Annotated in this window: 49 protein-coding genes, 1 tRNA gene and 1 CRISPR repeat array (1 of these 51 only partly in view); of the genes, 9 read left to right on the top strand and 41 right to left on the bottom strand. The window is 63.4% G+C overall.

Going from position 1 to position 57,072, the window contains the following annotated elements; genetic code table 11:
* A protein-coding gene (locus EV674_RS09545; RefSeq protein ID WP_132750411.1) for a hypothetical protein crosses the window boundary here: on the bottom strand, positions 1-177 show its 5' portion. Its footprint begins 30 nt before the window's first position; the window shows 177 of its 207 coding nt (coding positions 1-177); the start codon lies at positions 175-177; the stop codon falls past the left edge of the window.
* Between the two features lie 293 nt (positions 178-470).
* Here EV674_RS09545 and EV674_RS09540 point away from each other — a divergent pair, with 293 nt between their 5' ends.
* Together EV674_RS09540 and EV674_RS09535 are read left to right on the top strand one after the other, a co-directional pair.
* Positions 471-1,961 (top strand): hypothetical protein, encoded by a 1,491-nt coding sequence (locus EV674_RS09540; protein WP_132750410.1) that lies wholly within the window; start codon positions 471-473, stop codon positions 1,959-1,961.
* A gap of 94 nt (positions 1,962-2,055) precedes the next feature.
* A CRISPR array of direct repeats spans positions 2,056-2,623; the repeat unit is 28 nt; unit sequence TTTCTGAGCTGCCTACTCGGCAGTGAAC.
* 23 nt (positions 2,624-2,646) lie between these two features.
* Entirely contained in the window at positions 2,647-2,850 is a 204-nt protein-coding gene (locus tag EV674_RS09535; protein ID WP_132750409.1) for a hypothetical protein, read from the top strand.
* Between the two features lie 1,138 nt (positions 2,851-3,988).
* Here EV674_RS09535 and EV674_RS09530 read toward each other — a convergent pair.
* From EV674_RS09530 to tolB, 5 genes are all read right to left on the bottom strand, one after another.
* Positions 3,989-4,064 (bottom strand) — tRNA-Lys (locus EV674_RS09530).
* Between the two features lie 44 nt (positions 4,065-4,108).
* A complete protein-coding gene (locus EV674_RS09525; protein WP_119014265.1) occupies positions 4,109-4,924 on the bottom strand; it encodes a tRNA threonylcarbamoyladenosine dehydratase in 816 nt (271 codons plus the stop codon).
* Positions 4,921-5,700, bottom strand: coding sequence for a tol-pal system protein YbgF (gene ybgF, locus EV674_RS09520; protein WP_193552710.1), 780 nt, complete (start codon positions 5,698-5,700; stop codon positions 4,921-4,923). The genes EV674_RS09525 and ybgF overlap by 4 nt, the downstream gene beginning before the upstream one ends.
* 14 nt (positions 5,701-5,714) lie before the next feature.
* A complete protein-coding gene (pal, locus tag EV674_RS09515) occupies positions 5,715-6,257 on the bottom strand; it encodes a peptidoglycan-associated lipoprotein Pal (RefSeq protein ID WP_119014263.1) in 543 nt (180 codons plus the stop codon).
* 48 nt (positions 6,258-6,305) lie between these two features.
* Positions 6,306-7,625, bottom strand: a complete 1,320-nt coding sequence (gene tolB, locus EV674_RS09510; RefSeq protein ID WP_119014262.1) for a Tol-Pal system beta propeller repeat protein TolB — start codon at positions 7,623-7,625, stop codon at positions 6,306-6,308.
* Between the two features lie 118 nt (positions 7,626-7,743).
* Here tolB and msbA point away from each other — a divergent pair, with 118 nt between their 5' ends.
* On the top strand, positions 7,744-9,534 hold the full coding sequence (msbA, locus tag EV674_RS09505; protein ID WP_119014261.1) for a lipid A export permease/ATP-binding protein MsbA: 1,791 nt from the start codon (positions 7,744-7,746) through the stop codon (positions 9,532-9,534).
* A 64-nt stretch (positions 9,535-9,598) separates the two neighbouring features.
* On the opposite strand, the gene EV674_RS09500 is transcribed toward msbA, so the two are convergent.
* A complete protein-coding gene (locus EV674_RS09500) occupies positions 9,599-11,056 on the bottom strand; it encodes an ABC transporter substrate-binding protein (RefSeq protein WP_241524999.1) in 1,458 nt (485 codons plus the stop codon).
* 210 nt (positions 11,057-11,266) lie between these two features.
* On the opposite strand from EV674_RS09500, the gene EV674_RS09495 reads away from it, so the two are divergent.
* Positions 11,267-13,327 (top strand): sensor domain-containing diguanylate cyclase, encoded by a 2,061-nt coding sequence (locus tag EV674_RS09495; protein WP_119014259.1) that lies wholly within the window; start codon positions 11,267-11,269, stop codon positions 13,325-13,327.
* 38 nt (positions 13,328-13,365) lie between these two features.
* Here EV674_RS09495 and EV674_RS09490 read toward each other — a convergent pair whose 3' ends face one another.
* The 6 genes from EV674_RS09490 to mltG form a co-directional block, all read right to left on the bottom strand.
* A complete protein-coding gene (locus EV674_RS09490) occupies positions 13,366-14,046 on the bottom strand; it encodes an ankyrin repeat domain-containing protein (RefSeq protein ID WP_119014258.1) in 681 nt (226 codons plus the stop codon).
* Entirely contained in the window at positions 14,043-14,849 is an 807-nt protein-coding gene (locus tag EV674_RS09485; RefSeq protein WP_119014257.1) for a TatD family hydrolase, read from the bottom strand. Before EV674_RS09485 ends, EV674_RS09490 begins: the two co-directional genes overlap by 4 nt.
* A 68-nt stretch (positions 14,850-14,917) precedes the next feature.
* Entirely contained in the window at positions 14,918-15,277 is a 360-nt protein-coding gene (locus EV674_RS09480; RefSeq protein ID WP_119014256.1) for a PilZ domain-containing protein, read from the bottom strand.
* A gap of 7 nt (positions 15,278-15,284) precedes the next feature.
* Entirely contained in the window at positions 15,285-16,307 is a 1,023-nt protein-coding gene (locus EV674_RS09475; protein WP_119014255.1) for a DNA polymerase III subunit delta', read from the bottom strand.
* Positions 16,304-16,996: a dTMP kinase gene (gene tmk / locus EV674_RS09470; RefSeq protein WP_119014254.1), complete on the bottom strand. Its 693-nt coding sequence runs from the start codon at positions 16,994-16,996 to the stop codon at positions 16,304-16,306. Before tmk ends, EV674_RS09475 begins: the two co-directional genes overlap by 4 nt.
* Positions 16,997-17,025: 29 nt before the next feature.
* Positions 17,026-17,988, bottom strand: coding sequence for an endolytic transglycosylase MltG (gene mltG / locus EV674_RS09465; protein WP_119014271.1), 963 nt, complete (start codon positions 17,986-17,988; stop codon positions 17,026-17,028).
* A gap of 66 nt (positions 17,989-18,054) precedes the next feature.
* Between mltG and ygfZ the strand changes: the two genes are divergently transcribed.
* Positions 18,055-18,972 (top strand): CAF17-like 4Fe-4S cluster assembly/insertion protein YgfZ, encoded by a 918-nt coding sequence (gene ygfZ, locus EV674_RS09460; protein WP_119014253.1) that lies wholly within the window; start codon positions 18,055-18,057, stop codon positions 18,970-18,972.
* 43 nt (positions 18,973-19,015) lie between these two features.
* Positions 19,016-20,932, top strand: a complete 1,917-nt coding sequence (locus EV674_RS09455) for a sensor domain-containing diguanylate cyclase (protein WP_119014252.1) — start codon at positions 19,016-19,018, stop codon at positions 20,930-20,932.
* Between the two features lie 94 nt (positions 20,933-21,026).
* On the opposite strand, the gene EV674_RS09450 is transcribed toward EV674_RS09455, so the two are convergent.
* The 4 genes from EV674_RS09450 to guaB all read right to left on the bottom strand — a co-directional run bounded on the left by EV674_RS09450 (position 21,027) and on the right by guaB (position 26,250).
* Positions 21,027-21,884 (bottom strand): YbgC/FadM family acyl-CoA thioesterase, encoded by an 858-nt coding sequence (locus tag EV674_RS09450; RefSeq protein ID WP_119014251.1) that lies wholly within the window; start codon positions 21,882-21,884, stop codon positions 21,027-21,029.
* Complete coding sequence (locus tag EV674_RS09445; protein ID WP_119014250.1) at positions 21,884-22,864, bottom strand: alpha/beta hydrolase; 981 nt, start codon at positions 22,862-22,864, stop codon at positions 21,884-21,886. The genes EV674_RS09450 and EV674_RS09445 overlap by 1 nt, the downstream gene beginning before the upstream one ends.
* A 221-nt stretch (positions 22,865-23,085) precedes the next feature.
* On the bottom strand, positions 23,086-24,705 hold the full coding sequence (guaA, locus tag EV674_RS09440) for a glutamine-hydrolyzing GMP synthase (RefSeq protein WP_119014249.1): 1,620 nt from the start codon (positions 24,703-24,705) through the stop codon (positions 23,086-23,088).
* Positions 24,706-24,774: 69 nt separating this feature from the next.
* Positions 24,775-26,250, bottom strand: coding sequence for an IMP dehydrogenase (gene guaB, locus EV674_RS09435; protein WP_119014270.1), 1,476 nt, complete (start codon positions 26,248-26,250; stop codon positions 24,775-24,777).
* Positions 26,251-26,327: 77 nt separating this feature from the next.
* Here guaB and EV674_RS09430 point away from each other — a divergent pair, with 77 nt between their 5' ends.
* On the top strand, positions 26,328-26,855 hold the full coding sequence (locus EV674_RS09430; RefSeq protein ID WP_119014248.1) for a DUF4124 domain-containing protein: 528 nt from the start codon (positions 26,328-26,330) through the stop codon (positions 26,853-26,855).
* Between the two features lie 13 nt (positions 26,856-26,868).
* Here the strand turns inward: EV674_RS09430 and EV674_RS09425 are convergent, their stop codons facing one another.
* Positions 26,869-27,222 carry an RnfH family protein gene (locus EV674_RS09425; protein WP_119014247.1) on the bottom strand — a complete coding sequence of 118 codons (354 nt, stop codon included), beginning with the start codon at positions 27,220-27,222 and terminating at the stop codon, positions 26,869-26,871.
* A complete protein-coding gene (locus EV674_RS09420) occupies positions 27,215-27,655 on the bottom strand; it encodes a type II toxin-antitoxin system RatA family toxin (protein WP_119014246.1) in 441 nt (146 codons plus the stop codon). Before EV674_RS09420 ends, EV674_RS09425 begins: the two co-directional genes overlap by 8 nt.
* A 137-nt stretch (positions 27,656-27,792) precedes the next feature.
* On the opposite strand from EV674_RS09420, the gene smpB reads away from it, so the two are divergent.
* Entirely contained in the window at positions 27,793-28,266 is a 474-nt protein-coding gene (smpB, locus tag EV674_RS09415) for an SsrA-binding protein SmpB (RefSeq protein WP_119014245.1), read from the top strand.
* 78 nt (positions 28,267-28,344) lie between these two features.
* A complete protein-coding gene (locus tag EV674_RS09410; RefSeq protein ID WP_119014244.1) occupies positions 28,345-28,713 on the top strand; it encodes a COG4315 family predicted lipoprotein in 369 nt (122 codons plus the stop codon).
* A gap of 69 nt (positions 28,714-28,782) precedes the next feature.
* Here EV674_RS09410 and EV674_RS09405 read toward each other — a convergent pair whose 3' ends face one another.
* The 22 genes from EV674_RS09405 to EV674_RS09300 all read right to left on the bottom strand — a co-directional run bounded on the left by EV674_RS09405 (position 28,783) and on the right by EV674_RS09300 (position 56,488).
* Positions 28,783-29,874: an enoyl-CoA hydratase/isomerase family protein gene (locus EV674_RS09405; protein WP_119014243.1), complete on the bottom strand. Its 1,092-nt coding sequence runs from the start codon at positions 29,872-29,874 to the stop codon at positions 28,783-28,785.
* A gap of 192 nt (positions 29,875-30,066) precedes the next feature.
* Positions 30,067-31,887 carry a translational GTPase TypA gene (typA, locus tag EV674_RS09400; RefSeq protein WP_119014242.1) on the bottom strand — a complete coding sequence of 607 codons (1,821 nt, stop codon included), beginning with the start codon at positions 31,885-31,887 and terminating at the stop codon, positions 30,067-30,069.
* Positions 31,884-32,876 carry a tRNA pseudouridine(55) synthase TruB gene (truB, locus tag EV674_RS09395; protein WP_119014241.1) on the bottom strand — a complete coding sequence of 331 codons (993 nt, stop codon included), beginning with the start codon at positions 32,874-32,876 and terminating at the stop codon, positions 31,884-31,886. The genes typA and truB overlap by 4 nt, the downstream gene beginning before the upstream one ends.
* A 3-nt stretch (positions 32,877-32,879) precedes the next feature.
* Positions 32,880-33,251 (bottom strand): 30S ribosome-binding factor RbfA, encoded by a 372-nt coding sequence (rbfA, locus tag EV674_RS09390; RefSeq protein WP_119014240.1) that lies wholly within the window; start codon positions 33,249-33,251, stop codon positions 32,880-32,882.
* Positions 33,252-33,254: 3 nt separating this feature from the next.
* Positions 33,255-36,131: a translation initiation factor IF-2 gene (gene infB, locus EV674_RS09385; RefSeq protein ID WP_119014239.1), complete on the bottom strand. Its 2,877-nt coding sequence runs from the start codon at positions 36,129-36,131 to the stop codon at positions 33,255-33,257.
* Between the two features lie 24 nt (positions 36,132-36,155).
* A complete protein-coding gene (nusA, locus tag EV674_RS09380; RefSeq protein WP_119014238.1) occupies positions 36,156-37,640 on the bottom strand; it encodes a transcription termination factor NusA in 1,485 nt (494 codons plus the stop codon).
* Between the two features lie 81 nt (positions 37,641-37,721).
* Positions 37,722-38,312 (bottom strand): ribosome maturation factor RimP, encoded by a 591-nt coding sequence (rimP, locus tag EV674_RS09375; protein ID WP_119014237.1) that lies wholly within the window; start codon positions 38,310-38,312, stop codon positions 37,722-37,724.
* A gap of 252 nt (positions 38,313-38,564) precedes the next feature.
* Entirely contained in the window at positions 38,565-42,104 is a 3,540-nt protein-coding gene (locus EV674_RS09370; RefSeq protein ID WP_241524998.1) for a DEAD/DEAH box helicase, read from the bottom strand.
* Between the two features lie 13 nt (positions 42,105-42,117).
* The gene (locus tag EV674_RS09365; protein WP_119014268.1) at positions 42,118-42,501 is read right to left on the bottom strand and encodes a thioredoxin family protein; all 384 of its coding nucleotides are present in this window, start codon (positions 42,499-42,501) and stop codon (positions 42,118-42,120) included.
* A gap of 113 nt (positions 42,502-42,614) precedes the next feature.
* Positions 42,615-44,318: a methyl-accepting chemotaxis protein gene (locus EV674_RS09360; RefSeq protein ID WP_241524997.1), complete on the bottom strand. Its 1,704-nt coding sequence runs from the start codon at positions 44,316-44,318 to the stop codon at positions 42,615-42,617.
* 290 nt (positions 44,319-44,608) lie between these two features.
* A complete protein-coding gene (gene arsC, locus EV674_RS09355) occupies positions 44,609-45,019 on the bottom strand; it encodes an arsenate reductase (glutaredoxin) (protein ID WP_119014236.1) in 411 nt (136 codons plus the stop codon).
* 12 nt (positions 45,020-45,031) lie between these two features.
* Positions 45,032-46,057, bottom strand: coding sequence for an ACR3 family arsenite efflux transporter (arsB, locus tag EV674_RS09350; RefSeq protein WP_119014235.1), 1,026 nt, complete (start codon positions 46,055-46,057; stop codon positions 45,032-45,034).
* A 1-nt stretch (position 46,058) separates the two neighbouring features.
* Entirely contained in the window at positions 46,059-47,846 is a 1,788-nt protein-coding gene (gene arsA / locus EV674_RS09345; protein WP_119014234.1) for an arsenical pump-driving ATPase, read from the bottom strand.
* A 39-nt stretch (positions 47,847-47,885) separates the two neighbouring features.
* Positions 47,886-48,302, bottom strand: a complete 417-nt coding sequence (gene arsD / locus EV674_RS09340; protein WP_119014233.1) for an arsenite efflux transporter metallochaperone ArsD — start codon at positions 48,300-48,302, stop codon at positions 47,886-47,888.
* Positions 48,303-48,355: 53 nt separating this feature from the next.
* Positions 48,356-48,856 (bottom strand): arsenate reductase ArsC, encoded by a 501-nt coding sequence (locus EV674_RS09335; protein ID WP_119014232.1) that lies wholly within the window; start codon positions 48,854-48,856, stop codon positions 48,356-48,358.
* Between the two features lie 44 nt (positions 48,857-48,900).
* The gene (locus EV674_RS09330) at positions 48,901-49,236 is read right to left on the bottom strand and encodes an ArsR/SmtB family transcription factor (protein WP_119014231.1); all 336 of its coding nucleotides are present in this window, start codon (positions 49,234-49,236) and stop codon (positions 48,901-48,903) included.
* 78 nt (positions 49,237-49,314) lie between these two features.
* Positions 49,315-50,139 carry an HDOD domain-containing protein gene (locus EV674_RS09325; RefSeq protein WP_119014230.1) on the bottom strand — a complete coding sequence of 275 codons (825 nt, stop codon included), beginning with the start codon at positions 50,137-50,139 and terminating at the stop codon, positions 49,315-49,317.
* Positions 50,140-50,174: 35 nt separating this feature from the next.
* Entirely contained in the window at positions 50,175-51,158 is a 984-nt protein-coding gene (locus EV674_RS09320; RefSeq protein ID WP_119014229.1) for a ParA family protein, read from the bottom strand.
* On the bottom strand, positions 51,155-52,339 hold the full coding sequence (locus EV674_RS09315; RefSeq protein WP_119014228.1) for an ATP-binding protein: 1,185 nt from the start codon (positions 52,337-52,339) through the stop codon (positions 51,155-51,157). The genes EV674_RS09320 and EV674_RS09315 overlap by 4 nt, the downstream gene beginning before the upstream one ends.
* A 24-nt stretch (positions 52,340-52,363) precedes the next feature.
* Positions 52,364-54,739 carry a Tex family protein gene (locus EV674_RS09310; protein WP_119014227.1) on the bottom strand — a complete coding sequence of 792 codons (2,376 nt, stop codon included), beginning with the start codon at positions 54,737-54,739 and terminating at the stop codon, positions 52,364-52,366.
* Positions 54,740-54,909: 170 nt separating this feature from the next.
* Complete coding sequence (locus EV674_RS09305) at positions 54,910-55,758, bottom strand: sensor histidine kinase (protein ID WP_119014226.1); 849 nt, start codon at positions 55,756-55,758, stop codon at positions 54,910-54,912.
* Positions 55,759-55,780: 22 nt separating this feature from the next.
* Positions 55,781-56,488 carry a LuxR C-terminal-related transcriptional regulator gene (locus tag EV674_RS09300; protein WP_119014266.1) on the bottom strand — a complete coding sequence of 236 codons (708 nt, stop codon included), beginning with the start codon at positions 56,486-56,488 and terminating at the stop codon, positions 55,781-55,783.
* Positions 56,489-57,072 lie beyond the last annotated feature (584 nt).

The raw sequence follows: 57,072 nt of genomic DNA, 5'->3' as shown, positions 1-57,072 counted from the left end.
CCGGTCACGCTGCTTGCGCTGCACATTGGCGTCGGGCCGCTCACCGAAAGACGCTGTAAACAGGGCTCCATACTCGCCCGCCTTCATCTTGTCGAAGGTCTCGGCGTCCTGCTTGAGGTAGGCGCAGCGGTACACCCAGTACCGGACGCCACCGTGGTGGCCAAGCAATCTTGTCACCGACCCGGCCCCGTGCCGAGCTTTCGCTTTGGCGCTGGTAGCCTACCTGAGCAAACCTGAGTTTCGAGAGCCCCTAAAGACACCCGCCCGGCCCACCGCCGGGTTTTTGCTTTCGGCGCGCGGCTCAACTTCCGCCAGTGGCGGGAGTCCAGTGCCCGCAGGCTGTGGGCTTCGTCCTGGTGCCGGTGAAACCCCAGGTTGCAGCGCCGCACATGGGAGCACCCTTGTAGGGTTTTACTGCGGCGCTGTGCGCGGGGAGACTTCGGGGAACGAATCTCGAAAGGTACCTCCTCATGGCAATCGATGACGCGCTCAACCGTGGTCCGCGCAAGAACTCATTTGGCGACGCTGCGGCGGCCATGAGCAATCCCGGTGTGACGCAGGTGCAGACGGCTGCGCCAGCCGCTCCACAATCTGCTGCGGCACGCATGGCCGCGCTGCCCGGTGCAGCGCCTGCCACGCCCACAGCGCCCAGTGCTTCTGCGGGCGCCAGCGCCCGGAAACAGATGAACACGCTGCCAGGCGCCGCGCCTGCATCGCTGGAAAGTCGGGTCAACCAGATACCAACCGGCGGCCTGAGAGCGCCAGCGCCGGATGGCTCTCAGAATGACCTGCTGAACACAGACATTGGGCGCAACGCGCGGAACGCCATGATGGCCTTGCCTGGTGTCGGTAGCTTGGCGCGGGTGGCCAGCACTGGCGGCGCTATCAGTTCGGGAATCAATGCTGCATCGTCTGGTCTGAGTGCTGCCTCGCGCATGATGGCCTTGGGTGCTGGCGTTGCTGCTGCTGGGCCCGCACCTGCGGCGGCCAACACCACAGTGCCCGGCGCAACCACAGCCCAGTCTGCCCGGGAGCAAATGAACTCGCTGCCTGCGGGCGCAGGCGCTGGGCGCGGCGTGATCAACCCGGACAGCGTGAACCCGGCAGCGCCACCGCCTCAATCGCAGGCTGCGATGGCGATGCAGAGCATCGGCGACGTCAAGCGCGAGGGCAACAGCTACTCTGGCACCAACGTGTCTGGCGACATCACCATCAATGGCCAGGCGCCGCGCAACGGTGGACAGGTCAGCACTGAGAACATGGCTGCTGCTGATGCACTGGGCGCGCGTTCTGCGGCGCAAGCCATGATGCGCCTGCCATCCGAACCAGGCGCTGTGCCACGGGGAGTCCAGGTCCCCACCGTGGCCCACAGTGGCAACAGCTGGTCAGCGCAGAACGCGCTGCGCAATGCCCAGGTGTCGGCCAGCTCCATCATGAACAACGGCGGTAGCTGGGACAAGCACAAGGGCGTCTCGCCTGAGCGGGCCTATGCCGCTGCCATGGAGAACGCAGATTTTGCAGCGCGCGGTGCGCAGCCGGGCATGGATCAAGCCGCCATGCGCGAGAACGCGGCCATCCAGCGCGAGGGTATGCAGCAGGCTGGCTCCACGGCCCGGGCGCAGATGCAGGAGGTGGGGCAGAACAACCGCTTTGGCCAGACACAGGGCCTGGCGCGCGACAAGTTCGGCTTGGAGCAAGAAACGCAGGGGATCAAGAACCAAGGCGCATCACTCATCAGCGCGATGCAGACACAAATTGCGCAGGAGAAAGACCCGGCCAAGCGGCAGGCCATCGTGCAGCGGCTGCGGGAAATGCAGGGGCAGACACAGCCATCGGAATGGGGGGTGCAGGTCACGCCCACAACCAAAAACGTTGATGGCAGCACCAGCATGGGTAGCGTGATCCGCTTCAACAAGGCAACCGGGGCTGTGGAGCAGGTGCCTATGGGTGGGCGACGCTGAACCAGGCCATGCCCTGGCGCTCCACCGCCACGCCACAGTGCAACCCCGGGTTGCAGGGGGCACCACCAGAGCAGCGCCCGTGGTGGGGCGCTCCTTTCTGAGCTGCCTACTCGGCAGTGAACTCAACGCGCAGGAAATAGGGCAGCTTTTCTTTTTTCTGAGCTGCCTACTCGGCAGTGAACGACTTAATGGCTCAGTAGATGAATCTGCGGAATTTCTGAGCTGCCTACTCGGCAGTGAACAAAAATACCAGGCCGCACTGAGCCGGGCGGCATTTCTGAGCTGCCTACTCGGCAGTGAACCCCGAGCCGCCCAGCTTGCAAGAGGTGGTGGTTTTCTGAGCTGCCTACTCGGCAGTGAACTCCCTCCAGCCCCAACCCTGTGGCCTTCTCACTTTCTGAGCTGCCTACTCGGCAGTGAACGAAATCGTGAAGATGATTGCCGCAGCGCGCAATTTCTGAGCTGCCTACTCGGCAGTGAACACCCCGGGAATGCGCTTCATGCGACCGCGCAGTTTCTGAGCTGCCTACTCGGCAGTGAACGCGCCGCTCGAAACCGGGGGGTCTTTTTTCACTTTCTGAGCTGCCTACTCGGCAGTGAACGACCCGCAGCTTAGACGGCTCAATTCTCCACATTTCTGAGCTGCCTACTCGGCAGTGAACTAGAACCAGAAACGGGCAATTGATTGTCGCGCAACGAGAAAGCGCATGGTTGCGCGGCTTACCCTTTTTCTTTCCGCCAGAGCGACGAATTCGAAAAGGGTGCAAATTCTGCCGAAAACATCGCACCAAACCGCGCCACCAGCGTGACCACCCTGACGCCACGGGAAACGCTGGCGCTGTCCAAGCTGTTGGCCGGGGTGGTTCTGGCCTTTGGTGCGGGAAAGTAGGCGCACGGCTCAGTTTTGAGCCACGAGGCACACCCCACCACCAGCCCGGCCACTGCGCCGGGTTTTTGCTTTGTGACGGGGGTTCCAGAGCGGTACGAAAACGGCCCCTCGCCTGTTGGCAAAAGTTGACGTTTGCTGGCAAATGCAGGCATTCAGGATGCCTTGACACTGCACCACGCACTGCTGGAACTTCAGTTTCCACAGCCACTTCATAAAACTTCAGTTTCCAGCCGCAGATTTACAGGAAGGGGGTTTCCACGGGAACCTGTCAAAACCTTACCTTCGGGACGGTGCGCAAGGATGCGGTGCGCGGTCTGGTGCGCACGGAAAGCGGCGTGTGAACCTGTCAAAACTTTACATCTTGGGCGGTACGCAAAGAGGTGGTACGCAAGCTGGTACGCACGGAATCGGGGGCGCTGGCACAGGTTAGCGCTGGCAGGTTAGCGCCGTGGTTAGCGCGCAAACCAGGTGTTGGTAAACAGCGGGGTAAACAAGGAATCGGGCGTTTGCGGGGGCTGGACCGCGCTGGCTATGCGCCCAGTGTATGCAGCCTACCGGCTCAAAATTGAGCCGGTAATGCTCTGCGATCTCGGGGTGGCTGCGCCTGGCAGGCCGTGGCGGGGATCCCCGCTTTGCCCGTTGGGGGGCAAACCGGGATTGCCCGCTTTGGTAGCCCGCTCTGGTGGGCATCCAGTTTGGGCGAACACCGAGCAAGCCGCGCAGCACTTAGTAAAACTTAGCATTCAGCGCGCCGCGCAGCCCCGAGTTTTCCGAACAGTACGCGCGCGCGAGAGGTCTGCACGAAGCTGCCAATGGTTTCCAAGCCTGTTATCAAAAGTCATGGTTCAAGCGGGCATTGCTGCTCACTGCGCATTCACCGTGCTGCTGGCAAATGCTGGCACCACGGCTGAATTTTCATCCCTCGATGGCAAGGGGGTGGATTTCAAATCTGACCCCTTGGCGAGGTGGCCACCTGTTCTGGGCTGTCTCCAAACTGGCGACGGATGCGCTGGCCCGTGGAGCAGCGCCAGCACCGTCGAGATTCCGGTGCTTTTCCGAAATCCTCTTACATCCGCCGTTACATCCTGACCAAAAAAAGCGCGCTACCGTTTTGATAGCGCGCTTTCCTTATGTAGCTTGGTGGGACGTGCGGGGGTCGAACCCACGACAAACGGATTAAAAGTCCGCTGCTCTACCAACTGAGCTAACGTCCCGTTTTGTTAAGATGATTATTTATCGTACTTAGCAAAGATTTGAATTATAGCACTACTTTTGACCTTCTTTTACGAATAGCTAAATTATCCAGAATCCAGCCCGCAGCGCACTGACCAAACGTAGCGGTCACAGACACCACCGATCCATAGCCATGGCAATTCAAAGTGCCATCGCTATCCATCGCACATGAAGCGTCCGGGGGCGCCACAGCTTCACGGCTGAATACACAGGTGACACCGATTTTTTTGCCCTCACGCGGCGCGCCATGTTGTTTGCGCAAGCGATAGCGCAACTGCGCCAGCAACGGGTCGTGCGTGGTCAACGCCAAATCGTCCACGTCCACTTTGTGCGCATGCCGCTTGCCACCGGCTGCACCCACACTGATCAACAAGCATTTTTGTTGCAGAGCCCAAGCTGCCATGGCGGTCTTGGCTTGCACTTGATCGCAGGCATCAATCACAGCATCAACCGGATGTGGCAACAGTGATGGCCAGTTGCCGGACTCAACAAACTCTTCCACACAAAAGACTTGGCACTGCGAATTGATCCGTGCCACGCGCTCACGCATGGCCTGGACCTTGGCCTGCCCGATAGTGTCGTCCAGCGCATGTATTTGGCGGTTGATGTTCGATGGGGCGATGTGGTCCAGGTCAATCAAAGTGAGACTTCCTACACCACTGCGGGCCAGCGCTTCCACTGCCCACGAACCCACCCCGCCAATGCCCACTACCGCCACATGCGCAGCGCGAATACGTGCAGCACCTTCGAGACCATACAACCGGTCGAGGCCACCAAAGCGGCGCTGCTGTTCGGCACTGGAATCGTCGTACACAGCGATTTCTAACGGTACCGACATCATTTCAAACGGGACAACCGCTCCTTGGCGGCCACGGCAGCTTCAGACTGCGGATAGGCGCGCAACAGGTCTTCCAGCGTTTTGCGAGCGCCACGGGTCTCCTTCAGCTCCAACTGACAATTGGCAATCGACAGCGCTGCCTCAGGTGCACGTGCATGGTCTGGCATAGCTGCCAGCAAAGCCTTGAAGTTGACTATGGCTTCTTTGTAATCCCGCGTAGCGTATTGGGCGTTGCCTAACCAGAAACGGGCAGAAGGCAAATACCCACTGCGGGGATACTGCTTGATCAAATTAGCAAAAGCACTTTGTGCTTCGGCAAACTTGCCCGCCCGAAACGTGGCCAACGCCGCATCAAAATCACGCTTTTCTGCGGGATCGGCGAGAAACTCTTTGCCATCCACAGTGACCTTCAGAGGCTCAAACTGGCGCAAACGCTCGTCCACACCCTGTGCCATGTCTTTCTGGTGGCGCTGCAACTCAGCCACCTCGCGCATAAGCTGCTCGTTCTGGCCGCGCAGCTTGGCGGTTTCCATGCGCAGGGTTTCAATCTGGTTTTGCAATTCGATCAGGCTACGGCGCAGTTGGGTGCCATCGTCGCCAGAGCGGCGCAGATCCTCACCGGCCCGCTGACTGGCTTGCTGCAATTCGTCCACACGTTGGCGCAATTCCAGAATGGCCCGGCGAGCCTCACCATCCTCAAACAAGACTGCATGTGCCGCAGGCAAAAAAGCGCCGGACAGCGCCAACGCGCACAACGTACGCACAAACCGTGGGTGCATGGTGGCGCCGCCCATCAACGGTAAGACAGCTCAGCGCGACGGTTTTGCGCGTGCGCGTCCTCGCTGCCACCCAAAGCAGCAGGCTTTTCCTTGCCAAAACTGACGGCCTCGACCTGGCTGTCTGGCACGCCCAGCAGGCCCAGTGAACGGCGCACAGCCTCAGCACGCTTTTGCCCCAGTGCCAGGTTGTATTCACGACCACCACGCTCATCGGTATGGCCTTCAATCACCACGGTGCGCCCCTGGCCGGACTTGATAAAGCGGGCATGTGCATCAATCAGCGACTGGAAATCTGGCTTGATGACGTAGCTGTCGTAGTCAAAGTACACCACACGGCTGACACCCACCGGGCCTGCGCCGTCGCGTCCGGATTGGGACAGGTCTACGCCCGTAACACCACTTTGCCCAGTGCCACCTGCATTGGCACCATTGCCTCCAGTGGTTGGCAGCGAAGTGCCGGACTTGTCATCTACAGGCACGTTATCCAGGTTGACGCCTGAACTGCAACCGGCCACCAGCACAGCTGCAGCCAATGCGAAAGAAATACGTTGGATCATTCAAAAACTCCTGAAATTCTGAAATGGATAGCTCGACGCGCTACGGGTCTATTGCTTCTGGAAAGGGCCCCAATCGGGCTCGCGGATATCACCGCTCTGCCCTGCCAGCCGGGCCTTGATTTTGCCGTCCAGCGTGGTGGTCATCAGTGCTTCGCGGCCTTGCTGCTGCGTGGCGTACACGATCAGTCGGCTATTGGGTGCAAAGCTGGGATTTTCATCGGCGCCCGTGTCAGTAATAGCACTGACCGTGCCGCTGGACAAATCCATCACATGCAGCTTGAAGGCACCGCCCACGCGCGAGACATACGCCAGCCAGCGGCCATCGGGGCTCACACTGGGCGAGATGTTGTAGCTGCCCGTGAACGTGACGCGCTCGGCATTGCCACCGCTGCTGGCCACGCGGTAGATTTGCGGCGCCCCCCCCCGGTCGCTGACGAAGTAGATGCTGCGGCCATCGGAGGAATACACCGGCTCGGTGTCAATGCCGGCGCTTTGCATCAGTCGGCGCGGTTCGCCACCGCCCGCGTCAATGGTGTAGAGCTGGGAGTTGCCATCGCGGCTGAGCGTGACGGCCAGCGAGCGGCCATCGGGCGACCAGGCGGGCGCACTGTTGGAGCCGCGGAAGTTGGCAATCAGGCGTCGCCGTCCGGTGGCAATGTCATGTACGTACACCACGGGCTTGCGCGACTCAAACGACACATAGGCCAACTGCAACCCTGAGGGCGACCACGCGGGCGAGATGATGGGCTCGGGGCTGGACAGGGCGGCTTGGGCGTTTTCGCCGTCCGAGTCGGCCACCCACAGGCTGTAGCGCGATCCCGCCTTGGTCACATAGGCAATACGGGTAGAAAAAACACCGCGCTGACCGGTCAGTTTCTCGTAGATGAAGTCGGCAATGCGGTGTGCAGCCAGGCGCAGATCGCCCGGGGCCACCACATAGCTTTGGCCGCCAAAATCCTGGCCACGCACCACATCCCAGAGCCGGAAGCGGATATCAAAACGCCCATCGGCCAATCGCAGCACGCTGCCCGTGGCCAGTGCGTCGGCACCTTTTTGTCGCCAGGGCGCGACGTCAGGGCGCTGTGTTTCATCCAGCACAGCGCCCGTGGCATCTACCGAGCGGAACTGACCGCTGCGCTCCAAATCGGCCAGCACGATGGCCGATATTTTCTGGGGCGACTGCTCCTCGCCCCGAAACGGGGCAATGGCAATCGGCAACTGGGTCAGGCCCACGCCAGACACCTCCACCCGGAACTGGGCGAGGGCGGGCAACGCAGAAGAGGCCGCAGCAGCGGCCAGCACATGGCGTCGGGAGGGGCGCGGCCACGCCGCGGGGGAAGATAGTGTGAGGAATCGGTCGGTAGTCATTCGCAGCCAACAGCAACCGGGCAACGGCCGGTGAACAGCGCCCGATGTTACACACTGACAAAAAGCCCCCTGTGACAAACTGTTGTACCTGAGTGCCGACCGTAGAATCCGCCTCCACATGCAAGCCCCTGACACCAGCGCAACCCCACCGCACTCCTCCCCCTTGCCCGCTGAACGGCTGCGCACCCGACTGGGGCGGTTGTCCATCTATTTTGGCAACCAGCGCTTGGCCTGGAGCCTGGCCATTGCGGGCACCCTGGTGGGAGCACTGACCGAGCCGCTGTTGGCAGCCTTGCTCAAACCGCTGCTCGATCAAGGCTTTACCCAGGGCACACTGCCCCTGTGGACGGTGCCAGTGGCCATCATGGGCCTGTTTCTGACGCGGGGGCTGGCCCTGTTTGCCGCGCAATACGCCCTGGCGCGCATCGCCAACGAGGGCATGCTGGTGCTGCGGCGCACCCTGTTCGAGCGGCTGCTGGCCGCCGACATGGCGCTGTTTTCGCGGCAGTCGGCCAGTGCGCTGTCCAACACCGTGGTTTATGAAGTGCAAACGGGTTCGACGCTGCTGGTGCAGGCCATGCTGGGTATCTCGCGCGATGGCTTCACGCTGGTGGCGCTGCTGGGCTATCTGCTGTATTTGAACTGGCAACTGACGCTGATCGTGGCCGTGGTGGCGCCCGCCGTGGCCTGGATCATGAAAACCCTGTCGCGCCGCCTCTATCGCCTGACCAAAAGCAGCCAGCAGGCCACCGATGCCCTGGCCTATGTGGTCGAAGAAAACGTGCTCGCCCACCGCATGGTGCGCCTGCACGGTGCGCAGGCCAGCCAGGCCGCGCGCTTTGAGGCGCTGGGCCAGCAACTGCGCCGCCTGGCCATCAAATCCACCGTCTCGGCCTCGGCCATGACGCCGCTGACGCAGCTCACTGCTGCGGCAGCGCTGTCCACGGTGATCTGCATGGCCCTGTGGCAAAGCCGCAACCTGGGCGCAGCGCAAAACGAGCTGACCGTGGGGGGCTTCATCTCCTTCATCACTGCCATGCTGATGCTGATTACGCCGCTGCGCCGCCTGGCCGATGTGGCCAGCCCTATCACCCGGGGCCTGGCAGCGCTGGAGCGCGGTCTGGCACTGCTAGGCGATGCCCCCGCTGAAACCGGCGGCAGCCATGCGCCCGCGCAGGTACAGGGCGCCATCACGCTACAAGACGTGCGCGTGCAGTTTGCCGCCGACCAGGCGCCCGCACTGGCCGGGGTAAGCCTGACCGTGCAACCCGGCGAAATCGTGGCGCTGGTGGGCCCCTCGGGGGCAGGCAAAACCACGCTGGCCAACCTGCTGCCGCGTTTTGTAGCGCCATCGTCAGGGCAGGTGCTGCTCGATGGCCAGGCCCTGCCCGACTGGGACATAGCCACCCTGCGGGCGCAGTTTGCGCTGGTGAGCCAGGATGTGGTGATGTTCAACGACAGCATCGCGGCCAACGTGGCCCTGGGTGCGGTAATGGACGAGCAGCGCGTGCAGGCCAGTCTGGCCGCCGCCAATCTGGCCGACTATGTGGCCTCGCTGCCCCAAGGCATGCACACCCTGGTGGGGCACAACGCCGCCCAGCTCTCCGGTGGCCAGCGCCAGCGGCTGGCCATTGCGCGGGCGCTGTACAAAAACGCCCCCATCCTGATCCTGGACGAGGCCACCTCGGCGCTGGACACCGAGTCCGAGCGGCTGGTGCAAGAGGCCCTGCAACGCCTGATGCGCGGGCGCACCACGCTGGTGATTGCGCACCGCCTGTCCACCATCGAGCACGCCCACCGCGTGGTCGTGATGGAGCGTGGGCGCATCGTCGAGCAAGGCACCCATGCCGAACTGCTGGCCAGTGGTGGCCTGTACGCGCGCTTGCAAAGCCGCTCCAGCGCACCTTGAGAACCTGAAAAACTCCTATTTTGATAGCTGCTAGCGCTTACTGGACGGGCGCTAGAGGCACTTTTTACTCCCACCACATGGCAGCAATGTCATGTACAAAGATGGGGTAACTCATCCACACCCCGCGCAGCCCCTTGCGCGCTACGGTGGCCACCTGGGGGGCAAAAATCCAGGCATTGGCGGCGTCGTGCGCTAGGTGCCGCTGGATTTGCACAAAAAGCATCTGGCGCTCACGCGCATTGCTGGCGTTGGCGTGGCGTTCGACCAGATCGCGAAAAGACGGGCTGTCGTAGCCAAAGTAGTACTGCGGGTCGGTATAAATCTGGTAGTCCAGCGGCTCGACATGGTTGATGAGCGTGAGGTCAAACTGCCCCTTGAATGGCCCCGAGAGCCATTGCGCCCACTCCAGCTTTTCCAGCTGGAGCACGATGCCCACCTTGGCCAGATCGGCAGCCACCACCGGGCCGCCCATGTGGGCATACGGGGTGGGCGGCAAACTCAGCGTCAGGTGCAGCGGGATTTTCACGCCCGCCTCTTTGAGCAAGGCCCGGGCGCGCTCGGGGTCGTAGGGGTACTGGCCCGCCAGATGCACATAGCCCGCATCGGTGGGCGCGAAATGGCTGCCAATGGCTTTGCCCCGGCCTTCGAGTACATCGCGGATGAAAGCCTCACGGTCAATGGCGTGCGTGATGGCACGGCGCACACGCACATCGTCCAGGGGCTTGCGCCGGTGGTTGAAGGCCAGCATGCCCTTGCCCCCTGATGCGCCCACCAGCACGTGGTAGCGGCTGTCGCCCTGAAAACGCCTCACGTTGTGGGTGGCAAAGTTGAACAGCAGATCAATCTCACCGGCCTGCACTGCTGCCGCCTGGGCCACCGGGTCGTGGATGAAGCGGAAAGTGACTTGGCGAATGCGCGCTTTTTTCGGCTCGCGGTAGGTATCGGACTTGACCAGGGTGATGTGCCTGCCCCGCACCCATTGCCCAAACCGGTATGGCCCCGTGCCCACGGGCTGGGTGGCTACCTGGGCCACGCTGCCAGGGTGCAGCACCACCGCACTGCTCTCACCCAGACGAAACAGCAAACTGGTGTCCGCGCGCGCCAGCACCAGGATGACGGTGTGCGGGTCAGGGGTGTCGATGCGCACGATGTTGTCAAACAGCGTCTTGCGCGCCTTGTTGGTAGAGCCCGGTGCCTTGGCGCGCTCAAACGAGAACTTGACGGCAGCAGCATCAAGGGGCGCTCCATCGTGAAAGTACACCCCTTTGCGCAACCGGAAGGTATAGGCCTTGCCATCGGGGTCCTGGCTCCAGGATTCGGCCAGCAGCGGTGTGGTGGTGCCGTTTTCCTCGATTTTCATCAGCCCCTCCAGCACCGTGGTGTGAACCACCTGCGCAATCGAGGCGGCAGCGGCCATCGTCGGATCGAGGGTATCGGGTTCGAGGGAAATATTGATGGACACGCCGTGCTGCGCTGTCTGTGCCTGGACCAGCGGCACCATCACATGCCAAAAGACGGCCATGGCAACCAGGCAGCGAACCAAGAACTTGCGCATGAATGACACAGTAATGCCCCTTGCTTACTGCGGACCAAGCCGCTTCTGGACAGAACACCCCAGAGGTGACTGAAATGGAACAAAGTGTGACATAGTTGTTTTCCGGTGGGCTTACAGCCTGCCTCCGTCTGGCCACACCAGACCGCTCAACCAACGGCCTGCCATCTTTGCCACACCATGCTTGCGCCCTTGCCAAAGACTGAGCTATCGCGTCGGCCACTTTCCATGGCCTGGAAGGTGCTGCCACTGCTGGCACTGCTGGTGATGGGCGGCGTGGCCTGGAGCATCCAGTCCATCTACCACGAGCGCGAAAAGCGCTTTCGCCACCAGGCCGAATGGGAATTGCAGGCCATCAACCAGTTGCAAACCAAAAGCGTCTCTGAATGGCGCGAGCGGCGCTGGTCAGACGCCATGGCACTGTCTGACGATACGGCCTACGCGCAGGCAGTGGCCCGCTGGCTGGCCTCTCCCTCCGAGCCCCAGGCATTGTCGGTACTGAACCGGCTGCGCATTCTGCAAGAGCGTGCCCGCTACAGCGCCGTGTACCTGGTAGACCCCCAGGGCCGCCTGCGCCTGTCACCCGGCGAAGGTGCCCAAGGCACGCTGCCCGCGCTGGAGATGCAGGCGCTGGAGCGTGCGCTGTCGCAGGCACAGGCCATCCCGCTGGAGCCGCGCCGCGACGCTTTTTTTGCTTTTCCGTTCTTTGGTCTGCTGGCCCCTTTGTTTGACGGAATGGAGCCAGTGGGCGCAGTCTGGCTGGTCAGTGACGTGCGCGCCACGCTCTACCCTTTGCTGGAATACTGGCCCACCCCGAGCAAGACTGCCGAATCCGCCCTGGTGCAACGCAGTGCGGATGCCGTCGAATTCCTCAGCCCCCTGCGCCACCACCCCCACGGCTCGCAGCCCCTGCACCTGCTGCCCCTGACCCAGAAAGACAACCCCGCCGTACAGGCAGCCAGCGGCGAGCGCGGCATTCTCTACGGCCACGACTACCGGGGCGAGGAAGTGCTCTCCATGGTCAGCACCGTGCCCGATTCGCCTTGGCTGGTGGTGTCCAAGGTGGATGTGGCCGAAGCCTTTGGCGAGATGCGCACCCGCGAATGGCTGGCCCTGAGCCTGCCCGTGACCCTGGCGCTGCTGCTGGTGGGCTTGATGGCAGCCCACTGGCAATGGCGCGCCCGGCGGCGCGAGCGGGCGCTGAAGGTAGCGCTGGAGCGCAATATGCGCTGGCTCGAAAACGGCCAAAAAGCTGCCGCCATTGGTTATTTCGCTTACGAGCCTGAACGCAAAGAGTTTCTGATGTCAGGCATGGCCAGCCAGGTTTTTGGTCTGCGGCCCGACGGGCGCATGACGCGGCGCCAATGGCTGGGCACGCTGCACCGCGATGATCGCGAACAAGTGCTGGCCGCGCACGAGCAATCCCTGCAACAACGCACCGCTTTGCAACTCCAGTACCGCATCCGCCGCGCCAATGACCAACAAATGCGCTGGGTGCAGGTGTGGTGTGAATACGAAACAGACACTGCCCCGCACCACACCACGCGCATGACGGGCACGGTGCAAGACATCACCGAGCGCAAGCAATCAGAGCAGGAGCTGACCCACTACCGCGCCGCCCTGGAGGCCCAGGTGCGCCTGGATCCACTCACCGATGTAGCCAACCGCCTGGCCCTGGACGAAGCCGTGGCCCGCGAGTGGCACCGCACCCTGCGCAACGGCACACCGCTGTCGCTGCTGATGGTGGATGTGGACCACTTCAAGGCCTACAACGACCACTATGGCCATGTGGCGGGTGACCACACCCTGCAACAAGTCGCGCAAGCGCTGGCCACGTCGGTGGGGCGTGAGGGCGATCTGGTGGCGCGCTATGGCGGCGAAGAATTTGCCGTGCTGCTGCCCAACACCGATGCACCGCAGGCCTTGGCTTTGGCGCAGCGCATGACCCACGCAGTGCGCGCCCTGCGCATCGAGCACCTGGCAGCGCCGGGCCACCAGCACGTCACCGTCAGCATCGGGGGGGCCTGCGTCCACCCTGCACTGCCCACGGCGTGCGCGGCGCAACCCACAGCGCTCCAGAACGCACTGGGGCCGCTCAGTGCCACCGAAGTGGCCCAAACCCTGTTTGAACAAGCGGACGCCGCCCTTTACGACGCCAAGAAGGCCGGGCGCGACCAGGTTGTGTTTTTCTCGCCCACGCCCTCAGCACCCCTGCCCACCTGCGCCACTACGGAGCCGTAATCAGCGCCGGGCAAGGCACCACGCTGCGTGCAAAAAATCTACCACTTGCCCCGATTGGGCTGGCGCTGGCGGATGGCAGCCACAATTTTCTCGGCCAGGTCTTTGCGCTGGGCACGCAAAGCAAAGTCCACCGCTGTCAGGCCCAACTGGTTTTTCAGCGACGGATCGGCGCCCTCGTCGAGCAGGCGCTGCACACTTTCGGCTGCGCCGTACTGCGCAGCCATCATCAGCGGTGTGGTGCCGTTGGGCGATGCGGCGTCGATGTAGGCGTGGTGCTCCAACAGCAGCGCAATGATGGTGGCCTGCCCAGCCTGGGGGCCGGAGGCTGCGTAATGCAGGGGCGTCCAGCCGGTCTGGTTGACATCGGCGTCGCGCGCCAGCAGGGCCTGCACTGCTGCGGTGTGGCCTTTGAGGGCGGCCATCATCAGCGCGGTTTCGCCCGCACGGTTTTTGGCCTGCACGTCCAGGTTGCGCGCAGCCAGCAGCGGCTGGGCGGCCTGGAGCGATCCCAGCTGCAAGGCCAGCACCAGCCCGATCTGGCCGTTGGCGTCGCGCGTATTGGGATCAAAGCCCCGGCGCAGCAGGGCCGTGATGGCTGCGCCATCGTCGCGCCGGATGGCCGTGAAAAAGTCATCGAACGAACCGGCCTGCGCGCCCAGCGCCAGCGCGGCCACCGGGACGGCCAGGCTGGCCACAAATCGGCGCCGTAGCAGGCTCATGCTTGTACCCCCTGGAACAAATCGGAAAAGTTGCGGCTGGTGGCCTCGGCCACAGCCTCGACGCTGATGCCGCGCGTGCTGGCGATTTGCTGCGCCACAAAGGGCACATAGGCCGGGCTGTTGGTTTTACCCCGGTAGGGCACGGGCGCCAGGTAGGGGCTGTCGGTTTCGATCAGCATGCGGTCCAGCGGCACAAAGGCGACCACATCACGCAGCTCCTGCGCACTTTTGAAGGTAATGATCCCGGAAAACGAGATGTAGTAGCCCGCATCCAGGGCCGCGCGTGCCACCTGCGCTGACTCGGTAAAGCAGTGGAAGACACCGCCAGCACGGTTGCCAGCGCCATCCTCGCCCTCTTCGCGCAGGATGGCCAGCGTATCGTCGGAAGCGCTGCGGGTGTGGATCACCAGCGGTTTGGCACAGGCGCGCGCCGCACGGATGTGGGTGCGAAAGCGCGCGCGCTGCCACTCCAGATCGGCAATGCTGCGGCCGCCTTTGCGATCTTCCATGCCGTAGTAATCGAGGCCCGTTTCGCCAATGGCCACCACGCGCGGCAGGGCAGCGCGCGCCAGCAGGTCTTGCTCGGTGGGCTCGAACACGCCTTCGTTATCGGGGTGTACGCCCACCGAACACCAGAAATTGTCGTGCGCCGTGGCCAGCGCATGCACGTCGGCAAACTCTTCGATGGTGGTGCAGATGCACAGGGCGCGATCCACCTGCGCCTGCGCCATGGCCTGGCGGATGGCGCCCAGCTGGCTGGAGAGCTCGGGAAAAGTAAGGTGGCAGTGGGAGTCGGTAAACATGGTGGAAGTCTCAAAACACAAATGCCGACCGGCGCACAGCGGGTCGGCACGGGCACGGGGTGGGCGCTTCAGATGGTTTGCGTGGGCTTGTCGGAGCCCAGGGCGGTGCCCAGGAGCTGCTCAATCTTGAGCTTGAGCTGGCGGGATTTCTCATCCTTGGGAAACTGGATGCCCACGCCCTGGGTGCGGTTGCCACCAGCACGCGCGGGCGTCACCCAGGCCACACGACCCGCTACCGGGTAGCGCTGCGTGTCTTCGGGCAGGGTGAGCAGCACGTACACATCGTCGCCCAGCTTGTACTCGCGCGGCGTGGGCACAAAGATGCCGCCTTCGGCAAAAAACGGGATATACGCTGCGTACAAGGCCGCTTTTTCCTTGATGGCCAGCTGCATGACGCTGGGACGGGGCGCGGTGGAAGGGCTGCTCATGGGGGCCTCAAACGGTGGATGGTCGCGAGTGTAGGGCGTTTTTGGCCTGCGCTGCCAGCGCCTCCAGCATCAGACCGGCATTGAAAGGGTGCTCTGCCGTGCGCACCGCCGTGGCCAGCGCGCGCGACCAGCGCGTCAGCGGCGCCAGCTCAGGCGGTGCGGGCAAATCGGCAGCAGCAAAGTAGCGCGGGGCCGCGCCCACGCGCAGCGCCAGCAGGTCGTGGCAGAGCTTTTGCAGCGCAGCAATGGCCTGCGCGGGCGTGTAGTCGGCCAGGGCGCTGGCGTCGCCGCGCTGCAACGCGCGGGGCAGTTGCGCCCACGCCTGGGGGCTGCGGCCTGCACGGCTCAGGGCCAGGGCATCGTCGGGGCGGCCACCGGCCATGCGCAGCAAGGCATCGGCGCTGGCGGGCGCCACCCCCCACCCGGCCAGCCAGGGCAGCATGGCGCCCTGCTCGGGCCAGACCATGGTGTGGCCCAGGCAGCGGCTTCGGATGGTGGGCAAGAGCTGGTGCGCGGCCTCGCTGGCCAGCACAAAGCGCACATCGCCGGGGGGTTCTTCCAACGTTTTCAGCAGCGCGTTGGCGGTGATGGTGTTCATTTGCTCGGCGGGGTACACCAGCACGGCCTTGCCGCGCCCGCGCGCACTGGTGCGCTGGGCAAATTCGACGGCATCGCGCATGGCTTCGACGCGGATTTCGCGGCTGGGCTTGCGCTTTTTGTCGTCCAGCTCGGCCTGGGCTTTCTCGGGCAGGGGCCAGCCGCGCGCCAGCAGCTCGGTCTCGGGCATGAGCACGCACAGGTCGGCGTGGGTGTGTACGTCAATGGCGTGGCAGCTGGCACAGTGGCCGCAGGCACCGTGCGCGGTGGCGGCCTCACACAGCCAGGCGCGCACCAGCTCCAGCGCCAGCGCAAATTGCCCCAGTCCGGAGGGGCCTTGCAAAAGCCAGGCGTGGCCGCGCTGGGCCAGCAGGGCATTGCGCTGCGCGGCGATCCAGGGCGCCAGCGCAGGCGCTGCTGCTTCGGTGCTCACAGCGTGGCTCCGGGCACGGACATGGCAGGAACCACGCCTGCCCCATCGGCCAGCCAGCCGCGCTGCACCAGCACCGCCGTCAGCTGCTGCCAGACCTGGGCCTGCGGCTGGGCGGCATCAATGCGCGCAAAGCGCTGCGGGGCGCTGGCGGCGCGCGCAGCATAGCCCTGGGCTACGCGGTGGAAGAAAGCGGTGTCCAGTGCCTCAAAACGGTCGGGGCTGCGCGCATCGGCCAGGCGGGCGGCGGCCACATCGGGCGCCAGATCGAACCACAGGGTGAGGTCAGGATTTCGCATCAAATCTGGCTCCAGGGCAAGCCCAGTCTGCGCTATACGCTCCAAATACGATAGCACCTGCGTATCAAAACCACGCCCGGCGCCCTGGTAGGCGAAGGTGGCGTCGGTGAAGCGGTCGCACAGCACCACGTCACCACGCGCCAGGGCGGGCTCGATGACGCAGCGCAGGTGGTCGCGCCGGGCGGCAAACACCAACAGCGCCTCGGTCAGGGCGTCCATGTCGTCGTGCAGCAACAGGGCGCGCAGCTTTTCAGCCAGCGGTGTGCCGCCAGGCTCGCGGGTGAGCGTGACGCAACGCCCCTGCGCGCGCCAAGCGGCCGCCAGCGGTGCAATGTGCGAGGACTTGCCCGCACCGTCTATGCCTTCAAAGGTAATGAATAAACCAGGCGCCATGGATCAATTGGGGAGTGGGGGCGTGGCACTCATCGGCCACGCTGGTAACGGTTGACGGCGCGGTTGTGCTCATCCAGCGAGGCGCTGAAATGGCTGCTGCCATCGCCTTTGGCCACAAAGTACAGCGCCTTGGTAGCCTGCGGTTGCACGGCGGCCAGCAGCGCGGCCTTGCCGGGCATGGCAATGGGCGTGGGCGGCAGGCCAGCGCGGGTGTAGGTGTTCCAGGGGGTGTCGGTTTGCAGATCGCGCTTGCGCAGGTTGCCGTCAAATTGGTCGCCCAGGCCGTAGATCACCGTGGGGTCGGTTTGCAAGAGCATGCCGATGCGCAGGCGGTTGCTGAAGACGCCGGCAATCATCGGGCGGTCGCTGGCGCGGCCCGTTTCTTTTTCAACGATGCTGGCCAGAATCAGCGCCTGCTCGGGGGATTTGAGCGGGCTGTCGCTGGCGCGCTGCGCCCAGGCGGCTTCGAGGTGGCGGTCCATGGCGTGCAGGGCGCGGCGCAGCACGGCCAGGTCGCTGGAGCCTTTGGCGTAGGTGTAGGTGTCGGGGAAGAAGCGGCCCTCAGGCGGCACGCCCGCGCGGCCCAGGCGCTGCATAAGGGCGGCGTCTGACAGTCCGGCGCTATCGGGTTGCAGGGCTTCCTCGCGGGCCAGTGCGGCGCGCACCTGGCGCCAGTTCCAGCCCTCCACCAAGGTCAGGGCGCGCAGCGACTCTTCACCGCGCGCCAGCTTTTGCAGCAGGCTGTAAGGCGTGGTGCCAGCGGTAATCTCGTAATTGCCCGCCTTGATCTGCCGGTCTTGCCCCGACACCCGAAACCACGCGTACAGCAGCTGCGCATCCACCCGCACCCCGGCGGCCACCACTGCGCGGGCCACGCCGCGCGGCGTGGTGCCGTGCTCGATCTCCAGCTCCAGCGGTTCGTGGGCCAGCGCCAGCGGCTGGTGCAGCCACCACGCGGCGGCCCCGCCCAGGGCGCACACGATCAGCAGCATCCATGTCAGCAAACGCGCCACAACCTTGCACCCCGTAGAAAAACAACCGGGCATGATAATTCACCCATGACCACCCTACTCCACGGAATCACCCCCCTGACGCACCTGGGCGTCATCCGCGCCCAAGGCGAAGAGGCCGCCAAATTTCTGCACGGCCAGCTAACGCAGGACTTTTCCCTGCTGGGTCTGCACGAGGCGCGCCTGTGCGCCTTTTTGTCGGCCAAGGGCCGCATGCAGGCCAGTTTTATCGGCTTCAAGCGCAGCTCTACCGAGGTGCTTCTGGTGTGCAGCCGCGATCTGCTGCCCGCCACGCTCAAGCGCTTGTCCATGTTTGTGCTGCGCGCCAAAGCCAAGCTGACCGATGCCACCGATGAATTCGCGCTCTACGGCCTGGCTGGGGATGCTCTTGTTTCGATAGCTGGTAGCGCACAGCCTGCTTGGGTCAAAGCCGATTTGGACGACAAAACCCTGGTTCACCTGTACCCCGCGCTGGGCCAGCCGCGCGGCCTGTGGATTGCACCAAAGGGCAGCCCGGTGCCACCAGGCCCGGCACTCGATGCAGCCCTGTGGGCCTGGGGTGAGGTGCGCAGCGGCGTGGCCACCCTGAGCGCGCCGCTGGTCGAAGCCTTTGTGCCGCAAATGCTCAATTACGAATCGGTGGGCGGCGTCAACTTCAAAAAAGGCTGCTATCCGGGCCAGGAAGTGGTGGCGCGCAGCCAGTTCCGGGGCACCATCAAGCGCCGCGCCTACATCGCCCACGCCCCGGAAGAAGTGGCTGTGGGCGCCGAAGTGTTTGCAGCCACCGATCTGGAGCAGCCCTGCGGCACCGTAGTGCAGGTGGCCCGAGCGCCGGAGGGGGGCTGGGATGCCATCGTGTCGCTGCACATCGCTGCAGCCGAACACGGCGGCTTGCAAGTGGGCGCAGCCACCGGCGTGCCACTGGTGCTGGACGCTCTGCCCTACGCATTGGCCGAAGACCTCTGAAGCCCTACATTTGAGGGCATTTCTGACAAACCCTCCCCCCCTTATGCCGCCCTCGCCGCCCACCCCGCCAGGTACCAATCCGCTCTGGGGTGGGTACAAAACCCCCACGGGACACGGGCGCACAGGAGCACGGCTGAACCTGGTCATTGCCCTGGTGTGCGCCCTGGCCATTGCGGTCATCTGGCTGGGCACCGCGCACCGCATCGCCCTGGAGCGCGAGCAGGCACAAGCGGCGGCCATGAAATCCAACGCCAACCTGGCCGTGGCGTTTGAGCAGCAAATTTTTCGCACCCTCAAGGCCGCCGAGCAGGTAGCCGCCTTTGTGCGTGACCAGTACCTGCTGCACGGCACCACCATCGACCTGCGCCGCTGGGTACAGCAGCAACTCATCCGCGATGCGCTGTTCACCATCGTCAACGTGGCCGATGCCAACGGCAAAATCGTCGCCAGCAGCAGCGACATGATCCCCAGCGTGAACTACGCAGACCGGGCGTTTTTCCAGCTACAGCGGCAAAACACCAAAGATGCACTCTATGTGAGTGCCCCCGTGCTCGGGCGGGTATCGGGCACCTGGCAAATTCCGATGTCGCTGCGCATCGCCCGGGCCGATGGCAGCTTTGCGGGAGTGGTGGTGCTGTCAGTCAACCCGCAGCACTTCACGGATTTTTACCGCCAGTCCGACCTCGGGCCCCAGGGCCTGCTGGAGCTGACCGGCCTGGACAGCGTGGTGCGCAGCCGCACCGTGGGCAACCGCAACAGCTTCGGGCTGGATGCGGCCAAGCTGCCCTGGTTCCAGCGCCACCCCGCCGCCCACGAAGGCGCTTTTGTGGACAGCGGCGAGGCCATCGACCAAGTGGCGCGCACCATCAGCTACCGCAGCGTGGCGGGCTACCCGCTGATAGTCACGGTGGGCACCCCCCACGCCACCGACATGGCCCTGGTGGAGCAGCGGCGCACGGCCTACCTCTGGGTAACGGGCGCGGCCACGGCGGCCTTGCTGGCCATTGCCGGGCTGTTGATACTGATGCTCACACGCCAGCGCGCCGCCACCGAGGCCCTGCACGCCAGCGAAGCCCTGTTTCGGGCCACCTTCAGCCAGGCGGCCATGGGCATTACGCACATTGCCCCCGACGGGCGCATCGTGGGCGCCAACGACAAGTTCTGCCACATGCTGGGCTACACCCTGGACGAGCTGCGCGCCCTGAACGTGCTGGAGCTGTGCGACACCGAGCACCAGGCCAAAGCGCAGCAGTTTCTGACCGAGCGACTGCACAACAGGGCCCCCGCCCTCTCGCCCGAAATCGAAAAGCCCTACCGGCGCAAAGACGGCACGGTGCTGTGGGTGTGCGAGGCACTCAGCGTCGTCACCGACGCCCAGGGCCGGCCCGAGTACCTGGTGGCCGTCACGCAAGACATCACGGTGCGCAAAAACCTGGAAGAGCGCTTGTCCCACGCCGCCCTGCACGATGGGCTGACCCACCTGCCCAACCGGGTGATGTTTTTGGAGCAGCTCTCGCAATTGCTGGTGCAGGCACGCCAACACCAGCAGCGGGTGGCCGTGCTGTTTGTGGATCTGGACGGGTTCAAGGGGGTCAACGACAGCCGGGGCCACGCGGCGGGCGACCAGTTGCTGTGGCAGGCTGCGCGGCGCCTGGAGACTTGCATCCGGGCGGGCGACACGGTGGCGCGCCTGGGCGGCGACGAGTTCGGCATTGCGCTGGCCAGCCTGGCACACACCTCTGACTGCGAGGCGCTGGCGCACCGCGTCATCGCGGCCTTGGCGCAGCCATTTGACATTGACGGCACCCCGGCCCACATCTCGGCCAGCGTGGGGGCCGCGCTGTTTCCGGCCCACGGCGAGGAACCCGGCGCTTTGCTGGCACAGGCCGATACGGCCATGTACGCGGCCAAAAAGGCGGGCAAAAACCGCTTCAGCTGGGCGCTACAGTCCGGCGCCTGAAATAACGGTCAAAATAGCCTCAAACGCCCGCCTGGTAAGCGCAAGCAGCTATTAAAAACATAGCATCAACGGGCCACGCAATGCAGGGCCGGGCTTACAGCGCGCGCTCCATGCTGACGTGCGCAATGCCCGCTTCTTCAAACGGTGCGCTGCACACGGCAAACCCGGCGCGCGCGTAAAACGCCTGGGCACTGCACTGGGCATGCAGTTCGATGCGGGCATCGCCCCGGGCGCGGGCGGCGTCGATCAGGGTATCGAGCAGCAGGCGACCCCAGCGCGCACTGCGCAAGGGCCGCGCCACCGCCATGCGGCCTACGCGCCCGGAGCCCTCGGTGGCGGGCAGCAGGCGGCCCGTGGCCACGCTCTGGCCCAGGCGGTTGTACAAAACAGCGTGTACCGCTACAGCGTCGAAGGCGTCGATTTCGATGTCGGGCGAGATGCCCTGCTCTTGCACAAACACCGCCGTGCGCACCTGCATGGCGTCCTGCGCCAGCGTGGCCCAGTCGCCCGTGCGCACTTCGGCCATGGCGGCACCTGCCTCAAAGCCCTCGAACATGGCGCGCAGCGCGGGCGGCACGGTGCGGGCCGTTTGCGTGGCCGTATCGGCAAACACATAGACCAGCTCGCCACTGACCAGCAGCACATCGCCGCGCCAGATACCCGCTTGCAGCAGCACCGAGGAGTTGCCCACACGCAGACAGCGCAGGCCCACATCGAGCACATCATCCAGCCGCGCCGAGGCGTGGTATTCGAGGGTGGCTTTTTTGACAAACATCTCGCCACCCAGCAGCGCCATGCCAGACTCGTAGGGCAGCGCCAGCGCGCGCCAGTAGTCCATCATGGCAATGTCGATGTAGGCGAGGTAGTGGGCGTTGAAGACCACTTTTTGCATGTCCACCTCGGCCCAGCGCACGCGCAGGCGGTGGATGCAGCGAAAGTCACGGCGTTGCATCAGCTTGCCTCCTTCAGAGAAAAAGCCTGGCGCAGCGCGGCGGCGGCGTGGGCGTGGGCGGTGCGCGCCTGGGCAATGGCGCGGCCCATTTTGATGAATTCGTGCGTTACGCCCCGGTAGATTTCCAGATCGACGGGCACACCGGCCAGGCGCAGTTTGTCGGCGTAGTCGATGCCCTCGTCCACCAGCGGATCGCACTCGGCCAGGCCGATCCAGGCGGGGGCCACGCCATCCACATCGGGGGCCAGCAACGGGGCAAAGCGCCAGTCCTCGCGCTGCGCGCGCGTGGTGGCGTAGTGGCCAAAAAACCAGCTGATGGCGGGTTCTTCCAGCACCAGACCGCGCGCGTAGGTGGTGTGCGAGGGCGTGTCCTGGTGGGCCGTGCAGCCGGGGTAAAACAGCAGTTGCAGCGCCAGCGGCAAACCAGCATCGCGGGCCAGGATGGCGCACACCGCCGCCAGCGTGCCACCTGCGCTGTCGCCGCCCACGGCCAGCTGGGCGGGGTCGGCGCCCAGCTGCGGCGCCTGCGCGGCCAGCCATTGCAACGCGTCCCAGCTGTCATGCACTGCGGTGGGAAAGCGGTGCTCGGGCGCCAGCCGGTATTCCAGCGACACCACCATGCAGCCGGCGAGGCGCGCCAGCTCCCGGCACAGCACGTCGTGCGTGGCGATGCTGCCAATGGTGAAGCCGCCGCCGTGCAGGTACAGCAGCAGCGGCAAGCCGGTGTCGGTAGTGGGCGCGTACAGGCGCGCGGGCAAGGCATAGCCATCGCGTGCGGGAATGTGCAAATCCTCTACCCGCGCCAGCACGGCCTTGGGCACTTCCAGCACACCGGCGCCAGCCTCGTAGGCGGCGCGTGCCTGCGTGGGCGTGAGCGTGTGCAAGGGCGCGCCACCAGCGCGGTGCATGCGCTCGATCACGCTGCGCATGGGGGCGCTCAGGCGGTGGTGGTGGATGTGCAGGTGGGAGTGGTCAGTCATGTAAGTCCTGTTCGAACGGGCGCAGGTTGCGCTGATTCTATACAAGCCAAATAAGGCTCCAGAGCTCTTCCAGTAAGCGTGAGAAGCTATTAAAACAATAGTATTTTTGGCCCAGCCAGGGTGCCGCTGCGGTAGCGGCTGGGCACGGTAAAAAGCCCGCATTGATGCGGGCTTGCAGGCATGTCTGGCACCGGCCCGTTACGGGCGGTGGCGGGGCGGGATCATTCCCACTCGATGGTCGCTGGCGGCTTGGAGCTGACGTCGTAAGTCACGCGGTTGATGCCACGCACTTCATTGATGATGCGACCCGAGACTTTTTTCAAGAGCGCGTAAGGCAGCTCGGCCCAGTCGGCGGTCATGAAGTCAGAGGTTTGCACGGCGCGCAGGGCCACCACGTAGTCGTAGGTGCGACCATCGCCCATCACACCCACGCTTTTCACGGGCAAAAACACCGTGAACGCCTGGCTGGTGAGGTCGTACCAGGTTTTGCCGGTGGCTGCGTCGGTGAAGTTGTGCAGCTCTTCGATAAAGATGGCGTCGGCGCGGCGCAGCAGGTCGGCGTATTCCTTCTTGACCTCACCCAGGATGCGCACGCCCAGGCCGGGGCCGGGGAAGGGGTGGCGGTACACCATGGCATGCGGCAATCCCAGCGCTACGCCCAGTTCGCGCACTTCGTCCTTGAACAATTCGCGCAGCGGCTCCAGCAATTTGAGGCCCAGTTGCTCGGGCAGGCCGCCGACGTTGTGGTGGCTCTTGATGGTGACGGCTTTTTTGCTCTTGGCACCGCCCGACTCGATCACATCGGGGTAAATCGTGCCTTGCGCCAGGAAGGTGGCGCCCTTGTGGCCTGCACCACCGGCCTTGAGCTTGGCAGCCTCGGCCTTGAACACATCGACAAACAGGCCGCCGATGATTTTGCGCTTGGCCTCAGGCTCGCTGACCCCGGCCAGTTTGCCCAGGAACAGGTCACTGGCATCCACGCGGATGACCTTGGCGTGCAGCTTGCCAGCAAACATCTCCATCACCATGTCGCCTTCGTTCAGGCGCAACAGGCCGTGATCGACAAACACGCAGGTAAGCTGGTCGCCAATAGCGCGGTGGATCAGTGCTGCGGCCACAGACGAATCGACGCCGCCCGACAGACCCAGAATGACCTCTTCATCACCGACTTGCTCACGGATTTTGGCCACGGCTTCGGCGATGTAGTCACCCATGATCCAGTCGGGGCGGGCCTGGCAAATATCGAGCACAAAACGGTTCAACAGCGCCTGGCCCTGCACAGTGTGCGTGACTTCGGGGTGGAACTGCACGGCGTAGTAGTGGCGCGCCTCGTCGGCCATACCGGCGATGGGACAGCTGGGTGTGCTGGCCATCAGCTTGAAGCCGGGGGGCAGCTCGGTGACTTTGTCGCCGTGGCTCATCCAGACCTTGAGCATGCCGTGCCCCTCGGGCGTAGTGAAGTCGGCAATGTCTTTGAGCAACGCGGTGTGGCCATGGGCGCGCACTTCGGCGTAGCCAAACTCGCGGGTGTGCCCGCCTTCGACCTTGCCACCCAGCTGCTGCGCCATGGTTTGCATGCCATAGCAAATGCCCAGCACCGGCACACCCAGCTCGAATACGGCTTGCGGGGCGCGGTCGGTGGTTTCCTCATACACGCTGGCATGGCTGCCAGACAGAATCACGCCCTTGAGCGTGCCATCCTGGGCATAGGCGCGCACCCAGTCATCAGACACATCGCAGGGGTGGACTTCGCAAAACACATGGGCTTCGCGCACCCGGCGGGCAATCAGTTGCGTGACCTGGGAGCCAAAGTCGAGGATGAGGATTTTGGAGTGTTGCATGGCAGTAAAAAGAAAAAGCCCGAACACCGCGCTGCGTGGGTTCGGGCCTGTGGGGGCACAAAAAAACGATCAGTCGGCGCGGTAGTTGGGCGCTTCTTTGGTGATTTGCACGTCGTGAACGTGCGACTCACGGATACCGGCGGTGGTGATTTCGACGAACTCAGCCTTCTCGTTCATCTCCTGGATGGTGGCACAGCCGCAGTAACCCATGGCAGCGCGCACACCACCAGCCATCTGGTACACGATGGAAACCATGGAGCCCTTGTAAGGCACGCGGCCTTCAATCCCTTCGGGCACCAGCTTGTCGGCGTTCGGGTTGCCGGTGCTCGATTCCTGGAAGTAGCGGTCAGCGCTGCCTTGCTGCATGGCGCCAATGCTGCCCATGCCACGGTAGCTCTTGTAAGAACGGCCCTGGAAGAGGATCACTTCACCGGGCGCCTCTTCGGTGCCCGCAAACATGCCACCCATCATGATGGTGCTGGCACCGGCGGCCAACGCCTTGGCAATGTCGCCGCTGTAGCGCACGCCACCGTCGGCAATCAACGGCACGCCCGTGCCTTGCAGGGCCGTGGCCACGCTGTCAATGGCCATGATTTGCGGCACACCTACGCCCGCCACGATGCGCGTAGTGCAGATGGAACCGGGGCCAATGCCCACCTTGACAGCATCGGCACCGGCCTCGACCAGCGCCAGCGCCGCTGCACCCGTGGCGATGTTGCCGCCCACCACATCAATCTGCGGGTAGTTTTTCTTGACCCAGCGCACGCGCTCGATCACGCCTTTGCTGTGGCCGTGGGCGGTATCGACCACGATGGCATCGACACCGGCCTTGACCAGTGCCTCTACGCGCTCTTCAGTGCCTTCACCTACACCCACAGCAGCGCCCACGCGCAGGCAACCCGAGGCGTCGCGGGCGGCGTTGGGGAAGCTGGTCTGCTTGGTGATGTCTTTGACGGTAATCAGGCCCTTGAGCTCAAAGGCATCGTTAACCACCAGGATGCGCTCCAGCTTGTGCTTGTTCAGCAGGGCCTTGGCAGCAGCGGGTGAGGTACCCTCTTTTTCATTGACGGTGATGAGCTTTTCGCGGGGCGTCATGATCTGGTGAACCTTGACGTCGTAGCGGGTTTCAAAGCGCAAATCGCGCCCGGTGACGATACCGACCACCTTGCCACCGTCGCACACCGGAAAACCAGAAATGCCCAGTTGTTCGGACAGTTGCAGCACCTGCAACACGGTGTGCTCGGGGGTGATGACCACCGGATCGCGCACCACACCGGACTCGTAGCGTTTGACGCGGGCCACCTGGGCCGCCTGTTCTTGTGCCGTGAGGTTTTTGTGCACGATACCGATACCGCCCTCTTGGGCGATGGCAATGGCCAGGCGCGCCTCAGTGACGGTGTCCATGGCAGCAGACACCAGGGGCAGATTCAGTTGGATGTTGCGAGAAAAACGGGTCGCAAGGGACGTGTCCTTGGGAAGGACCTGGGAGAACGCTGGCACCAACAACACATCGTCGAAGGTGAGTGCTTTTCCAAGAAGGCGCATGAGAAAGCTCCAAAAAAACGATTGTACCTGCCGCCACACCTTTGCCTGCGGCAAACCACGCAGCTACACTCGCGGCGATGAAAAAGCACCACACCCTTTTGCTGGCTTTGGTATGTGCCCTGCCATCGCTTGCCTGGGCCCAATGGCAGTGGGTAGACAAGGATGGCCGCAAGGTCTTCAGTGACCGTGCACCGCCGCATGACGTGCCAGAGAAAAACATCCTGAAGCAGCCCGGCTACCACGGCAAACCCCCGAGCAGCCCAACGCCCGCCGCAGAGACCCCAGCAAACGCCAACGCACCCACTGCTGCGCCCACTGCTGCAGCCAGCACACCACGCGCCACCGCCAAAGACAAAGAGCTGGAAGAAAGAAAAGCCCGCGCAGAGGCGGCAGAAGCGGCCAAGCAAAAAGCCGAAGAAGACAAAATCGCCAAGCAACGGGCAGACAACTGCACACGTGCGCGCAACGCCCAGGCCACGTTCGAGTCAGGAACACCCATCCGGCAAACCAATGCCCAGGGCGAGCGCGTATTTCTGGACGACGCCGCCCGCGCCGCAGAGCTACGGCGCATTCAGGACATCATCAACGCAGACTGCAAGCGCTGAGCGGCCACACCCCTCAATCACTGCGGGGAACGATCGCACGCTGGCGCGCAAACAAACCTGCGGCACGTGCACCCTGGCGTGCAAAGCGTTCGCGCCGGGCTACTTTGGGATCCACACTCAAAGGCCGGTACAGCTCCACCCGGTCTTGGTCGCGCAGTTGCTGCTGCGGGGCCACCACCCTCCCCCAGACACCGCACGCGACCCACTGCGGCGATGGCACTCCGCCAGGCGCCCAACCGCTGGCCTGTACGGCATCAGCCACCGTAGCCCCCAGAGGCAGGCGCAACAATTGCTCCAGCACCTGACCTGCTTGTGGCGATGCAGCCACCACCACGTGCAGCACTGCTCCAGGGGCCGCGTTATCCATACACTTGCTCGGCACGCTTGACAAAGGCATCGACCATGGTGGCGGCAATGCGGTCAAACACCGGCCCCACCAGCGCGGCCAGCGCGGCATTGGCAAAGCCGTAATTGAGCTGCAACTCCACCCGGGAGGCGCGCTGGGTGCCATCACCGACTGTGTGAAAGTGCCAGTCGCCGTCCAACCGTGAAAACGGCCCCTTCACCAACTGCATACGCACCCGCCGCCCCTGCTCATGGACATTGCGGGTGACAAAAGTCTGGCGGATACCGCTCAGCGCAATGCCCACCTCGGCCAGCATGCCCAGACCGTCTTGTTCCAACACGCGGGCACGATCACACCAGGGCAGAAACTGCGGGTACTGCTCCACCCCGGTCACCAGGGAAAACATTTCTTCGGGGCTATACCAGATCAATACGGACTTGCTGACGTTTTTCATGGGGAGGTGCGCGAAGCGATGTGGCTGCGCCAGGCAAAGCAGCCATGGCGGCTGAACGAAACTAGAATCGCGAACGCGCGACAGCTGCAATTGTAGGGAGGCCTTTTATCTCCCGGTTGGCGCCGCATCTATTTCCGATGGCCAAGAAACCCCAAACCTCCTCCCGCATTGCCGACAACAAAAAAGCGGCATACAACTATTTCTTTGAAGAACGCTACGAGGCCGGCATGGTGCTGGAAGGCTGGGAGGTCAAGGCCCTGCGCGAAGGCAAAGTGCAACTGACCGATGGCTACGTGGTGGTGCGCGATGGCGAGCTGTACCTGATCGGCTGCCAGATCAACCCACTCAAAACCGCCTCCACCCACGTCAACCCCGATTCCGTGCGCACCAAAAAGCTGCTGTTGCACAAAGAAGAAATCAAACGGCTGATCATCAAGGTAGAGCAAAAAGGCTACACGCTGGTGCCCTTGAACCTGCACTGGAAAGATGGCCGCGTGAAATGTGAGATCGCCCTGGCCAAGGGCAAGGCCGAACACGACAAGCGCGACACCATCAAAGACCGCGAAGGCAAGCGCGAAGTCGAGCGCGCCATGAAAAACCGCAGCCGCTGATTTTTAGCCAGCAAAAGTATCCATAAAGGCGCATAGTGGCAGCTCCGCCATGTGTGCAATTTCTTTATGAGGTGCTCCATGAAAACCCTGTCTTCTCTGATCGTCGGCGTTGCACTGGCAGGCTGTGGCGCCATGCTGCATGCCCAACCGCTACAGGTCGTCAACGGCGTGCTCACCGGGCCCAATGGCATGACGCTGTACACCTTTGACCGCGACACAGCGGGCAGCGGCAAATCTGCCTGCAATGGCCCTTGTGCTGTCAACTGGCCGCCCCTCAGCGCCAGCGCTGCACCTGCGGCCAGCGACTACAGCCTGGTCGCCCGCGACGACGGCACGCAGCAACTGGCCTATAAAGGCAAACCGCTTTATTACTGGGCCAAGGACACCAAGCCCGGCGACATGCTGGGCGATGGCATCAACCAGGTCTGGCACGTCGCCAAACCCTGAAGTGCGCACCGGCCACCGGGCGGTGCGCCGCCCTGTGGCCGGTTCAGTCGATACCGCCAGAGCGCTTTTTCAGCGCAGCGCGGCCAGCGGGTGGGCGTGCGCAGGCCAAGGGCTGGCAAAGAACGATTGCACCAGCTGCGGCGATACGTCCTCGATGCGCTCAGGGTTCCAGCGGGGGGTGTGGTCTTTGTCCACGGCCAGCGCACGGATGCCTTCCAGCGTTTCGCTCTGGCCGGGGCGCAGGTAAAAGCAGTGGCGCACCAGGTCGCGCTCCATGCGCAGGTCATCGGCCAAGTCCATGGCCCGGGCGCGGCGCACCTGCTCCAGCACCACATGCAGCATCAGCGGCGAGCGCTTGCGCAGCAGGGCGGCGGTAGCCCGGGCCCAGTCGCTGTCAGCGGCCTCCAGCGCGGCGACGATGGCAGGCACGCTGTCCAGCGCAAAATATTGGTCAATTTCGGCTCTAGCGCTTGCCAGATGGGCGCTAGCAGCTATCAATTGAGAAGCAACAAACACCTTGATGGCCGCGCTATCGGCAAACGATTGCGCACCCAGCGCCTCCCAGACACGGGCTTGCTGGTCAGCGGCCAAAAAGCCATCGGCCAGATTCAAGGCGATGGCATCTCCAGCACCGATGGTCTCGCCGGTCAGGGCCAGCCACTCGCCCGTGCGGCCCGGGCAGCGGCTCAAAAAGTAGCCCCCGCCCACGTCGGGGAACAGGCCAATCGCCGTCTCGGGCATGGCCATCTTGGTGCGCTCGGTGACGATGCGCAGCGCCGCCCCCTGGCTGATGCCCATGCCGCCGCCCATGACGATGCCATCCATGAAGGCGATGTACGGCTTGGGGTAGCTGTGGATCAGGTGGTTGAGGGCATATTCCTCGGTAAAGAAGTCCTCAATCTCGGGGTTGCCCACGCTACCGGCCTGGTGCAGAAAGCGGATGTCGCCGCCCGCGCAGAAGGCGCCAAACGGGCCTTCCTTGTTGCTGCCACGAATGGCCACCGCCAACACCTTGTCGTCATCTTTCCAGGCCAGCAACACGGCCATCAGATCACGCACCATGCCCAGCGAGAGCGCATTGAGCGCGCGGGGCCGGTTCAACGTAATCAAGCCCACCTGGCCGCGCACTTCACTCAACACCTCAGACACTGTCTCCGTCATTGCTTTTCCCTTCTGGTTGATTGGCAACAAAAAGCGCACATTGTCCGATATGGCGCAGCACCGATTGCGCCATCGGGGTTGGAATAGGTGACGGTATGCCGCCCTGACGCTGCACCGCCCAAAAAAAGCCACCGCAGCAGCGGTGGCTTGTTCCGTATGCGCCGGCACCAGGTGCCGGGCAGAGGCCACAAATCAACGGCCAGCGCGCTTGCGGTCGCTTTCTTTCAGGTGGCGCTTGCGCAGGCGAATCGACTTGGGCGTGATTTCGACCAGCTCGTCGTCCTCGATGAATTCCACGCCGTATTCCAGCGTCAGATCGATCGGAGGCGTGATCTTGATCGCGTCTTCCTTGCCCGAAACGCGGAAGTTGGTCAGCTGCTTGGTGCGCGTGGCGTTGACCACCAGGTCGTTGTCGCGGCTGTGGATGCCGACGATCATGCCTTCGTACACCGGATCGTTGGCCTTGACGAACATGCGACCCCGGTCGTCGAGCTTGCCCAGGGCGTAGGTGAAGATTTCGCCTTCGTCCATGGAGATGAGCACACCGTTCTTGCGGCCACCGATGTCGCCCTTGTGCGGCTCGTAGCTGTCAAAGATGTTGCTGATCAGGCCCGAACCACGTGTCAGGTTCAAAAATTCATTGGTAAAGCCAATCAGGCCACGGGCCGGAATGCGGTACTCCAGGCGCACACGGCCACGGCCATCGGGTTCCATGTTGACCAGCTCGCCCTTGCGCTCGCCCAGCGCCTGCATCACGCCGCCCTGGTGGCCTTCTTCGATGTCGGCAGTGACCAGCTCGATAGGCTCGTGCTTGACGCCGTCAATGTCCTTGAACACCACGCGCGGCTTGGACACGGCCAGCTCATAGCCTTCGCGGCGCATTTCTTCCAGCAAGATGGTCAAGTGCAGTTCGCCCCGGCCCGAGACTTCAAAAATGCCGTCTTCGTCGGTTTCCTTGACGCGCAGGGCCACGTTGCGTTGCAGTTCTTTTTGCAGGCGGTCCCAGATCTGGCGGCTGGTCACGAACTTGCCTTCGCGGCCCGCCAGCGGGCTGGTGTTGACGCAGAAGTTCATGGTCAGCGTGGGCTCGTCCACCTTGAGCATGGGCAGCGGCGCGGGGCTGGCGATGTCAGTGAGGGTCACGCCAATGCCCAGGTCGGCAATGCCGTTGACCAGCACGATTTCACCGGGGCCCGCTTCCGCGACCTGCACGCGGTCCAGGCCCTGGAAGGTCAGCACCTGGTTAATGCGGCCTTTGTAGCTCTTGCCGTCAGGGCCTTCCATCACCAGCACATCCATGTTGGGCTTGATGGTGCCCTGGCTGACGCGGCCCACGCCGATGCGGCCCACGAAGGTGGAAAAGTCCAGCGCAGAAATCTGCACTTGCAGCGGAGCAGTCGGGTCGCCCTTTTGCGTGGGCACGTGCTTCAGGATGGTGTTGAACAGGGCCGACATATCGGGGCCCCACTGTTCACCGGGCTCGCCCTCTTCCAGCGCCGACCAGCCGTTGATGCCCGAGGCGTAGACCACGGGGAAATCGAGCTGCTCGTCGGTAGCGCCCAGCTTGTCGAACAGATCAAACGCGGCGTTGACCACGTAGTCGGGGCGCGCACCGGGCTTGTCCACTTTGTTCACGACAACGATGGGCTTGAGGCCCAGGGCCAGCGCCTTCTTGGTCACAAAGCGCGTTTGCGGCATGGGGCCTTCTTGCGCGTCGATCAGCAGCACCACACCGTCCACCATGGACAGGGCGCGCTCGACTTCACCGCCAAAGTCCGCGTGGCCGGGCGTGTCGAGGATGTTGATGTGCGTGCCTTCCCAGCTCACGGCGCAGTTCTTGGCCAGGATGGTGATGCCGCGCTCGCGTTCGATGGCGTTGTTGTCCATCACGGTATCGACCACTTTTTCGTGCTCGGCGAAGGTGCCGGACTGGCGCAGCAGCTGGTCCACCATGGTGGTTTTGCCGTGGTCCACGTGGGCGATGATGGCGATATTGCGAATTTGTGTGCTCATGGTGTTTCCAAAATGCCGGCGGCGGATGCGCCCGGCTGACTTTGCAGGATTTGTTGAATTTCAAGGGGACTGAGCAGCCGGTCGGGAATCAGCTCGCCAGCGGCCACATGGGCCACGCCCAGCAGCGCACGCGGCGATTGTCCAAACACGGCCACAGCCTTGGCGTCGGGCCAGGCGCCCCGGCGGCGCACGCCCGACAGAAAGCGCGCTGCATCTTCGGCGCCCAATGTGACGTGCAGATGATCGGCCAGCAGCGCCTCGGGTGGCTGCAGGCAGGCCAGGCGCTGGGCCTCGTCCATGGCCTCCAGATCGGCCAGGGTGACGCAGCGGTCAATTCCCAGGCCACCGGTGTCAATGCGGCGCAAAAAGGTCAGGTGGGCGCCACACCCGAGTGCCGCTCCGATGTCTTCGCCGAGCGTGCGGATATACGTGCCTTTGCTGCATGTAACTATGATTTTGATAGCTGGCTGCGCTTGCCCTGTAAGGGCTGGAGCCACATTTAACTGATAAATCTGAATATCCCGCGCAGCACGTTCGACTTCCACTCCCGCGCGGGCATATTCGTACAGCGCCTTGCCGTCTTTTTTCAAAGCGCTGTACATCGGCGGCACCTGGCGAATGGCGCCGGTAAATTGCTGCTGCACCTGCGCCAGGCGCTCGGGCGTGAGCATATCGGCGGTAACGGCGCATTCACGCAGCACTTCGCCTTCGGCATCGCCGGTGGTCGTGGTCACGCCCAGGCGGGCGATGGCTTCGTAGGTTTTGGGGGCATCGAGCTGCAACTGGCTGAACTTGGTGGCCGCACCAAAGCACAGGGGCAACACGCCCGTGGCCAGTGGATCCAGCGTGCCGGTATGGCCCGCTTTTTCAGCGCGCAGCAGCCACTTGGCCTTTTGCAAGGCATCGTTGCTGGAGAAACCCAGCGGCTTGTCGAGCAGCAACACCCCATGCACAGGGCGCCGCTGCACCCTCGTGCGTGGCGCGTTCATGCCTCAATCCTCTTTGGCGCGGGAAGAAACCGCCTTGGCAATCAAGGCGTTCATGTCAGCAGCCCGCTCGGTGGTGCGGTCGTAGACAAAGTGCAGCGTGGGCACGGTGTGGATGTGCAGGCGCTTGAACAGGCCGTTGCGCAGAAAGCCTGCGGCTTGGTTCAAGGCGTCCTGCGTCTGCTGCGGGTCCCCCGTCAGCAGGCTGAAGAACACCTTGGCATGGGCGTAGTCGGGTGTGACCTCCACGCCTTGCAGCGTCACCATGCCCACGCGCGGGTCTTTCAACTCGCGCGCGATCAGCTCCGACAGATCGCGCTGGATCTGGTCAGACACCTTGAAGGCGCGGTTGGGGGTCGTGGACTTTTTGGCAGCCATGGCTTACAGCGTCCGCGCGATTTCCTTGATCTCGAAGAACTCCAGCTGATCACCTTCTTTGATGTCGTTGTAGTTCTTGAGCTTGATACCGCACTCGAAGCCTTCCTTGACCTCGCGCACATCGTCCTTGAGGCGCTTGAGCGAGTCGATGTCGCCCGTGTACACCACCACGTTGTCGCGCAGCAGGCGGAACTTGGCGTTGCGGTGCACCATCCCGGAGGTGATGTAGGAGCCCGCCACCGTACCGATCTTGGAAGCCACGAACACCGTGCGGATTTCGGCGGTGCCGAGAATCTCTTCGCGCTGCTCGGGGGCCAGCATGCCGGACATGGCCACTTTCAGCTCATCCACAGCGTCGTAAATGATGCTGTAGTAGTGCAGATCGACGCCATTGCTCTCGGCCAGCTTGCGCGCACCGGCGTCAGCCCGCACGTTGAAGCCGATGACGATGGCCTTGGAGGCGATCGCCAGGTTGATGTCGGACTCGCTGATGCCACCCACACCCGTATACACCAGCTGCACCTTGACCTCGTCGGTCGAGAGCTTGAGCAGCGACTGCGACAGCGCTTCTTGCGAACCCTGCACGTCGGCCTTGACGATGATGGGCAGCATTTTCACTTCGCCCGCCGTCATGTCGGCAAACATGTTTTCCAGCTTGGCCGCTTGTTGCTTGGCCAGCTTGGTGTTGCGGAACTTGCCAGCGCGGTAGGTTGCGATTTCGCGCGCACGGCGCTCGTCGGACAGCACCATGAACTCATCGCCCGCCTGGGGCACTTCGGTCAGGCCCTGGATTTCGACGGGAATGGAAGGGCCTGCGGTCTTGGCCGTCTTGCCGTTTTCGTCCAGCATGGCACGCACGCGGCCAAAGGTCTGGCCAGCCAGCACCACATCGCCCACCTTGAGCGTGCCCGATTGCACCAGCACCGTAGCGACCGGACCACGGCCCTTGTCGAGTTTGGCTTCGATGACCAGGCCCTTGGCCATGGATTCGACCGGGGCCTTGAGTTCAAGCACTTCTGCCTGCAGCAGCACCTGTTCCAGCAACTCGTCGATACCCATGCCGGTCTTGGAAGACACGGGCACGAAAGGCGACTCGCCACCGTACTCCTCAGGCACCACCTCTTCCACCACCAGCTCTTGCTTGACGCGGTCGGGGTTGGCATCGGGCTTGTCGGACTTGGTGATGGCCACCACGATAGGAACACCGGCCGCCTTGGCGTGCTTGATGGCTTCCTTGGTCTGGGGCATGACGCCATCGTCGGCTGCCACCACCAGAATCACGATGTCGGTGGCCTGGGCACCACGGGCACGCATGGCCGTGAAAGCCTCGTGACCCGGGGTATCAAGGAACGACACCATGCCGCGCGGGGTTTCGACGTGGTAAGCGCCAATATGCTGGGTAATGCCACCGGCTTCGCCCGTCGCCACCTTGGTGCGGCGGATGTAGTCCAGCAGCGAGGTTTTGCCGTGGTCCACGTGGCCCATCACGGTCACCACCGGAGCGCGCGGCATCAGTGGAGCATCTTGCTGCGCTGCGTCGTCTTGCGTGAACGCTTCTGGATCGTCCAGCGCCGCCACCACAGCCTTGTGGCCCATCTCTTCCACGATGATCATCGCGGTGTCTTGGTCCAACGGCTGGTTGATGGTGACCATCTGGCCCATCTTCATCAGCGCCTTGATGACTTCAGACGCCTTGATCGACATCTTGTGCGCCAGTTCGGCCACGGTGATGGTTTCGGGCACATGCACTTCAATGATGCGTGCCTCAACGGGTGCGGCGTGGCCATGGTGATCGCCACCACGGTCATTGCGGTCGTTACCACGGCGGCCACTGCCGCCCTTGGGACCACCGCGCCAGCCACCACGGCCTGCACCACCGGTGCTGTCGCCCCGGGTCTTGATTTCTTTTTTCTTGGCAGCATCGCCAGCCCAGCTGGACGAGAGCTTGGCGGATTTGACTTCCTTACCTGCACCAGCGGCTGGTGCTGCTGGCGCGCTGCCGGGACGCGCAGAAGCGCCAGGAGCAACAGCGGGTTTGTGCAAGGTGCCCTTCTTGGCATCGGCGGCGGGCTTGGGCGCTGGTTTGGGCTCTTCGGGCTTCTTGGCCACCAGCACTTTGGCAGGCGCAGACATCATGGAGCGAATGGCAGCGGCCTCGGCCTCGGCCTTGCGACGGCGCTCGCCGAGGTCGTTGGCACGGGCCGCTTCCTCTTGTGCACGGGCACGGGATTCAGCCTCGGCTTTGGCACGCGCTTCGGCCTGGGCAGCGGCACGCGCAGCGGCCTCGGCCGCTTGCTCGCGGGAGGCTTCCTGCTTCACAGCAGAGGCTTGGGCCTTCTTTTCTGCTTCCTGGGCAGCGTAGGCAGCGGCGCGCTCAGCAGCTTCACGCTCACGCTGCTCGCGGATTTCGCGCTCGCGGCGCTTTTCTGCCAACTCGGTTTCCTGGCGGCGGATCAGCTCTGCCTGGCGGCGTGCTTCTTCCTCGCGACGCACCAGTTCAGGGTTTTCTGCCTGCGCAGGGGCTGCCTGTGGTGCCGCCGCTTCAGGGGCCGCATCCTCAGCAGGGGCTTCCGCGCCCTCCTCGCGCTTGATGAAAGTGCGTTTCTTGCGCACTTCCACCTGGATGGTGCGTGCCTTGCCCGAGGCATCGGCTTGTTTGATCTCGCTGGTCGAACGAGTGACCAGCGTGATCTTCTTGCGGTCTGCTGCGGCCACGCCGTGGCTGGCCTGCAAGTGGGCAAGCAGTTTTTGCTTGTCAGATTCGGTCAGCGCATCGGAGGGCGCTGCCTTGGAAACACCGGCCGACTTGAGTTGCTCAAGCAGGGTTTCGGGGGATTTTTTGAGTTCGCTAGCAAACTCGGCGACAGTGGTACTGGACATATGTGGTTCGTGCCTCCCTGACCTTTACTCTTGCCCCGCGAACCAATGTTCGCGTGCCTTCAAAATCAAGGCTTTGGCTTCTTCTTCGGACTGGCCGGTCAGATCGGTCAGTTCATCGATGGCCAAATCGGCCAGGTCGTCGCGTGTATGGATGCCACCCTCAGCCAGCTTGGCAATCAGCTCGGGGGTCAAACCTTCCAGGTCACGCAACTCTTGCGACACGCTTTCCACGCTTTCTTCGCGTGCGATCTCCATGGTCAGCATGGCATCCTTGGCCCGCGCCCGCAGTTCGTTCACGGTGTCTTCGTCAAAACTCTCGATGTCGAGCATCTCTTGCAGCGGCACGTAGGCCACTTCTTCCAGACTCTCAAAGCCTTCGGCAATGAGGATGTCGGCCATTTCCTGGTCCACATCGAGTTTTTCCATGAACAGGCGACGGGCCGTATCGGTCTCGTTGGCCTGTTTTTGCGCCGATTCGGCAGCATCCATGATGTTGATTTTCCAACCTGTCAGGTCAGAGGCCAGGCGCACGTTCTGGCCGCCACGGCCAATGGCGATGGCGAGGTTTTCCTCGTCAACCACCACATCCATGGCGTGCTTTTCTTCATCGACGACGATGGACTGCACGTTGGCCGGCGCCAGGGCACCAATCACAAACTGTGCCGGGTCTTCCGACCACAGTACGATGTCCACGCGCTCGCCAGCGAGCTCGTTGGTGACAGCGTTGACACGCGTACCGCGCACGCCCACGCAGGTACCGATAGGATCGACACGGCGGTCGTGCGAGAGCACTGCAATCTTGGCACGGCTGCCAGGGTCGCGAGCGCAGCTCTTGATTTCGAGCAGGCCTTGTTCAATTTCAGGCACTTCATGGCGGAACAGTTCCACCATGAACTCCGGCGCCGAGCGCGACAGCACAATGGGTGCGCCGCGCAGCGTCAGATCCACTTCCATGATCATGGCGCGCACACGGTCACCACTGCGCAGGTTCTCTTTGGGGATCATTTCGCTGCGGCGCAGGCGGCCTTCCACGCGGCCAGACTCGACGATCAAATCGCCCTTGTCCATGCGCTTGACGGTGCCGGTGAAGATTTTCTCGCCACGCGACATGAAGTCGTTGAGCAGCATCTCGCGCTCAGCGTCGCGAATTTTTTGCAAGATAACCTGCTTGGCTGCCATGGCGCCGATGCGGCCAATCGGCACCGACTCAATGGCTTCTTCGATGTATTCGCCCACAGCAATGCCGGGCACGCGCTCTTGGGCATCCATGAGCAGCTCTTCAGCTTCGGGGTTTTGCAGCCCGGCATCGTCAGGCACCACCAGCCAGCGGCGGAAGGTTTCGTAGTGGCCGCTGTCGCGGTCCACCGCCACGCGAATATCCACATCGCCTTCATACAGCTTTTTGGTGGCCTGGGCCAGCGCCAATTCCACGGCACCGAGCACCACATCGCGCTCGACGTTTTTTTCGCGCGAAATGGCCTCAACCAACATCAATAATTCGCGATTCATGCGACGACTCTCCTGTTTCCTTCACCTGCATCCAACAGCCCGGCAACCCCGGCCCGCGCCACCCATACCACCACTAGCCCATCAGCCTTGCGTGGGATTACCCCCTGCACTGCGCCCTTTGAAATCCACCAAAGGCGCCAAGCGCGCATCGCGCAGCTCGTCCAGTGTGAATCCCAGGGCCTGCAAGGGCGCGGGCACGCGTTTTTTGCTGATCCGCTGCCCTGGCTTGGGCGCGGGCTCATCGCTCCAGACGATTTGCCAGCCACCGGCATCCGTACGCTCCAGCGTGCCACGAAACTTTTTGCGATTGGCGCTGACCTGACCTGCGGCGGCAGCGCCCATAGGATTTTTGAGGGTAATGTCAATCACCTCTCCGGCAAAGCGCAGAAAGTCCTGCTCGTTGCGCAGCGGACGGTCGATACCGGGGGAGGAGACCTCCAGACGCTTGTATTCAACGCCATCGACTTCCAGTGCAAATTGCAGCTGGCGCGTGACTTTTTCGCAATCTTCCACCGTCACGAACTGGTCTGGCAAAGCGGGCACGCCGGGCACCGGCGCCTCCCAGGGCCAATCAATGGTGATGCGCAGCAGGCCACCCGCAGAGCGTTCAATCTCCACCAGATCGTAGCCCAGACCCGCCACCGTTTGTTCGACTATTTGCTGCAATGCCACGTGCTTTGATTCAATCCCGGAAAAACAAAAAACCCGATAACCCCCAGAGGCTTCGAGCTCCAAAAGCAAACGACCAAAAAAAACGGGCGGTTGGTACCCGCCCGTTTGGTCGTGAGGCGCGTATTGTAGCCTGCAAACCGCCGATTGGCAAAGAATTGCCCCGCAACACCCAGCGCGCCAGCCGAACGCGCCTTCTCCCCGTCAGTTAAGCATCAAATCGGCCTCTAACACCCGTACCCTGGGCGTAAGTAGCTATTTTTTTGATAGCGGCTTGAACAATTCAGCTAAATCGCTTTCGGTGAACATGGGCTCGCGCCGCGCTGCCGCACCGCTGTAGAGGCTGTCGGCCAGCTGCGCCTTGCGCTCTTGCAGGGCCAGAATGCGCTCTTCGATGGTGCCCTGCGCCACCAGTTTGACCACCCAGACGTTCTGCAACTGGCCGATGCGGTGGGCGCGGTCGGTGGCCTGGTTTTCCACCGCCGGGTTCCACCAGGGGTCGTAGTGGATCACCGTATCGGCCTGGGGCAGGTTCAGTCCCACGCCGCCCGCCTTGAGGCTGATGAGAAACAAAGGCACCTCGCCGCTGGTGAAACGCTCGATGATGGCGTCGCGCTTTTGGCTCTGGCCAGTGAGTTTGACCCAGGGCAGCTGGCGTTTTTCCAGCTCAGCCTCAATCAGGTTGAGCATGCTGGTGAACTGCGAGAACAGCAAAATGCGCCGCCCTTCGGCCAGCATCTCGGGCAGCATGTCCATCAACTGCTCCAGTTTGGCCGAGTTCTTGACTTTTTTCGCTGCCTCCAGCGGCACCAGGCGTGGGTCGCAGCACACCTGGCGCAGCTTGAGCAGGGCATCCAGGATGGTGATTTGCGACTTGGCCAGCCCCTTGGACTGCAGTGCGTCGCGCACGGTTTTTTCCATTCCCAAACGGATGGTTTCGTACAAATCAGCCTGCTTGCCTTCCAACTCCACAGGCATCAGCGTCTCGATTTTGGCGGGCAGCTCGTGCGCCACCAGGTCTTTGGTGCGCCGCAGCATGAAGGGTGTGACGCGCGCGCGCAGCTGGGCCAGGCGCGTGGTGTCGCCCAGCTTTTCGATGGGCGCGCGAAACAACTCGCCAAAGCGCTTCTGGCTGGCCAGAAAACCCGGCATCAAAAAGTGGAACAGGCTCCAGATTTCGCCCAGGTGGTTTTCCATGGGAGTGCCCGAGAGGCACAGCCGGTGGTGTGACTGCAAATCACCCACCACTTGCGCGGCGTGGGTGCTGGCGTTTTTGATGTTCTGCGCCTCATCCAACACCACCAGGTGCCATTCGTGCGCCAGCCAATGTTCGCGGTCGCGCTGCAACAGCGAGTACGGGGCGACAACCACATCGTGATCGGCCACGGCATCGGCCAGGGCGTGGCGCTCTTTGCCGTGCCAGACCAGGCAGCGCAGTTGCGGACAGAACCGCGCTGCCTCGCGCTGCCAGTTACCCATCAAGCTGACCGGGGCCACGATGAGCGCGGGGCACGCAAGGCGGCCCGCGTCTTTTTCGACCTGGATATGCACCAGCGTTTGCAGTGTTTTGCCCAGCCCCATGTCGTCGGCCAGGATGCCGCTGAGGCCATGGGCGCGCAAAAACTGCAGCCAGTTGAGGCCGTGACGCTGGTAGGGACGCAAATCGGCCTGCACGCTGGCGGGCACGGCCACGTCAGGCAGGTGGGCGGTACCTTGCAGCTGCTGCACCATGGTGCGCAGGGCATGAGCGCCATCCCAGACCACGCCCTCGCCCAGGGCAGCGCTGGTACGCAGCGCCTCCAGGCGCGACAGGCGCAGGCTCTGGCCCGACAAATCGTGTTGACGGTCACCCACCAGATCGAGCAGCGCGGCCAGCCAGGGCTTGAGCGGCTCGGTGGGCACGCGCACAAAGCCCTCGCCCCATGGCGATGGCAAATAGACAAACGGCGGCCATTGGGGCTGGCCAGTGGCACTGTCAAGGGGCAGATCGGCCACAGCAGCCAGCAGATCGGGCAGCCAGGGCAGGATGTTGTGGCGCTGGCCATTGATCTCCATGCCCAGCGACAAATCAAACCAGGGCGAGGTATGGGGATCAGCCGCAAGACCATCGTCCAGCCCGTGCGGCTGCAACTGCACCTGCAAATCGTCGGCGTGGCTGAACCAGCCTTGCAGGGCATCGTCCAAAAAGACCTCAAAACCGGCACTGCGCAGGGCAGCAAAATCGCTATCGGCCCACTGTAGCCAGGTGTGTTGGGTGGCAGCACCGGGCAGGCCAAAGTCACCGCCATCGCCGCGCGGGTGCAGGCCCAGCGCCAGCAGGCGCTCAATGGCCTGGCGTTCGGCTTCGGGGGTGCGGCGCAGTAGCAGGCGGCCCTCGGCGCTGTCGATCAGCACGGCATTGGGCTGCCCGGCCCACCAGCCGCAGTGGCCTTGGTAATCAAAGCGCAGTTGTGCGCTCAGCAGCCCTTGCTGCGCCACCTGCGCTGCTGGTGTGGGCGCCAGATGCAGCAGTGCACGCGGGGCACCGCCATCGACTTTCTGGACACCATGTACGCCCGGAGGGGCGGGCAGCGGGCCCAGACCCTGCAACAGCTCTACCGAGTGGGCTTGTAAAACCTCCTCTTGCAGCACCGGGGCGGTCAGCAGTACCTGTAGCTGCGCGGGCGATACCCCGGGCACCTGTACCGGGCCGCACAGGCCCTGGGCCGCATCCAGGTACAGGGGCGGGACATTGGCATAGAGCACAGCGCCGTCCTGCTCCAGACATGCCCGCAGCGCCCACTGCTTTTGTCCATCAGCGCCGGGCGACACAGCATCCCAGCGCCAGGCCAGGGTGCGCTCGGCGCCCCATTGCAGGGCCTGGCCGGGTTGGCCATCGTGCATGCCCGCAAACAGCCGCCCCGTGCTGGCCGCCATCTGCAACGCCAGCGCGGCGGCGGGACCGCGCAGAGCCACGCCATCGTCCAGGCGCGCACCATACGAATACGCCCCATATGCGCCTGGGCTGACCATCATCCCCTTGACCAGATCCAGCACATCCCGGTCGGTTTGGCTGGCCTGCTGGTACAGGGGCTGGTGGGGCCCGGGCATATCGCGCAGGCCGCGCACTTTGGCCCAGCCACCCGCCACTTTCTGGTAAGAAACCTGCACGCTCAGGCGCAACTGGGGCGGTTTTTGCTGCGTATCGGCCCGCAGCACATACAAAAACTGGTCTTCGCGCTCGCCGCTGCGCCGGGTGGAAGTTCCCAGTGCCGCCACGCTGTCCGCCGCGCTGACACGGCCCAGGGCCTGCAGCCACTGCAACGACTGCGCCTTGGCCCGTGCGCGGGCTATTTCTGCCTGCGCGTGCAGGGCCTTGGCCTGGCGCTCTTGCTCGGCTTGCGCATGCGCCTGCTGTTGCGCCAACAGCGCCTCGGGCGACAGGGGCCCAGCGGGAATCGGCAATACCCCCAGCGACTGGATGAACGCCCTGCCCTGGTGCGCCGCCTCCAGCATCAGCGCCACGGCGTGCTTGCACTGCGCCCCCACAGGGCAGGAACAATCACTGGCCCACTCTTCGGGCTCGCCCGCCTCGTCCAGCCAGACTTCAATGTTCAACTCGTAGGGATAGTGCGCACTGCCCTGCACTTCGCCAAACAGCTGCCAGTGGTCGTCCAGCGGCTCCATGTCAAAGTCCAGCACCTTCCCTGTGCGGTACAGCGCCAGACCGCGCTCGAAGGTGAGGGTGCTGGCGTCTTGCCGGATGACGTCGGGGTGTATCCAAAAACCGGCACTGGGCTCACGCAAAGAATCCATGGTCATCCCTGCGTTACTGGGCCGTGCTACCGGCTTGCGCCGCGCTGATACGCGCCAGCAGCGCCTGCGCCTCTGGCATGGGTGCGGCGGCGGGCAAGCTGGTGAGCATGCGCGCCAGCACCCCCGGCTGGGGCAACAGCGCCCCCCAAAAGCGCACCTGCCCGGTGCCATCGGCTATCAGCAGGGTGGGAAAAGTCTCAATGTCCAGGTCATCCACCAGCGCGGCCTCGTCTTCCACGTCCAGCCAGACAAAACGGGCGCCGGGGTACTGCGCGGCGGCGGCATCGAACACGCTGCGGTAAGCGTCGCAGGTGCGGCACCAGGCGGCGCACAGGCACACCACCCAGCCGGGTGCAGCCTGTGCTGCAGACGTTGCTTGAGCAGCAGAAGTAGCCATCACAAAAAAGCCCGCCAAAAGATGTTTGAACTCAGATAAAAAAACGCGCTGGCGATTGTGCCCCAGGGGGCGCAGCGCCAGCGCGTATGCAAGCCCCTGCCACGGGGCACTGTTCAGAAAGATTCCCAGTCTGCTTCCGAGCCTTTGGCCACCGTGCTGACCGCAGGCACACGCGCCGGTGCCGGTGCAGACAGATTCTTGCGGCCAGTACCGGTGGACGAAACCGCCGCCGCACGTGCCGTGGCGGCACTGCGCACCGCAGGCGCAGCCACGCTGACAGAACCAGCGCCAGAAGCCAGCTTGAAGACGCTCACGGCCTTCATCAGGTGGCTGGCCTGCCCTTGCAGTGAATCGGCAGCAGCAGCGGCCTCTTCCACCAGGGCCGCGTTTTGCTGGGTAACCTGGTCCATCTGCGAGATGGCCTGGTTGACCTGCTCAATGCCCGTGGTCTGCTCCTGGCTGGCGGCAGAGATCTCGCCCATGATGTCCGTGACGCGGCGCACACTGCTGACGATTTCTTCCATGGTACGGCCCGCTTCACCCACCTGCTTGCTGCCCGCCTCGACCTGGCCCACGGACTCATCGATCAGCACCTTGATCTCTTTGGCCGCCGCAGCCGAACGCTGCGCCAGGGTTCTGACCTCGGCGGCCACCACGGCAAAACCCCGGCCTTGTTCGCCCGCACGCGCAGCCTCCACTGCCGCGTTCAGGGCCAGGATGTTGGTCTGGAAAGCGATGCCGTCGATCACACCGATGATGTCCACGATCTTGTGCGAAGACGTGCTGATGGCATCCATGGTGCCCACTACCTGCGCCACCACGCCGCCGCCCTTGACGGCCACGCCAGAGGCCATCACAGCCAGCTGGTTGGCGCGCTGGGCGTTGTCAGCGTTTTGCTTGACCGTCGAGGTCAGCTGTTCCATCGAAGCGGCCGTTTGCTGCAACGAGCTGGCCTGCTCTTCGGTGCGCGAGGACAAATCGCGGTTGCCCGAGGCAATCTGGGTGGTGGCCGTGGCCATGCTGTCGGTGCTGCTGCGCACGTCGGCCACCACGCTGGCCAGGCTGTCGTTCATGTGCTGCAGCGCCTGCATGAGCTGGCCGGTTTCATCCTGCGAGTTGACCGTGATACGGGAAGACAGATCGCCCTCGGCCACGGTGCGGGCCACCTCCACAGCGTGCTTGATCGGCTGCGTGATGGTGTGGGTGATGTGCGCGGCAATGGCCAATCCCAACACAATGGCCAAGCCCCCCAGGCCCAGCATCCAGTTGCGGGCAGATTCGTACTGCGCGCGCGCGTTCTTTTCTTCTTTTTGTGCCAGCTCCGTTTCCAGGGCAATCAGTTTGTCCAGCGCCCTGATCACCGCCTGAAAACTGGGCTGCACCTTGGTCAGCAAATGCACTGTGGCTTCATCCCTCAGGTTTTTCTGGGTCAGCTCAAACAGGTGGTCTGATTGGGGCGCCGCAGCAGCCAATGCGGTTTCCACCTCGGCCATCAAGACCTTGCCGCTCTCGGTCTGCACCCGCTGGGCCAAATCCGTTTTGGCCTGCGTGTACCTGGCGCGGGCAGCGGCCACCTGGGCCATGTGCTGCTGTATCTGGGCGGGGTCGGTCAATACCACGATGGTGCTTGCAGCGCCGTAAATGTCGCGGATGTTGTCCAACATGATATTGGTGGTGCCCTCTTTGGCATGGCTGGCAGAAATGGCATCCATGTTGGCCCTGGTGTTCACCAGCGCATTCAAGCCCATGGCCAGCACAGCCACCAGAAACAACAGCACTGCGGCAAAACCCACCCCCAGGCGGGTACCGATTTTCAAATTGAGAAATGACACCTGTGAAAACCTTTGTGTATGTTGGCGCCCCCATTGCGCCAAAAGCCACAAGCGCAACACAGGAAAACGGCCACGCGGACGACCAGAGAATTAAAAATTAAGGGAAAACCCTTGTCTGATTTTATGAATCAGTTGATTCAACACAAAAAGTTTTTATTTTTTTGCTGCAAATCCGCAACATACCGGGCTGCCACCCCACAATCCATTTTTGCTACTAAATAAATAGCAAATAGCGCTTTACCAGCGGGCGCCAGGGCCACTTTTCACTTCGAATTTCAGGAGATCCCCACCACTTCACCGTCTTCCTTGGTGAACGGACTGGGCAGGGGCTGGGGCAGCAGCGCCAGCACGGCCTCGCTGGGGCGGCACAGGCGCACGCCCTGGGGCGTGGCCACGATGGGCCGGTTCAGCAAGATGGGGTGCTGCGCGATGAAGTCCAGCAGTTCATCGGGCGTCCAGCGCGGGTTGCCCAGGTCCAGCTCGTCGTAGGGCGTGCCTTTTTGCCGCAGCACCTCGCGCACCGGGCAATCCATGCGCGCAATCAGTGCCTGCAACTCGGCGCGGCTGGGCGGGGTTTGCAGGTACTCGATCACGGTAGGCTCGATGCCGCAGTGGCGAATCAGCGCCAGCGTGTTGCGCGAGGTGCCGCATTTCGGGTTGTGGTAGATGGTGATGTCGTCGGTCATAGAGTCATCTAATCAAGGGTTGAGGGTCGATTTTTGCGGATTCCAGGCGTTGACCAAGGCCACCAGCGACAGCATCACCGGCACTTCTACCAGCACGCCCACCACGGTGGCCAGCGCCGCGCCCGAGTTCAGGCCGAACAGCGAAATCGCCACCGCCACCGCCAGTTCAAAGAAGTTGGAGGTGCCGATCAGGCAGGCTGGCCCGGCCACGTTGTGCGGCAGCTTGAGCCAGCGCGCGCCCCACCAACTGATGAAAAAGATGCCATAGCTTTGCGCGATGAGCGGCACGGCAATCATGGCAATCACCAGCGGCTTGGCCACGATGGTGCCCGCCTGAAAACCAAACAGCAGCACCACCGTGGCAATCAGCCCCGTGATTGACCACGGCTTGGTGCGCGCCACCACATCGGCCACCGCGTGGCTCGATCGCCGCTGCAACGCATGGCGCGTGGCCATGCCCGCCGCCAGCGGCAGCACCACGTACAGCACCGTGGACAGCACCAGCGTCTGCCAGGGCACGGTCACGTTGGTCACGCCAAGCAAAAAGGCGGCAATGGGCGCAAACGCCACCACCATGATCAGATCGTTGACCGACACCTGCACCAGCGTGTAGTTGGCATCGCCCTTGACCAGCTGGCTCCAGACAAACACCATGGCCGTACACGGCGCCACGCCCAGCAAAATCATGCCGGCGATGTACTCGCTGGCCGACTGCGGATCGACCCACGGCGCAAACACATACTGAAAAAACAGCACGGCCAACGCCGCCATGGTGAAGGGCTTGATGAGCCAGTTGACCACCAGCGTCAGCGCCAGCCCTTGCGGCTTTTTGCCCACGTCTTTGACGGCAGCCCAGTCGATCTGGATCATCATCGGGTAAATCATCACCCAAATGAACACGGCCACCACCAGGTTGACCTGGGCGTATTCCAGCGCCGCGATGGCCTGGAAGGCCCCCGGCACCCACAGTCCCAGGCCCACGCCCGCCAAGATTCCCAGCCCGACCCACACGGTCAGGTAGCGTTCAAACAAACCCATCTCAGACTCCGGAAGAAGAAATATCGGCACTGGCCAGCGCCAGCAGGCGCGGCACACCCACGGGCTCCTGTGCCAGCAGGGGCACTACGGCATAGCGCGTGGCGTGCTGTGTGGCCACGGCGTCGATCTCGCGCAGCTCATTGCGCGCGCGCTGGCGCAGCAGTGGCGAACTGACGTGGGCCGCTGCCACGCTGTTATTGACGACCCAGGCCCAGGGCGCAATGCCCGCGCGGCGCAGGTCTTCTTGCAGGTGCGCCGCTTCCAGCACGGGCGTGGTTTCGGCCAGCGTGACCAACAACACCTTGGTTTGCTTCGGGTCTTGCAGCTGCATCATCGGCGTGGTGAAGTGAACGCCCGTGCTGCCCATCTGGCGCACGATGTCGCGGTGGTAGGCGCCCGTGGCGTCCAGCAGCAGCAGGGTGTGGCCGGTGGGCGCGGTGTCCATCACCACAAATTTCTTGCCCGCCTCGCGGATCACGCGCGAAAAAGCCTGGAACACGGCGATTTCTTCGGTGCAGGGCGAGCGCAGGTCTTCCTCCAGCAACGCCCGGCCCGCCGCATCAAGCTGGGCGCCCTTGCTGGCCAGCACTTTTTCGCGGTAGCGCTGGGTCACTTCATGGGGGTCGATGCGGCTCACGCTCAGGTGCTCCAGCGCACCACCCAGGGTTTCGACCAAATGCGCTGCCGGGTCTGAAGTGGTCAGGTGAACCGGCAGGCCACGCTGCGCCAGCGCCACGGCCAGCGCAGCAGCCAGCGTGGTTTTGCCCACACCGCCCTTGCCCATCAGCATGACCAGGCCATGGCCGTCGGCGGCAATGGCGTCGACCAAATCAGACAAACGCGGCGCAGCAATGGCCGCCTGGGGCAAGGCATCGGCAGCAGCGGCCTGCGGGGTGGCCGGGGTGGCAGGCACCAGCAGTTGGCGCAAGGCATCGAGCCCGACCAGATTGAACGGCTTGAGCGCAATCACATCGGTGGGCAGCGCCTGCAAGGCAGCGGGCATGGCCGCCAGCATGGCCTGCTCGCGCTGGCAGATGGCAGCGGCCAGCGGGTCGTGCGCGGCCTCTTCGGGCGCCAACACCCCGTTGACCACCAGATGCTGCTGGCCCAGCCCGATGGCGTGCAGCTCGTCGTGGGTGCGGGCGGCTTCGCGCAGCGATGAGGGCTGTGCCCGCGCCACCAGTACGAGCCGGGTGCGCTCGCCATCGGCCAACGCGGCCACTGCGGCCTGGTATTGGCTGCGCTGCTTCTCCAGCCCAGCCAGCGGCCCCAGGCAAGACGCATCGCCCTTGCCGGCCTCTAAAAAACCGCTCCACGCGCCCGGCAGCTGCAACAGCCGGATGGTGTGGCCCGTGGGCGCGGTGTCGAACAGGATGTGGTCGTAGCGCGCATCCAGACTGCCATCGGTCAGCAGCGCGGTGAACTCGTCAAAGGCAGCAATCTCGGTGGTGCAGGCCCCCGAGAGCTGCTCTTCAATGCCTTTGACCACGTCGTCGGGCAGCACGCCGCGCACCGGGCCAACGATGCGGTCGCGGTAGCCCTGGGCGGCAGCCTGGGGGTCAATCTCCAACGCCCACAGGCGGGGCACCTCGGGGATGGCTGTGATCTGGTTGCCAATGGGCAGGCCAAACACCTGCCCCACATTGGAGGCCGGGTCGGTGCTGACCAGCAGCACGCGCTGGCCCTGCGCCGCCAACTGCACCGCCGCAGCGCAGGCCAGCGAGGTTTTTCCCACGCCGCCCTTGCCGGTAAAAAACAAAAAACGCGGGGCGTTGTCGAGAAACTGCATGGGAAAGCCTTTCAAACAGTGCAATCTGGGTGCGCCGCGTCAGCAGCAGCGGCTGCCAGTGCTGCCACCACAGCAGCCGCCCGTGCGGGGCTCGGCAGCGGCTTGGGGGGGCGTGCAGCAAGCACCCGCAGCAGGGGCTGCTGGAGCGGGTTCGGCCAATCCAGCCCAGCGCGCCAGTTGGGTGCGGGTGGGGTAGCGCCCGGCCAAGGCCACTTCGCCATCAACCAGCGTCAGTGGCAAAGCCTCCTGGCCCGAGCGTTGCAGCATGGCCTTGACCTGGGCGTTGTCAGCAAATGCCATGGGCTGCTGCGCCAGGTTAAAGCGCTCGATCTGGGCGCCGTTTTGGCGCGCCCAGTCCACATCAGCGGCAGCGTTGACCAACTGCTGGTCCACTTCGACGCCGCAAACGCCGGTGCTGCAACACAGGGCCGGATCAAAAATTTCAATGGTGGACATGGTGTGACCTTTCGGTGGAACAAAAAATGGAGGGGATGGCGCAGTAGCCCGGGCTACGGCGTGGCCAGGGTGCGAACCGTGTCTTGCAACAGCGCTTTGTGCAGTTTGTCGGTGGGCAGGCTCAGCAGCAGCTCCAGGCGCTTGCCCATGGCGTGCAGCGTTTGCCGAAAAGCGTCGCGCTGCTGCGCTTCGGACAAATTGCCCTCCGAGGGATCGGCATAACCCCAGTGCGCCGTGGCCGGGTGGCCGGGCCAGACAGGGCACACCTCGCCCGCAGCGTTGTCGCACACAGTGATCACCACGTCCATGTGCGGGGCGCCGGGGGCTGCAAACTCGTCCCAGCTTTTGCTGCGCAGTCCTTGCGTGGAGATGCCTGCATGGGCCAGCGTTTGCAGTGCCATGGGGTGGGGCTGCTGGTGCTCACGCGGACTGCTGCCTGCGGAATACGCGCGAAAACGCGGCACCTCTTCCTGAGCGGCCAGGTGGTTCAACAAGGCCTCGGCCAGGATGCTGCGGGCCGCGTTGTGGGTGCAAAGAAACAGAACGTTGAGCATGGTGCGTCCGTTGGGAGAGTAAGAAATGGGGTGTTGTGGCGGACTCAGGCGCCGGTACAAGCCACCGGGGCATCACTGCCCAGGCACAGGCTGGGATTGCCAGCACAGCACTCTGCGGTGAGGTAGGCGATCAGCTCGGTCATCAGGGCGATGTTGGCGCGGTAACGCTGGTAGCGCCCCTCTTGCACCACGGTGAGCAAACCCGCCTGCGTCAGCGCCTTCAGGTGAAACGACAAATTGGTGGGCGGAAGCTCCAGTTCCGCCGCAATCTCGCCCGCCACCAAGCCCTCGGGGCCTTGGCGCACCAGCAGGCGAAACACATCCAGGCGCACGCCCGAAGCCAGCGACTCAAACACAGTGGTAGCAGTGGTTTTTTCCATTCAGCAATTATTCAACAATAGTTGAAATATTGCAATAAAGAATCCACTGCGACCGCGCAGCGCCCATTCGCCGGGCGCTTACCAGGCGTCTTCGGGTTCGGGGCGGGCCAGCCAGTCGATGGGGTCTTGCTGCAACACCATGTCGATGTCCAGCCCCAGCACCAGCCCGACTTCGCCGGGAAACGTCACCGCCATCTCCTTGTCGCCCCAACCGGCCTCGCGCGCACGGGCCCGCCACGAGGCCAGGTGCAGCACGCCTGCCAAAGGCTCGTAGGCGTGGTTGTCAAAAGGGGCGTGCTGGTGGTGCAGCGCGTCCACCACCGCCTGGGGCAAATGCCAGCGCCGGGCCAGGGCCGCGCTGACGGTGCCGTAGCCAAAGCCAAAAATGCGCTGCTCCACCTTGCCACGGCGCACGTCCAGCGGAGATACCAGCGTGTTGAGCGACTGCACCTTGTCCGGGTGCGCCAGGTGGATGATCAGCTCGCCCAGCGCGTGCAGCAGGCCTGCGGTGTAGGCCGCCACCTGGCTTTGCTGCACGCTGCCCGCCAGGGATCGGGCCAGCTTGGCGGTGTTGCGGCTGTAGCGCCAAAACTGCTGCATGTTCATGCCCGGCACCGAGCGCGAGGTGGTGCCCAGCGGCGCGCTGCGCACCAGCGCACGCAGCTGCGCCACGTCCAGCAGCGCCAGCGCCTCGGAGATACCGGCGATCTGGCCCGAGAGGGCAAAGCCATCACCATTGGCCTGCTCCAGCAGGCGCGCCGCCAGCGCCGGGTCGGTGCCAAACAGCTGGTTGGCACGGCGCAGATTGGGCTCGTCGTGCGCCAGCTCGTTCATCAGCAATGCCACCGCGCGCGGCTGGCTGGGCAGCGCAAGGGGCGTGGCCAACAGGGCGTTCAGATCCATGGGGACGTGAGTTTGTAGAACGAAATTTCTAACAACTAGCCAAGAGCCAGGCCAGCATGATTAGCCACTTTCCGGGCCAATTGAGAAAAGTCGTCGTAGCAGGCACGCACGGCCTCAATGTGGGAACCAATAGCACCGTCAGCAGCGCGCAAGGCGAACATGGGTTTGCGCGCATCCATGGCCATGGGCATCAGGCTGCGGTAGTGTTTGAGCAAGGCCAGAGCGTAAGGGTCTGACGAAGGCGTGGGTACTTTGGACGCAGACTCATTCAGTACAGCCTCCCGATATACCGATGGAATGCGATCAACCCAACGCTGATAAGACTTGACGGGCCGACTCTCCCGGATACCGTGCTGGCTCACCACGTAGCCAATGGGTTGCATTTGGCCTGTTGGCGTCGCTAGGTCCGCAGGTGCCTTTGGTACCAACTCTTTCCAAGTTTGCCGCCATTCGCGAAGGGTTGGCCCGAGGTTTTTCAGCCCTTGCAACGAAAACAAGTCTGCCCCCAATGGCACGACTACTTGGTCTGATGCAATCAGTGCTGCGCGGTTGATGGCACCGAGATTGGGGCCAACGTCAATCAAAGCAATGTCAGCCCCCCACTGCGCCCCTTGCAAAACCATTCGATGGAATGCAGTCATAGTGCGAAAGGCTGCCTCGTCGCGGTTGTGGCAGCGCGGCCATGCATCAGAGAGCTTGTCTTCAAAGCGTGATAAACCCAAGTCACCCGGTATGAGCCCCAGTGTGGGTGCCAGTTTTTCAACGTGAGGCATTGCAATATCACCAATGCCACGCAATATCGGCTGTATGGAGCCGTATACCGTTTCCGGGTGCTCACCATCGGGCCAAAGTTCTTCGAGCCGCTCCTCGTCCAGAAACATGGAGGTAAGGTTAGCTTGTGGATCCAGATCCACCGCCAGCACGTTGACGCCACGCTCGGCAAACATCCACGCCAAGTGATAGATAAGCGAAGTTTTGCCCACGCCACCTTTGTTGTTGAAAAAGGCAACGCTTTTCATGAGGATCTCCTGCGGATGGTGACGAGGAACACTTTGTCGTCAATCTCAAATTCGGCAGGTGGATTGCCGTTGGCTGCCAAGAGATCTTGTGCCCGCTGAATCCCGTAGCCGTAACGGTTGACGTAGTTCATCGACTTCATGGCTTCAGCCAACACAGGGTTGCGATAGCTGTTGCGCCGCGTCAAGGTTGCGGGGGTCACTTCGCCATAAAGGCCGCCTGCACTTTGGATCTCGATGCGGTCAGCAAACCAGTAAAAACGCACAGGGGTGTTGGACTGGTAGTCGCGGTGGATGATGGCGTTGTGAAACAACTCGCGCAATGCCCACTCAGGGTAATCAGCCCCAGAGCGATCTTGAAACCCTTCTCCTTGCAAGGAGCGAACCGGGTTGTAAGCCATGATTTTTTGCCGCATGGTTTCCACCACGGTACGCAAGTCTCCGGAAACCTCGCTTTCATCGTCTGGGCGCTCCGTCATTCCATGGCCAGGAAATTTCAAGAACTGGACGTAAGCACCGGGCAAAAAATAGCGCGCATTGGAGCCAAACAGCAAGAGCCCTGCCACCGTGGGCCTGCCAGCGGTGAGGTCGTAGCAGCGCAGCGACGCCAACTTCTCCTCCGTGGTGCGGTGGTTGGCTGCAATGGTGTCGGAATCGACGGTTTGCATTCGATATTCATCGAACAACCGCATCGTCAGGTCGGTCAGCGTCGCTTCAGGTACCGGGTGGGCATCGAAGGTGGTAACCAGGCTGGCCCGGCGCTCCGAAAGAATGCGCTCTTCCTGTTCGTTGGCAATACTTTTACGTGGCCCAGTACGAATATAAACGCGGCCTTTGTAGCGAATAGGTGGAACCGTGGAGGGCTGCACAGTCACCACTGCAACGTCTCCGGTGGACAGCACCACTTTTTCGACGGTCATGGCTGGCGGTGGAAGCACATTGCCATCTGCGCGGATGGCAGCCAGATTGCGCAATAACTCGTCGGTCACGTCCAAACCACAAGGGGTGCCATCGTCGTTTGCACCCACGATGAGGTACCCAGGCTGCCGGTGGCCTGGATAGTCGTTGCCGAACGCACAAATGGCCTGGGCGAACTTGTCGGTGTTGCTGGTCGAGGTAGTGCGTTCGATGCAGTCAGATTCCAAATCGGTCAGTAGCGCTTGTACAAATTCTGGCGTCAACATCAATAGGCCTTTTTTCGGGCGCGCTCAGCGCCCCTTGGTTTGCAATTTGGCAAACGCAGCGGCCATGCTCGAAGCCACGGGTGCCTCGGGCGTGCGGCGCGGCGCTTGCTGGCTGCGGCCTGCGCCTTCAAAGCGGTTGTCGCGCGGGCCGTCACGCCGGGCCGGGGCGGCGTCGAGCTTCATGGTCAGGCTGATGCGTTTGCGCGGCACATCCACCTCCAGCACCTTCACTTTGACGATATCGCCGGTCTTGACCACCTCGCGCGCGTCGCTCACAAACTTGTGCGCCAGCTGGCTCACGTGTACCAGCCCGTCCTGGTGTACGCCCAGGTCAATGAAGGCGCCAAACTGCGCCACGTTGCTCACCGTGCCCTCCAGCACCATGCCTTCCTTCAGGTCTTTGATGTCTTGCACGCTGTCGTTGAAGCGCGCCACCTTGAAGTCGGGGCGCGGGTCACGGCCCGGCTTTTCCAGTTCGGCCAGGATGTCTTGGACAGTGATGACGCCAAATTTCTCGTTGGCAAACAGCGCCGGTTGCAGGGTTTTGAGCATGTCGGCGCGGCCCATCAGCTCGGCCACAGGCTTGCCGGTTTTGGCGATGATTTGCTCCACCACCGGGTAGGTTTCGGGGTGAACGCCGGTCATGTCCAGCGGGTTGTCGCCGCCCCGGATGCGCAAGAAACCAGCACTTTGCTCAAAGGTTTTGGCGCCCAGGCCCGCCACTTCCAGCAGCTGCTTGCGGGTTTTGAAGGCACCGTTGGCTTCGCGCCAGCGCACCACCGCCTTGGCCACGCTGCCCGAGAGGCCCGACACGCGCGAGAGCAGCGGCACGCTGGCCGTGTTCAAGTCCACGCCCACGGAGTTCACGCAGTCTTCCACCACCGTGCCCAGCGTGCGCGCCAGTTCGCTCTGGTTCACGTCGTGCTGGTACTGGCCCACGCCGATGCTCTTGGGGTCGATCTTCACCAGCTCGGCCAGCGGGTCTTGCAGGCGCCGGGCAATGCTGGCGGCGCCGCGCAGGCTCACGTCCACATCGGGCATCTCCTGGCTGGCGTATTCGCTGGCCGAATACACCGAGGCACCGGCCTCGCTGACCACTATCTTTTCGATAGCTGCTCGCGCTTTATCCGCGTGGCTTTCCGCCGCTTTTGCCATTAATTTGATGAGGTCAGCGGCGAGTTTGTCGGTTTCGCGGCTGGCGGTGCCGTTGCCGATGGCAATCAGGTTGACGCCGTGCTTGTCGCACAGCTTGGCCAGTGTGTGCAGGGCGCCGTCCCAGTCCTTGCGCGGCTCATGCGGATAAACGGTGGCGGTGTCCACCAGCTTGCCGGTAGCGTCCACCACGGCCACTTTCACGCCGGTGCGGATGCCGGGGTCCAGCCCCATCACCACGCGCGGGCCTGCCGGGGCGGCCAGCAGCAAATCGCGCAGGTTGTCGGCAAACACCTTGATGGCGACTTTCTCGGCCTCTTCGCGCAGGCGGGCGAACAGGTCGCGCTCGGTGGACAGGCTGAGCTTGACGCGCCACGTCCAGGCCACGCATTTGCGGATCAGGTCGTCGGCGGCGCGGCCCGCGTGGCTCCAGCCCAGGTGCAGGGCGATCTTGCCCTCGGCGATGCTGGGCTGGCCGGGTTCGGGCTCGACGGGCAGTACCAGCTTGGCATCCAGCATCTCCAGTGCGCGGCCCCGGAACACGGCCAGCGCCCGGTGCGAGGGCACGCGGCCAATGGGCTCGTCGTAGTCAAAGTAATCACGGAACTTGGCCACTTCGGGGTCGGCTTCGTTTTTGCTTTCCACCTTTTTGCTGCGCAGCAAGCCCTCAGCCCACAGCCACTCGCGCAAGGATTGCACCAGCGCGGCATCTTCGGCCCAGCGCTCGGCGAGGATGTCGCGCACGCCATCGAGCACCGCCGCCACGGTCGAGAAATCCGGCCCCGGCTTGCCGTCGTCCAGCACCTCGGGCGGGCGCAAAAAGGCCTGGGCCTCGGTGGCGGGCACCAGCGTTGGGTCGGCAAAAAGTTTGTCGGCCAGCGGCTCGATACCGGCCTCGCGGGCGATTTGGCCTTTGGTGCGGCGTTTTTGCTTGAAGGGCAGGTAGATGTCCTCCAGCTCTTGCTTGGTGGCAGCGGCAGCGATGGCTGCGCGCAGCACGTCGGTGAGCTTGCCCTGCTCGTCGATGGCTTTGAGCACGGCCACGCGCCGGTCTTGCAGCTCGCGCAGGTACGACAGGCGTGCCTCGACTTCGCGCAGCTGGATGTCGTCCAGCCCTTGGGTGGCTTCCTTGCGGTAGCGGGCGATGAAGGGAACGGTGGCGCCGCTGTCGAGCAGCTCCACGGCGGCCTGCACCTGCTGCGCGCTGACGCGGATTTCTGCGGCAATCTGTCCGATGATTTTTTGCATTGCTCTGGTGCCCCACGGCACATGGTCAGGAGAAGCGGGCAAGTTTGCCACAGGCAGGGTGGCAAACAGCCCGCACAGGGCCGTTGCCAGCACCCCAAAACACTACTTTTTTGATAGCTTATAGCGCACTACTGGCGGGCTTTAGCGCCTGTTTTGGCTCAAATTGTCAGTCACGGTGAATGCCCTGGGCTGGCGCTGTCGGCGCAAGGCAGCACGATGCGCACGCAGGTGCCGCCGCGCTGCGGGCGCAGCAGGTGCAGGCGGCCCCGGGCCAGTTTTGCGCGCTCTTGCATGCCCGTCAGCCCCCTGCCCCAGGAACTCCACGCCAGTTCGGTGGGCAAGCCCGTGCCGTTGTCGCTGATGTCCAGCTGCCAATGGCCCCTGTCGGGCACGTACACCATGCGCACCTGCACCTGCGTGGCACCGGAATGTTGCAGCACATTGCTCAGCGCCTCCTGGGCAATGCACGCCAGGTGTGCGGCCCGCTCACCCACCGGCGGCGTGGCATCGCTTGGGCAGTCCACGTCCCACACCACCTGTATGCCCTGGCGCTCCAGCACGGGCTGCATGCGGTGGCGCAGGCGCGCCAGGCGCTCGGGGAGCGATTCGTCGTTGCCGTCCATGGAATCGACCACCAGACGCAAGTCCAGCAGGCACTGCTCCAGCGCCCGCAGGGCCTGCGCCTGGGCAGGCACGGCAGCGTCCAGCAAGGCCATGGCGCCGACCAGTTGTGAGCCCACGTGGTCGTGCAAATCGCGCGCGATGCGCTTGCGCTCGGCTTGCAGCTCCGGGCTGGGGCGCACGCTGCGGCGTGGTTGCCACTGCAAAGCCCGGGGCAGGTGCATCCACAAGAGTGCGCCCAGGCTGACGGTCAGCGCTATCTCGATGATGGAGAGGTAGCGCAGGCTGGGCGTGCTCTGCGACCAGCACCGCCACACGATGACCAGGGTCAACAGGCACAGGGCGCTCCAGATGGCCACGCTGGCCAGCGCAAAACGGGGTGGGTGGGTGCGAAACATGGCAACAAACCATGCGACGGGGTTAAAAAAGGCCCCGGAGTGATGCAAATCGCACCGCCTGGGCCCGTGTCCGCACCTGCAGCTTGCGGTAAATGTTTCTGACGTGGGTGTTCACGGTCATGGTGCTGATGAGCAAACGGGTGCCAATTTCGGTACTGGTGTAACCGCTGGCCACCATGCGCAGCACTTCTTTTTCGCGGGCGGACAGGCGCTCGGCCTCGTCGGGCGCTCGGCGCTTGGCGGTGTGGCCGTTGGCTTGCTCAAAGCGCTGCAACAAGCGCCGCGCCAGCAGGGGCGTGATGGAGGCGCCCCCATTGGCCACTTGCAGCACGGCCTGCGCATAGTTGCCAAACCAGGAGTTCTTGACCCAAAAGCCCACTGCACCCAGCTCAAAGGCGCGCAGCACTTTTTCGTCGTTTTCCATGATGGACACCACCACGGCCTCTGCCGACGGGCGGGCGGTTTTCATGTAGTCCAGCAGCTCCAGGCCCTCGCCGTCGCCCAGGTTCAAGTCCACCAGCATCACGTCAAACTCGTGCTGTTTGATGGCTTTGCGGCCCTCGCGCACGCTGGCGGCCTGGGCCACTACCAAGGTGCGCGGGTCGGCCATCAGGTCTTGCGCAATGATTCTGCGGATATGGGCGTCGTCGTCCACCAGCAACACACGCACCGGGCGCTCGGCCTGCCCCGTCAGGAAGTCAGGCCACACCGAGGGCGGGTGGGAATACATGCCGAAGTGACCTTCTTCTCCCAGGCCCCGTGCCTGCGGTGCGCAGGTGGGTTCTGCCGGGATCTGTGCGCTTTCATTTCTGACCATACATCCTCCAGTGGTGCCGAAATACACAACTCTCAGGGGGCATGCGGCACACATGCACGATGGGGGCGGCTTGACCGCTGGATGCCACACTAAAAGAAACAGCGGCAAACATCCACACCGTTCGGTAGCGATTTGCAAGCGTTGCAATGCTTACAACCTGACACTACCACTGAATCATCAAGCCTGGAATTGGACTTTACGCGGCATCTCAGCCTGCCCATCCTATGAATTGGCATGCATAGGTCAGACAAAAACTCGCATGGTTGGGCTAGTACTACAGCCGTAGATTCTCTTCAGGAGGAATGCATCCCCGACGCCGGTAGTGGAACAGCTGCGCCCGTCGTTGATGTCGCCTGCGCCAGGCAGACCAGTGCAGGATATGGTCTGCGCCGTGCGATGCGCCCCACAGCAGCCTCGACAGCAGGCGCCTGAGTTCGGGCACGCTCAGAGGTGTCAGCCCTGGGTACACTTTTTTTGGGCTTGTGCCCGCAGTGCCA

It is taken from the genome of Simplicispira metamorpha, from assembly GCF_004341365.1.
Lineage (GTDB): Bacteria > Pseudomonadota > Gammaproteobacteria > Burkholderiales > Burkholderiaceae_C > Simplicispira > Simplicispira metamorpha.
This window is presented reverse-complemented; position numbering and strand designations above follow the sequence as displayed.

Excerpts from the sequence above, each read along its gene's own strand:
- EV674_RS09540 (WP_132750410.1), top strand. The coding sequence starts at position 471 with ATGGCAATCGATGACGCGCTCAACCGTGGTCCGCGCAAGAACTCATTT.
- EV674_RS09525 (WP_119014265.1), bottom strand. The coding sequence starts at position 4,924 with ATGATGTCGGTACCGTTAGAAATCGCTGTGTACGACGATTCCAGTGCC.
- ybgF (WP_193552710.1), bottom strand. The coding sequence starts at position 5,700 with ATGCACCCACGGTTTGTGCGTACGTTGTGCGCGTTGGCGCTGTCCGGC.
- pal (WP_119014263.1), bottom strand. The coding sequence starts at position 6,257 with ATGATCCAACGTATTTCTTTCGCATTGGCTGCAGCTGTGCTGGTGGCC.
- tolB (WP_119014262.1), bottom strand. The coding sequence starts at position 7,625 with ATGACTACCGACCGATTCCTCACACTATCTTCCCCCGCGGCGTGGCCG.
- msbA (WP_119014261.1), top strand. The coding sequence starts at position 7,744 with ATGCAAGCCCCTGACACCAGCGCAACCCCACCGCACTCCTCCCCCTTG.
- EV674_RS09500 (WP_241524999.1), bottom strand. The coding sequence starts at position 11,056 with ATGGCCGTCTTTTGGCATGTGATGGTGCCGCTGGTCCAGGCACAGACA.
- EV674_RS09495 (WP_119014259.1), top strand. The coding sequence starts at position 11,267 with ATGCTTGCGCCCTTGCCAAAGACTGAGCTATCGCGTCGGCCACTTTCC.
- EV674_RS09490 (WP_119014258.1), bottom strand. The coding sequence starts at position 14,046 with ATGAGCCTGCTACGGCGCCGATTTGTGGCCAGCCTGGCCGTCCCGGTG.
- EV674_RS09485 (WP_119014257.1), bottom strand. The coding sequence starts at position 14,849 with ATGTTTACCGACTCCCACTGCCACCTTACTTTTCCCGAGCTCTCCAGC.
- EV674_RS09480 (WP_119014256.1), bottom strand. The coding sequence starts at position 15,277 with ATGAGCAGCCCTTCCACCGCGCCCCGTCCCAGCGTCATGCAGCTGGCC.
- tmk (WP_119014254.1), bottom strand. The coding sequence starts at position 16,996 with ATGGCGCCTGGTTTATTCATTACCTTTGAAGGCATAGACGGTGCGGGC.
- mltG (WP_119014271.1), bottom strand. The coding sequence starts at position 17,988 with ATGCTGCTGATCGTGTGCGCCCTGGGCGGGGCCGCCGCGTGGTGGCTG.
- ygfZ (WP_119014253.1), top strand. The coding sequence starts at position 18,055 with ATGACCACCCTACTCCACGGAATCACCCCCCTGACGCACCTGGGCGTC.
- EV674_RS09455 (WP_119014252.1), top strand. The coding sequence starts at position 19,016 with ATGCCGCCCTCGCCGCCCACCCCGCCAGGTACCAATCCGCTCTGGGGT.
- EV674_RS09450 (WP_119014251.1), bottom strand. The coding sequence starts at position 21,884 with ATGCAACGCCGTGACTTTCGCTGCATCCACCGCCTGCGCGTGCGCTGG.
- EV674_RS09445 (WP_119014250.1), bottom strand. The coding sequence starts at position 22,864 with ATGACTGACCACTCCCACCTGCACATCCACCACCACCGCCTGAGCGCC.
- guaA (WP_119014249.1), bottom strand. The coding sequence starts at position 24,705 with ATGCAACACTCCAAAATCCTCATCCTCGACTTTGGCTCCCAGGTCACG.
- guaB (WP_119014270.1), bottom strand. The coding sequence starts at position 26,250 with ATGCGCCTTCTTGGAAAAGCACTCACCTTCGACGATGTGTTGTTGGTG.
- EV674_RS09430 (WP_119014248.1), top strand. The coding sequence starts at position 26,328 with ATGAAAAAGCACCACACCCTTTTGCTGGCTTTGGTATGTGCCCTGCCA.
- EV674_RS09425 (WP_119014247.1), bottom strand. The coding sequence starts at position 27,222 with ATGGATAACGCGGCCCCTGGAGCAGTGCTGCACGTGGTGGTGGCTGCA.
- EV674_RS09420 (WP_119014246.1), bottom strand. The coding sequence starts at position 27,655 with ATGAAAAACGTCAGCAAGTCCGTATTGATCTGGTATAGCCCCGAAGAA.
- smpB (WP_119014245.1), top strand. The coding sequence starts at position 27,793 with ATGGCCAAGAAACCCCAAACCTCCTCCCGCATTGCCGACAACAAAAAA.
- EV674_RS09410 (WP_119014244.1), top strand. The coding sequence starts at position 28,345 with ATGAAAACCCTGTCTTCTCTGATCGTCGGCGTTGCACTGGCAGGCTGT.
- EV674_RS09405 (WP_119014243.1), bottom strand. The coding sequence starts at position 29,874 with ATGACGGAGACAGTGTCTGAGGTGTTGAGTGAAGTGCGCGGCCAGGTG.
- typA (WP_119014242.1), bottom strand. The coding sequence starts at position 31,887 with ATGAGCACACAAATTCGCAATATCGCCATCATCGCCCACGTGGACCAC.
- truB (WP_119014241.1), bottom strand. The coding sequence starts at position 32,876 with ATGAACGCGCCACGCACGAGGGTGCAGCGGCGCCCTGTGCATGGGGTG.
- rbfA (WP_119014240.1), bottom strand. The coding sequence starts at position 33,251 with ATGGCTGCCAAAAAGTCCACGACCCCCAACCGCGCCTTCAAGGTGTCT.
- infB (WP_119014239.1), bottom strand. The coding sequence starts at position 36,131 with ATGTCCAGTACCACTGTCGCCGAGTTTGCTAGCGAACTCAAAAAATCC.
- nusA (WP_119014238.1), bottom strand. The coding sequence starts at position 37,640 with ATGAATCGCGAATTATTGATGTTGGTTGAGGCCATTTCGCGCGAAAAA.
- EV674_RS09370 (WP_241524998.1), bottom strand. The coding sequence starts at position 42,104 with ATGGATTCTTTGCGTGAGCCCAGTGCCGGTTTTTGGATACACCCCGAC.
- EV674_RS09365 (WP_119014268.1), bottom strand. The coding sequence starts at position 42,501 with ATGGCTACTTCTGCTGCTCAAGCAACGTCTGCAGCACAGGCTGCACCC.
- arsC (WP_119014236.1), bottom strand. The coding sequence starts at position 45,019 with ATGACCGACGACATCACCATCTACCACAACCCGAAATGCGGCACCTCG.
- arsB (WP_119014235.1), bottom strand. The coding sequence starts at position 46,057 with ATGGGTTTGTTTGAACGCTACCTGACCGTGTGGGTCGGGCTGGGAATC.
- arsA (WP_119014234.1), bottom strand. The coding sequence starts at position 47,846 with ATGCAGTTTCTCGACAACGCCCCGCGTTTTTTGTTTTTTACCGGCAAG.
- arsD (WP_119014233.1), bottom strand. The coding sequence starts at position 48,302 with ATGTCCACCATTGAAATTTTTGATCCGGCCCTGTGTTGCAGCACCGGC.
- EV674_RS09335 (WP_119014232.1), bottom strand. The coding sequence starts at position 48,856 with ATGCTCAACGTTCTGTTTCTTTGCACCCACAACGCGGCCCGCAGCATC.
- EV674_RS09330 (WP_119014231.1), bottom strand. The coding sequence starts at position 49,236 with ATGGAAAAAACCACTGCTACCACTGTGTTTGAGTCGCTGGCTTCGGGC.
- EV674_RS09325 (WP_119014230.1), bottom strand. The coding sequence starts at position 50,139 with ATGGATCTGAACGCCCTGTTGGCCACGCCCCTTGCGCTGCCCAGCCAG.
- EV674_RS09320 (WP_119014229.1), bottom strand. The coding sequence starts at position 51,158 with ATGAAAAGCGTTGCCTTTTTCAACAACAAAGGTGGCGTGGGCAAAACT.
- EV674_RS09315 (WP_119014228.1), bottom strand. The coding sequence starts at position 52,339 with ATGTTGACGCCAGAATTTGTACAAGCGCTACTGACCGATTTGGAATCT.
- EV674_RS09310 (WP_119014227.1), bottom strand. The coding sequence starts at position 54,739 with ATGCAAAAAATCATCGGACAGATTGCCGCAGAAATCCGCGTCAGCGCG.
- EV674_RS09305 (WP_119014226.1), bottom strand. The coding sequence starts at position 55,758 with ATGTTTCGCACCCACCCACCCCGTTTTGCGCTGGCCAGCGTGGCCATC.
- EV674_RS09300 (WP_119014266.1), bottom strand. The coding sequence starts at position 56,488 with ATGTATTCCCACCCGCCCTCGGTGTGGCCTGACTTCCTGACGGGGCAG.